Origin of the sequence: Paenibacillus sp. LC231, from assembly GCF_001860525.1 — a bacterium.
Classification (GTDB): domain Bacteria; phylum Bacillota; class Bacilli; order Paenibacillales; family Paenibacillaceae; genus Paenibacillus_AQ.
Window position 1 is genome coordinate 1 of the sequence record NZ_JFOM01000015.1, and the last position, 57,251, is coordinate 57,251.

At 46.8% G+C, this 57,251-nt stretch carries 66 protein-coding genes and 1 pseudogene (1 of these 67 running past the window's edge); 56 read left to right on the forward strand and 11 right to left on the reverse strand.

Translation table 11 applies throughout. From position 1 onward, the window contains the following. Positions 1-259: 259 nt before the first annotated feature. Positions 260-1,138, forward strand: a complete 879-nt coding sequence (gene rarD, locus AK95_RS09970; RefSeq protein WP_071219827.1) for an EamA family transporter RarD — start codon at positions 260-262, stop codon at positions 1,136-1,138. Between the two features lie 401 nt (positions 1,139-1,539). Here rarD and AK95_RS34100 read toward each other — a convergent pair whose 3' ends face one another. Continuing rightward, positions 1,540-1,995, reverse strand: a complete 456-nt coding sequence (locus tag AK95_RS34100; RefSeq protein WP_162487561.1) for a hypothetical protein — start codon at positions 1,993-1,995, stop codon at positions 1,540-1,542. Between the two features lie 595 nt (positions 1,996-2,590). Here AK95_RS34100 and AK95_RS09975 point away from each other — a divergent pair. The 6 genes from AK95_RS09975 (at position 2,591) to AK95_RS10000 (ending at position 9,238) form a co-directional block, all read left to right on the forward strand. Next, a complete protein-coding gene (locus tag AK95_RS09975) occupies positions 2,591-3,541 on the forward strand; it encodes a LacI family DNA-binding transcriptional regulator (RefSeq protein ID WP_071219828.1) in 951 nt (316 codons plus the stop codon). Between the two features lie 75 nt (positions 3,542-3,616). Next, complete coding sequence (locus AK95_RS09980; protein WP_071219829.1) at positions 3,617-3,925, forward strand: hypothetical protein; 309 nt, start codon at positions 3,617-3,619, stop codon at positions 3,923-3,925. A gap of 538 nt (positions 3,926-4,463) precedes the next feature. Continuing rightward, positions 4,464-5,453: an ABC transporter permease gene (locus AK95_RS09985; protein WP_083397579.1), complete on the forward strand. Its 990-nt coding sequence runs from the start codon at positions 4,464-4,466 to the stop codon at positions 5,451-5,453. A gap of 16 nt (positions 5,454-5,469) precedes the next feature. Beyond that, complete coding sequence (locus AK95_RS09990) at positions 5,470-6,381, forward strand: carbohydrate ABC transporter permease (protein WP_071219830.1); 912 nt, start codon at positions 5,470-5,472, stop codon at positions 6,379-6,381. Between the two features lie 52 nt (positions 6,382-6,433). Next, a complete protein-coding gene (locus AK95_RS09995) occupies positions 6,434-8,050 on the forward strand; it encodes an extracellular solute-binding protein (RefSeq protein ID WP_071219831.1) in 1,617 nt (538 codons plus the stop codon). Between the two features lie 171 nt (positions 8,051-8,221). Next, a complete protein-coding gene (locus AK95_RS10000) occupies positions 8,222-9,238 on the forward strand; it encodes a glycoside hydrolase family 130 protein (RefSeq protein WP_071219832.1) in 1,017 nt (338 codons plus the stop codon). Between the two features lie 58 nt (positions 9,239-9,296). Here AK95_RS10000 and AK95_RS10005 read toward each other — a convergent pair whose 3' ends face one another. Then, complete coding sequence (locus tag AK95_RS10005) at positions 9,297-11,627, reverse strand: helix-turn-helix domain-containing protein (RefSeq protein ID WP_083397580.1); 2,331 nt, start codon at positions 11,625-11,627, stop codon at positions 9,297-9,299. A gap of 262 nt (positions 11,628-11,889) precedes the next feature. Between AK95_RS10005 and AK95_RS10010 the strand changes: the two genes are divergently transcribed. From AK95_RS10010 to AK95_RS10065, 13 genes are all read left to right on the forward strand, one after another. Further along, a complete protein-coding gene (locus tag AK95_RS10010) occupies positions 11,890-12,684 on the forward strand; it encodes a hypothetical protein (RefSeq protein ID WP_071219833.1) in 795 nt (264 codons plus the stop codon). Positions 12,685-12,749: 65 nt separating this feature from the next. Then, on the forward strand, positions 12,750-13,739 hold the full coding sequence (locus AK95_RS10015) for a serine hydrolase domain-containing protein (protein WP_071219834.1): 990 nt from the start codon (positions 12,750-12,752) through the stop codon (positions 13,737-13,739). 86 nt (positions 13,740-13,825) lie between these two features. Further along, the gene (locus tag AK95_RS10020; RefSeq protein WP_071219835.1) at positions 13,826-14,227 is read left to right on the forward strand and encodes a zinc ribbon domain-containing protein; all 402 of its coding nucleotides are present in this window, start codon (positions 13,826-13,828) and stop codon (positions 14,225-14,227) included. Positions 14,228-14,272: 45 nt separating this feature from the next. Next, a complete protein-coding gene (locus tag AK95_RS10025; RefSeq protein ID WP_071219836.1) occupies positions 14,273-14,677 on the forward strand; it encodes an NUDIX hydrolase in 405 nt (134 codons plus the stop codon). Positions 14,678-14,805: 128 nt separating this feature from the next. After that, on the forward strand, positions 14,806-15,282 hold the full coding sequence (locus AK95_RS10030) for a DinB family protein (protein WP_071219837.1): 477 nt from the start codon (positions 14,806-14,808) through the stop codon (positions 15,280-15,282). Between the two features lie 366 nt (positions 15,283-15,648). Next, positions 15,649-16,044, forward strand: a complete 396-nt coding sequence (locus AK95_RS10035) for a DUF6508 domain-containing protein (protein WP_071219838.1) — start codon at positions 15,649-15,651, stop codon at positions 16,042-16,044. An 87-nt stretch (positions 16,045-16,131) separates the two neighbouring features. Then, complete coding sequence (locus AK95_RS10040; protein WP_071219839.1) at positions 16,132-16,803, forward strand: HAD family hydrolase; 672 nt, start codon at positions 16,132-16,134, stop codon at positions 16,801-16,803. 121 nt (positions 16,804-16,924) lie between these two features. Beyond that, positions 16,925-17,020, forward strand: coding sequence for a competence inhibitor ComI (gene comI / locus AK95_RS34745; RefSeq protein WP_227793437.1), 96 nt, complete (start codon positions 16,925-16,927; stop codon positions 17,018-17,020). Between the two features lie 272 nt (positions 17,021-17,292). Continuing rightward, positions 17,293-17,769, forward strand: a complete 477-nt coding sequence (locus AK95_RS10045; protein ID WP_071219840.1) for a hypothetical protein — start codon at positions 17,293-17,295, stop codon at positions 17,767-17,769. A 60-nt stretch (positions 17,770-17,829) separates the two neighbouring features. Further along, on the forward strand, positions 17,830-18,375 hold the full coding sequence (locus tag AK95_RS10050) for a GNAT family N-acetyltransferase (protein ID WP_071220458.1): 546 nt from the start codon (positions 17,830-17,832) through the stop codon (positions 18,373-18,375). A gap of 50 nt (positions 18,376-18,425) precedes the next feature. Then, on the forward strand, positions 18,426-18,965 hold the full coding sequence (locus AK95_RS10055) for a hypothetical protein (protein ID WP_071219841.1): 540 nt from the start codon (positions 18,426-18,428) through the stop codon (positions 18,963-18,965). Between the two features lie 156 nt (positions 18,966-19,121). Continuing rightward, entirely contained in the window at positions 19,122-19,544 is a 423-nt protein-coding gene (locus tag AK95_RS10060) for a VOC family protein (protein ID WP_071219842.1), read from the forward strand. A 48-nt stretch (positions 19,545-19,592) separates the two neighbouring features. After that, positions 19,593-20,429, forward strand: coding sequence for a PIG-L deacetylase family protein (locus AK95_RS10065; protein WP_071219843.1), 837 nt, complete (start codon positions 19,593-19,595; stop codon positions 20,427-20,429). Positions 20,430-20,510: 81 nt separating this feature from the next. On the opposite strand, the gene AK95_RS10070 is transcribed toward AK95_RS10065, so the two are convergent. Next, entirely contained in the window at positions 20,511-21,317 is an 807-nt protein-coding gene (locus AK95_RS10070) for a lipase family protein (RefSeq protein WP_071219844.1), read from the reverse strand. 243 nt (positions 21,318-21,560) lie between these two features. On the opposite strand from AK95_RS10070, the gene AK95_RS10075 reads away from it, so the two are divergent. The 19 genes and pseudogenes from AK95_RS10075 (at position 21,561) to AK95_RS10160 (ending at position 36,391) form a co-directional block, all read left to right on the forward strand. Then, positions 21,561-23,111, forward strand: coding sequence for a tetratricopeptide repeat protein (locus AK95_RS10075; protein WP_071219845.1), 1,551 nt, complete (start codon positions 21,561-21,563; stop codon positions 23,109-23,111). Positions 23,112-23,355: 244 nt separating this feature from the next. Next, positions 23,356-24,132, forward strand: a complete 777-nt coding sequence (gene murI / locus AK95_RS10080; protein WP_071219846.1) for a glutamate racemase — start codon at positions 23,356-23,358, stop codon at positions 24,130-24,132. Between the two features lie 142 nt (positions 24,133-24,274). Further along, positions 24,275-25,165: a serine hydrolase domain-containing protein gene (locus AK95_RS10085; RefSeq protein ID WP_083397581.1), complete on the forward strand. Its 891-nt coding sequence runs from the start codon at positions 24,275-24,277 to the stop codon at positions 25,163-25,165. Between the two features lie 175 nt (positions 25,166-25,340). Next, positions 25,341-25,799 carry a DUF4830 domain-containing protein gene (locus AK95_RS10090; RefSeq protein ID WP_235613075.1) on the forward strand — a complete coding sequence of 153 codons (459 nt, stop codon included), beginning with the start codon at positions 25,341-25,343 and terminating at the stop codon, positions 25,797-25,799. 181 nt (positions 25,800-25,980) lie between these two features. After that, entirely contained in the window at positions 25,981-26,133 is a 153-nt protein-coding gene (locus AK95_RS34475) for a hypothetical protein (RefSeq protein ID WP_201259373.1), read from the forward strand. A 97-nt stretch (positions 26,134-26,230) separates the two neighbouring features. Further along, the gene (locus AK95_RS10095; protein ID WP_071219847.1) at positions 26,231-26,806 is read left to right on the forward strand and encodes a hypothetical protein; all 576 of its coding nucleotides are present in this window, start codon (positions 26,231-26,233) and stop codon (positions 26,804-26,806) included. Between the two features lie 66 nt (positions 26,807-26,872). Next, positions 26,873-27,356, forward strand: a pseudogene (locus tag AK95_RS10100) (NUDIX domain-containing protein). A 32-nt stretch (positions 27,357-27,388) separates the two neighbouring features. Then, entirely contained in the window at positions 27,389-27,934 is a 546-nt protein-coding gene (locus AK95_RS10105) for an NUDIX hydrolase (protein WP_071219848.1), read from the forward strand. A gap of 134 nt (positions 27,935-28,068) precedes the next feature. Continuing rightward, entirely contained in the window at positions 28,069-28,347 is a 279-nt protein-coding gene (locus tag AK95_RS10110) for a hypothetical protein (RefSeq protein WP_071219849.1), read from the forward strand. A 137-nt stretch (positions 28,348-28,484) separates the two neighbouring features. Then, on the forward strand, positions 28,485-29,162 hold the full coding sequence (locus tag AK95_RS10115) for a response regulator transcription factor (protein WP_071219850.1): 678 nt from the start codon (positions 28,485-28,487) through the stop codon (positions 29,160-29,162). Then, a complete protein-coding gene (locus AK95_RS10120; protein ID WP_071219851.1) occupies positions 29,159-30,247 on the forward strand; it encodes a sensor histidine kinase in 1,089 nt (362 codons plus the stop codon). Before AK95_RS10115 ends, AK95_RS10120 begins: the two co-directional genes overlap by 4 nt. An 86-nt stretch (positions 30,248-30,333) precedes the next feature. Next, positions 30,334-31,719, forward strand: a complete 1,386-nt coding sequence (locus tag AK95_RS10125; protein ID WP_071219852.1) for an ABC transporter permease — start codon at positions 30,334-30,336, stop codon at positions 31,717-31,719. 14 nt (positions 31,720-31,733) lie between these two features. Next, positions 31,734-32,402, forward strand: a complete 669-nt coding sequence (locus AK95_RS10130; protein WP_071219853.1) for an ATP-binding cassette domain-containing protein — start codon at positions 31,734-31,736, stop codon at positions 32,400-32,402. A gap of 30 nt (positions 32,403-32,432) precedes the next feature. Further along, complete coding sequence (locus AK95_RS10135) at positions 32,433-32,801, forward strand: hypothetical protein (protein WP_071219854.1); 369 nt, start codon at positions 32,433-32,435, stop codon at positions 32,799-32,801. A 175-nt stretch (positions 32,802-32,976) separates the two neighbouring features. Continuing rightward, positions 32,977-33,816 carry a transglutaminase domain-containing protein gene (locus AK95_RS10140; RefSeq protein WP_071219855.1) on the forward strand — a complete coding sequence of 280 codons (840 nt, stop codon included), beginning with the start codon at positions 32,977-32,979 and terminating at the stop codon, positions 33,814-33,816. Between the two features lie 36 nt (positions 33,817-33,852). Further along, positions 33,853-34,509, forward strand: coding sequence for a class I SAM-dependent methyltransferase (locus AK95_RS10145; protein WP_481855827.1), 657 nt, complete (start codon positions 33,853-33,855; stop codon positions 34,507-34,509). 65 nt (positions 34,510-34,574) lie between these two features. Then, positions 34,575-34,973, forward strand: a complete 399-nt coding sequence (locus tag AK95_RS10150; protein ID WP_071219856.1) for a DUF1801 domain-containing protein — start codon at positions 34,575-34,577, stop codon at positions 34,971-34,973. Positions 34,974-35,036: 63 nt separating this feature from the next. Then, positions 35,037-35,849, forward strand: a complete 813-nt coding sequence (locus AK95_RS10155) for a class I SAM-dependent methyltransferase (protein WP_162487562.1) — start codon at positions 35,037-35,039, stop codon at positions 35,847-35,849. Positions 35,850-35,923: 74 nt separating this feature from the next. Next, entirely contained in the window at positions 35,924-36,391 is a 468-nt protein-coding gene (locus tag AK95_RS10160) for a GNAT family N-acetyltransferase (protein ID WP_083397583.1), read from the forward strand. 31 nt (positions 36,392-36,422) lie between these two features. Here the strand turns inward: AK95_RS10160 and AK95_RS10165 are convergent, their stop codons facing one another. Beyond that, positions 36,423-36,926, reverse strand: a complete 504-nt coding sequence (locus AK95_RS10165) for a VOC family protein (RefSeq protein ID WP_071219859.1) — start codon at positions 36,924-36,926, stop codon at positions 36,423-36,425. A 141-nt stretch (positions 36,927-37,067) separates the two neighbouring features. Between AK95_RS10165 and AK95_RS10170 the strand changes: the two genes are divergently transcribed. The 4 genes from AK95_RS10170 to AK95_RS10185 all read left to right on the forward strand — a co-directional run bounded on the left by AK95_RS10170 (position 37,068) and on the right by AK95_RS10185 (position 40,015). Beyond that, entirely contained in the window at positions 37,068-37,808 is a 741-nt protein-coding gene (locus tag AK95_RS10170; protein WP_071219860.1) for an SDR family NAD(P)-dependent oxidoreductase, read from the forward strand. Positions 37,809-38,015: 207 nt separating this feature from the next. Further along, positions 38,016-38,567, forward strand: coding sequence for a GrpB family protein (locus AK95_RS10175; RefSeq protein ID WP_071219861.1), 552 nt, complete (start codon positions 38,016-38,018; stop codon positions 38,565-38,567). Between the two features lie 5 nt (positions 38,568-38,572). Next, complete coding sequence (locus AK95_RS10180) at positions 38,573-39,454, forward strand: class I SAM-dependent methyltransferase (RefSeq protein ID WP_071220461.1); 882 nt, start codon at positions 38,573-38,575, stop codon at positions 39,452-39,454. Between the two features lie 75 nt (positions 39,455-39,529). Further along, complete coding sequence (locus AK95_RS10185; protein WP_235613077.1) at positions 39,530-40,015, forward strand: histidine phosphatase family protein; 486 nt, start codon at positions 39,530-39,532, stop codon at positions 40,013-40,015. A 63-nt stretch (positions 40,016-40,078) separates the two neighbouring features. Here AK95_RS10185 and AK95_RS10190 read toward each other — a convergent pair whose 3' ends face one another. Genes AK95_RS10190 through AK95_RS10210 form a run of 5 tightly spaced genes read right to left on the reverse strand, consistent with a single transcriptional unit; the run spans position 40,079 to position 44,205 of the window. Further along, positions 40,079-40,687 (reverse strand): response regulator transcription factor, encoded by a 609-nt coding sequence (locus AK95_RS10190; RefSeq protein ID WP_071219863.1) that lies wholly within the window; start codon positions 40,685-40,687, stop codon positions 40,079-40,081. Further along, complete coding sequence (locus tag AK95_RS10195; RefSeq protein ID WP_071219864.1) at positions 40,684-41,790, reverse strand: sensor histidine kinase; 1,107 nt, start codon at positions 41,788-41,790, stop codon at positions 40,684-40,686. The genes AK95_RS10190 and AK95_RS10195 overlap by 4 nt, the downstream gene beginning before the upstream one ends. 51 nt (positions 41,791-41,841) lie before the next feature. Next, complete coding sequence (locus tag AK95_RS10200; RefSeq protein ID WP_071219865.1) at positions 41,842-42,528, reverse strand: ABC transporter permease; 687 nt, start codon at positions 42,526-42,528, stop codon at positions 41,842-41,844. After that, a complete protein-coding gene (locus tag AK95_RS10205) occupies positions 42,525-43,259 on the reverse strand; it encodes an ABC transporter (RefSeq protein WP_071219866.1) in 735 nt (244 codons plus the stop codon). The genes AK95_RS10200 and AK95_RS10205 overlap by 4 nt, the downstream gene beginning before the upstream one ends. Position 43,260: 1 nt before the next feature. Continuing rightward, complete coding sequence (locus AK95_RS10210) at positions 43,261-44,205, reverse strand: ABC transporter ATP-binding protein (protein ID WP_071219867.1); 945 nt, start codon at positions 44,203-44,205, stop codon at positions 43,261-43,263. Between the two features lie 175 nt (positions 44,206-44,380). Between AK95_RS10210 and AK95_RS10215 the strand changes: the two genes are divergently transcribed. From AK95_RS10215 to AK95_RS10260, 9 genes are all read left to right on the forward strand, one after another. Continuing rightward, positions 44,381-45,076: a response regulator transcription factor gene (locus tag AK95_RS10215; protein ID WP_071219868.1), complete on the forward strand. Its 696-nt coding sequence runs from the start codon at positions 44,381-44,383 to the stop codon at positions 45,074-45,076. Beyond that, a complete protein-coding gene (locus AK95_RS10220) occupies positions 45,073-46,608 on the forward strand; it encodes a sensor histidine kinase (RefSeq protein ID WP_071219869.1) in 1,536 nt (511 codons plus the stop codon). Before AK95_RS10215 ends, AK95_RS10220 begins: the two co-directional genes overlap by 4 nt. A gap of 180 nt (positions 46,609-46,788) precedes the next feature. After that, positions 46,789-47,997 carry a hypothetical protein gene (locus AK95_RS10225; protein ID WP_071219870.1) on the forward strand — a complete coding sequence of 403 codons (1,209 nt, stop codon included), beginning with the start codon at positions 46,789-46,791 and terminating at the stop codon, positions 47,995-47,997. Between the two features lie 69 nt (positions 47,998-48,066). Continuing rightward, entirely contained in the window at positions 48,067-48,756 is a 690-nt protein-coding gene (locus tag AK95_RS10230) for a stalk domain-containing protein (RefSeq protein WP_071219871.1), read from the forward strand. Between the two features lie 198 nt (positions 48,757-48,954). Next, positions 48,955-49,377, forward strand: a complete 423-nt coding sequence (locus AK95_RS10235) for a SpoIIAA family protein (protein WP_074961826.1) — start codon at positions 48,955-48,957, stop codon at positions 49,375-49,377. A gap of 554 nt (positions 49,378-49,931) precedes the next feature. Beyond that, positions 49,932-50,306, forward strand: coding sequence for a nuclear transport factor 2 family protein (locus AK95_RS10245; protein WP_481855848.1), 375 nt, complete (start codon positions 49,932-49,934; stop codon positions 50,304-50,306). Between the two features lie 174 nt (positions 50,307-50,480). Continuing rightward, a complete protein-coding gene (locus AK95_RS10250; protein ID WP_071219875.1) occupies positions 50,481-50,906 on the forward strand; it encodes a GNAT family N-acetyltransferase in 426 nt (141 codons plus the stop codon). Positions 50,907-50,974: 68 nt separating this feature from the next. Then, complete coding sequence (locus AK95_RS10255; protein WP_071220462.1) at positions 50,975-51,418, forward strand: GNAT family N-acetyltransferase; 444 nt, start codon at positions 50,975-50,977, stop codon at positions 51,416-51,418. Positions 51,419-51,457: 39 nt separating this feature from the next. Continuing rightward, complete coding sequence (locus AK95_RS10260; protein ID WP_071219876.1) at positions 51,458-51,916, forward strand: NUDIX domain-containing protein; 459 nt, start codon at positions 51,458-51,460, stop codon at positions 51,914-51,916. A 73-nt stretch (positions 51,917-51,989) separates the two neighbouring features. Here AK95_RS10260 and AK95_RS10265 read toward each other — a convergent pair whose 3' ends face one another. Further along, positions 51,990-53,198, reverse strand: coding sequence for an S-layer homology domain-containing protein (locus tag AK95_RS10265; protein WP_071219877.1), 1,209 nt, complete (start codon positions 53,196-53,198; stop codon positions 51,990-51,992). A gap of 361 nt (positions 53,199-53,559) precedes the next feature. On the opposite strand from AK95_RS10265, the gene AK95_RS10270 reads away from it, so the two are divergent. Next, entirely contained in the window at positions 53,560-54,237 is a 678-nt protein-coding gene (locus AK95_RS10270) for a class I SAM-dependent methyltransferase (protein WP_071219878.1), read from the forward strand. A gap of 40 nt (positions 54,238-54,277) precedes the next feature. After that, a complete protein-coding gene (locus AK95_RS10275) occupies positions 54,278-54,751 on the forward strand; it encodes a DinB family protein (RefSeq protein ID WP_071219879.1) in 474 nt (157 codons plus the stop codon). Positions 54,752-54,802: 51 nt separating this feature from the next. Here the strand turns inward: AK95_RS10275 and AK95_RS10280 are convergent, their stop codons facing one another. Next, on the reverse strand, positions 54,803-56,287 hold the full coding sequence (locus AK95_RS10280) for an endonuclease/exonuclease/phosphatase family protein (RefSeq protein WP_071219880.1): 1,485 nt from the start codon (positions 56,285-56,287) through the stop codon (positions 54,803-54,805). 221 nt (positions 56,288-56,508) lie between these two features. On the opposite strand from AK95_RS10280, the gene AK95_RS10285 reads away from it, so the two are divergent. Both AK95_RS10285 and AK95_RS10290 read left to right on the forward strand, forming a co-directional pair. Beyond that, on the forward strand, positions 56,509-56,868 hold the full coding sequence (locus AK95_RS10285) for a hypothetical protein (RefSeq protein ID WP_071219881.1): 360 nt from the start codon (positions 56,509-56,511) through the stop codon (positions 56,866-56,868). A gap of 146 nt (positions 56,869-57,014) precedes the next feature. Continuing rightward, positions 57,015-57,251 carry the beginning of a LamG-like jellyroll fold domain-containing protein gene (locus tag AK95_RS10290; protein ID WP_235613078.1) on the forward strand. The gene runs 1,056 nt beyond the window's last position, so the window shows 237 of its 1,293 coding nt (coding positions 1-237); the start codon lies at positions 57,015-57,017; its stop codon lies off the right edge, out of view.

The following is a 57,251-nucleotide window of genomic DNA, read 5'->3' on the forward strand; positions in this document are numbered from 1 at the left end:
ACTTCATAGTAGAGCGACCTCCTGGATGGGCTTTTTGAGGCAATGACCTCGTGTGTAACCCCATCGTACCGAGGCGCTCGTTTTTGTTCAATCTCCAAAATATTCGTATTACAGGAATTCTAACGGGAAACGATAGCTCAAAATATAACGGCAGCAAGATCGTAACTGCATGCTAACGGACCAATTATTTTCTTTACTTAATAGAGGATCGAGACGTATAATTCGTTCAGACATCGGAGTGAGAAGAGGAGAATTGATTATGAACAATGGGTTAGTCAACGCTATTATCGCGTATATCATGTGGGGGGTTCTCCCGCTTTATTGGAAGTTGTTTGACGATGTGCCGGCAGGCGAAATTCTTTCACATCGGGTTGTCTGGTCGTTTGTCTTCATGGGTATTCTCGTCGCCGTCCAGCGCCGCTGGGGTGAAATGAAGCGGATTGCGGCTAGCCGCTCGCTCCTGCTGTCGGTCGCCGCCAGCGGACTGCTGATCGCAGCTAATTGGCTCATCTTCATCTGGGCCGTCAACAATGGCCATGTCGTCGAGACAAGTCTCGGCTATTATTTGAACCCGTTGCTGAACGTGCTGCTAGCGGTCGTCTTCCTTCGTGAGAAGCCAAACCGCGGCCAATGGCTCGCGATTGCCATCGCTGGCGCTGCGGTGCTCATCATCGCCATCGACTACGGGCGGTTCCCATGGATCGCGATCTCGCTGGCCGTGTCGTTTGGCTTGTACGGCCTCGCGAAGAAGAAAATCGTGCAAGACGCTTCTGTAGGCTTGCTGTCGGAGACGGCTGTAGTCCTGCCCGTCGCGCTCGGCTACTGGATCTATTTGGCCGCCGTGGGAAAGACGACCGCATGGACGCTGCCTCCGTCCATGTTCGTCGAACTGCTTCTTTCCGGCGTGGTAACGGCGCTGCCGCTGCTATTCTTTGCACGAGCGGCCGCCCGGATGGCGCTGTCCACGCTCGGCTTCGTACAATACATCGGGCCGACGATCATGCTGTTACTGAGCGTATTCGTGTTCAAGGAATCGGTCTCGTCGGTTCTGCTAGTCGGCTTCGCGCTCATCTGGACAGCGCTCGTCGTATACGCTGCGGCATCGGTTCGCAACACTAAACTCGCGAAGGCGAGCTGATGGCAAAGGCGCCCGGTACCGTCATAACGGCCATTTCCGTCCGATGGGGCGGGAGATGGCCGTTTTCAGTTTGTGGTGTTATCCGGCATACCTGGGCGGGCACACTACGTTTGCCGTGACTAGATCTATATTGAATTAACATTATATAAGGGGGTAAGCTAACGGGAAAGGTTACATGGAACAACGATTACAATGATTCCAGCAGGAGCAAAACAAGTACATTAGCAATCTCTATGAAATTTGAGGATACTCTACCTCCAACTCTTTCAAGCTTACAATTGTTAGATTTATAAATTTTAATGATGGAATCAAAGTAAGATTAAGTTTACCTTTTCGTACTATAAATAAGAAACAAGCTACCGATAAACGATAACTTGTTTCCTTTTAAAAACCGTTTTCTATTACCGGAAATCATCCTTGTGTCCGCCAAACTGGAAACCGAATTGACCACTATAACCGCCTAAATGGCCACCGGCATCCAAGCCTAAACCATGTCCCCCACCAATATGCGCGCCGGTATAACCACCGATACCATATTTTCCACCAAGATATCCACCTGCATGAACTCCCATCCCATGACCACCACCGAGTTGGCCGCCAGCATGAACTCCTACTCCATATTCACCACCGAGATGGCTGCCAGCATGAGCTCCTATTCCATGGCCACTCCCGAGATGACCACCGACAAAAATGCCTGCTCCATAATCACCCCCAAGCTGACCACCAGCATGAACACCAATGCCATTTCCGAAATAATTGCCATTAGGAGGATAAACGCCATAATATGGTGCAGGATACGGATAATAAGATGGTTGAGGGAATCGGCTACATGAGCATAAATAGGGGTTAATTATCATTAATAAGCCTCCAATTTGATCGATGAATGTAGCTTATTCAGAACTTATCAATCATGATACTTGACCATTGCAATATAGTCTAAAATTCGGAATATAGGTTCGTGAGTTATCCAAACATTGTATAATAGTTTATTGTGAATAGTGCCCTTGCGAGCCATAGAGGACCAGTGTGGGACTGGACCGATTTCCATCAACCATCCCAAAAATTAAAACGAACAAGCCCATGCAATTTGCAAGGGCTTCATATTGTCGAGAAACGCTGTCCTTTTTCACCTCAGCCCAGTAGAATACCGAACGTAGACTGCAACTCAAGGACTTTTTTAGATGTCTACTTGACGGGGAAACTTCATTCGGCGGCAGCCTCTTATCAAGAGATTAAAGGTGATTTTGTCTGATACTAAAATTGAGGTCCATATGCGCCAAAAGCCGGTATTCGCAGTCGGAGATAAATGAGATATGTCGCTTTCAGCTGCAGAGTCGAAATAAATAAGCTCCTCATTACTGTGATTACACTTGTGGGAAGCTTATTGTTGTTTTACGCGTTGATTTGGTGTAAGACTAGAGTATGAAGTGTGAGATATAGGAGAAGGTGACAATGGCAAATATTAATGATATTGCAAAGCGGGCAGGAGTATCCGTATCAACAGTATCAAGGGTGCTGAATCAACATCCTTATGTATCTGAATCGAAGCGGGCAGCTGTGCAGCGTGTGATTGATGAAATGGACTATACGCCAAATCGCTCAGCTGTCGATTTAATTCGTAAGGAAACAAGAAGTATCGGTGTGATCATGCCGTACAACAACAATCAAGCCTTTGATCAACTGCTTCATGGCGTGCTTAATCGATCGGTCGAGCGTGATTATTCCGTGATGGTTCTGCCTACAAAGTACGATCCGGATAAAGAGCTCAGCTGCTTAAATATGCTGAAAAATAAACAACTGGATGGCATCATCATTACCTCTCGCTCAAACACTTGGGATGCCATTGTGCCATATACCAAGTACGGGACGATCGTCGCATGCGAGTTTACGGATCATCCTGAGATTGGCTGTGCCTACATGGATCGATATGCATCTTACGTAGACACGTTTCAGCTGTTAAAGGATAAAGGGCATTCACGAGTCGCTTTTACGACAGCAAGAGGAGAAGAGAGCAATAGTACACAGCTGACGATAAAAGCGTATCAGTATATATTTGGCGAACTGCCGCCAGCATACCATATCAGGGATTGCTACAGCATGGAAGACGGGGTAAGAGCGGCACGACAACTACTTAATATGGATCTTAGACCAACCGCTGTTTATGCGAACGGCGATGAGGTTGCGGCAGGTATTTATCAGTATGCAAGGAGCATACAACTGGGGGTGCCAGAGGATCTGGCAATCATTGGCCAGGAGAATCAGCCTGTTGGAATTGGGTTACGCCTATCTACCGTTGATCATCAGTTGGTGAAAGTCGGTGAACAAGCCTTTGATCTTACAATTAAGAAATCAAAGGATAAGGTAGAGATTCCTTATCACATCATTGTACGGCAATCGATATAGCTATTGACTTACCATCGCTCCATGCATGGTTTTTTTCAATGATCCAGCCCATCATTTTATTTTTGGAGGATATTTATGAATCAACGTTTTCGGATTACAAGATCCATGAATGCAACTACTAGTGATCAAGAGATTTCATTGGAGGAATGCCAAGCTTATTTTTCATCCAAGGCGGATTTCACTTATCAGACGGTGCTGACTGTGAAAGGGGAGGAGAGCACCATGTCCGTCGAAGGGGATTTCTTTATGTGGAAACATGGAGAGGCCCTTATTCCATTTAGACACTATATGGGGGAGCTGTACATAGCCGTCTCCCATCAAGAAATCGTACCCCTCATGATCGGAATTGCAGCTGATTTACGGGCAGATATCGTAGAAGGGTAAGGAATGAAAGTTGCCATATGACAAGATTTTTAAACTTAAAGGCCACATTCTTGGTCATACCCCTTTCAGTAGACAGAACTAAAAGAGAGCTTTAAGCAGTAACCGTTTCTCGGTATTCCACCGGGGAACGGTTGTTTCATTTTTTCTGAAATCGTTCTCGCCGTGTCGTATTGGCGGATGACTTTTTCCTCTTGTCTACTAGTCTAGCAGGGCAGGTACATGACGATTCCCCTCCTGGCTTGGACAGCTTGATGGAGCACAATATGTAACATATGAAACCTGATAACAGGTTCATATGTTACACATTCTCAGCATCGTACTTCAACAGGGATCGCGGAGATCCGGATGAAAAAATGATGATAGCAGCGGGATCGCGCCGGACAGACGGATGACAATGCACATCTTACACATTTACGATGTCATGCCGTCTTCTCTACACTTTGGAATGTAAGCGTTACCTGTTAACCACTGAAACGTGATGTACGTGAGTGAGCCAGATAACCTGACATGAATCGATATGTAAGAAAGGAGGGGAAGCATGAGGGGAAAAAGACTGCTTGCTGTGATATCCGGAAGACGTTCCATCCATCGCGAAACGAAGCCGCCTAATCCAGGTGTAAACCAAACGTCTCTCGGTAAAAGAATCAGGGTGAACTGGGAGCTTTATCTGTTCTTGGTGCCGGCCGCACTGTATTTCCTTGTATTTCACTATGCGCCGATGTACGGTATCCAGATTGCCTTTAAGAACTTTATCCCTAGCAAAGGAATCATGGACAGCCCATGGGTGGGCTTCGGTCATTTCGAGCGTTTCTTCCATTCCTACTATTTCTGGGATCTGCTCTGGAATACGTTCAGCCTCAGCTTCTACGAGCTGATCATCGGGTTTCCGCTGCCGATCATCCTGGCGCTTGCTTTCAACGAAATCCGTACGGGTCCCTTCAAGAAAATGGTTCAGACCGTTACGTATGCGCCTCATTTTATATCCGTTGTGGTCATGGCCGGTATGATTATTACCTTCTTATCGCCGTCCACCGGCATACTGGTCCAATTCATCAAATGGATGGGTTTCGATGCGCCGAACTTTTTGTCGGATCCGGCCTGGTTCAAGACCGTATATGTTCTGTCCGGAGTCTGGCAAAGCACCGGATGGGGGACCATTATCTATCTGGCTGCGCTGTCCGGTGTCGATCCCCAGCAGCATGAAGCCGCGATTGTGGACGGAGCCAGTCGTTTCAAACGATTGCTGCACATCAACCTGCCGGCCATACTCCCAACGATCACCATTTTGCTGATTTTGAACATGGGTAACATTCTTACAATTGGCTTCGAAAAAATACTGCTGCTGCAGAACTCCCTGAATATGGAGTCTTCGGATGTCATTTCAACTTATGTTTACCGGACCGGTCTGGTAGACGCGCAGTACAGCTTCTCAACAGCTGTTGGCCTGTTCAACTCCGTGATCAACATTATTTTACTGGTAACCGTCAACCGGATTGCCAGACGCTCCAGCGAGAACAGCCTATGGTAGAAAGGAGGGAAGTACATTGGTTACCGCAATGAAGGAATCGAAGTGGGACAAAATTTTTCTGGGCAGCGTCTATATCTATTTATCCATCGCTCTGATTGTTGTTCTTTATCCGCTCATTTATATTCTCAGCGCATCGATCAGCAGCCCGCAGCAGGTGAATTCGGGTGCGATGTGGCTGTTTCCCAAGGAAATTACCTGGGCCGGATACCAGCTGGTGTTCGAAAACCCGAAGATTTGGAACGGATATCTGAACACGATCGTCTATACTGGGATAGGAACGCTGTTGAACCTGACCGTGACACTGCCTGCAGCCTATGCGCTCAGCAGGTCGGATTTGGTCGGTCGTCAACTGTTCTTGGGATTTATCCTGTTCACGATGTTCTTTACCGGAGGGCTTGTGCCAACGTATCTCGTCGTCCGGAATTTGGGGCTGATCAACACGATGGGGGCGCTCATTCTTCCCGTAGCTGCATCGGTATGGAATATCATCGTTGCCCGGACGTTCTTCCAGACGACGATCCCGAAGGAACTGCAGGAAGCGGCCTATATGGACGGCTGTACCAACCTGAAGCTGTTCGTCCGGATTATTCTGCCGTTGTCAGCGCCGATTATTGCAGTTATGGCTTTGTTTTACGGGGTCAGTCACTGGAACAGCTATTTTCCGGCTCTGATCTATCTCAACGATGAGAGCAAGTATCCCCTGCAGATGGTGCTGCGGCAGATTCTGGTTCTTCAGGAAATGACGGCGGAGACGACCGGCGCCGCAATCAGCGGGGATGCCGCCAGGGCAATGAGTTCCAAAGCCGAAACCGCATCGCTGATCAAATACGGGGTTATCGTCGTATCGACGCTGCCGATTGTGGCTCTCTATCCTTTTTTACAGCGATTCTTTGTCCAAGGGGTCATGATTGGTTCTGTAAAAGGATGATGAAAGCGTTTTATATAATATGAGCTTGAGTATGCAAAGGGAGGAAACATGGATGAAGATGACAAGCAAAACTTGGAAGCTGGTGCTAACGGGGATGACAGCCCTGTCTCTGCTTGCCGGATGCGGTTCGGGCAGCGATACGAAATCTGCCGGAACAAAGTCAACAGAAGCAGCCGCCGTGAATAAGGAAGGCTTCCCGATTATGAATGAACCGATTACGCTGACCATGATGGCGCCTGATGTCGGCGTTCAGAACTGGAAGGATATGATCGTGCTGCAGCAGATGGAGGAAAAGACGGGCATTTCATTCCGATACTTGAACGCTCCGAAGGATAGTTTTGATACGAAGAAGAACCTCGTATTTGCCAGCGGCGATTACCCGGATGTCTTCTATGCTGCAGGCTTGACGGCGGCTGAACAGATGAACTATGGCGAGCAGGGAATTCTGATCCCGCTTGAGGAGCTCATCGAGGAATATGCTCCGAACTTCAAGGCGCTGATGGACGAAATTCCGGAGATCCGTAAATCCATTACAGCTCCGGATGGACATATCTATTCCTTGCCAGCGATCGATTTAAGCCAGCACTGGTATCGCAACCCGCTGTGGTACAACGGTGATTTCCTGGAGGCCCTGAAAATCGACAAGCTTCCGGAGACGACCGAGGAGCTCTATGCCTTCCTGAAGCGTGTAAAAGAAGAGGACCCGAACGGCAATGGGGTCGCCGATGAAATCCCGATCTCTTCCGTATCGACAGCTACGACGAATGCTCGGGATATTCGTACTTGGCTGCTTGGCGCTTTCGGCATCTATGAAGACGAAATTTATGTGGACGATGAGGATGTTGTTCATTATACCCCGATAGAAGAGGGCTTCAGAGAGTATCTGGTTTATATGAATCGTCTATGGAAAGAGGATCTGCTTGACCACGAAAGCTATTCGCAAACCGCAGAACAGAAAAAGGCCAAGGCACAGAACAATCAGGTCGCCCTGTTCTCCGACTGGCATGCCTACATGACCAAAGGGGGAGAACCGTCCACCAAAGATCCGATGTTCGCTCCGGTAAAAAGCGATCTGGTAGACAAGCCGGCTATCGCCAAGAACAGAGGGATCACGACAGGGGCTTTTGCCATCACGGTTACCAATCCTGCCCCTGAAGCCTCGATGCGGTGGGTGGACTACCTTTATTCTTATGAAGGATCGCTCTTTTTCAACAAAGGACCAGAAGGCAAGCTGTGGGAGTATACGGATGAAGCCAACCGGGTGAAGCGCTATTTGCCTGTGCCGGACGGCATGGAGATGGAGGATTACCGTGCGACTTTGACGCCAAACTACGGCATTCCGGCTCCTACCATCAATACGGACGATATTAATAAAGGATTGAAGACCGACTTTGATCAGTGGGTTGAAAAGGAAACGAAGGAAAAGCTGCTGGATCGTGGAGCAAGACCGCCGTTCCCTGCCTTGTTCCTGACCGTTGAAGAGCAAACCGAGATCAACAGCCTGAACTCGGATCTGAGCACGTATGTACAGCAGATGGAGGCGAAATTCGTTACGGGAGCAGAACCATTGTCCAATTGGGATAACTACCTGAACACGATGAAGAAAATGGGTGCCGACCGGGTCGTCGAAATCTATCAAGGCGCATATGACCGATGGAAGTCGAACTAAACTTAGATTGTGTCTAGCAGAAATTAGCCATCAAGATAAGATACACGAGATGACAGAGGTTTTCAAAGAAAAGGTGGCCTGGGAGAAGTCGATTGCTCTTTCAGGCCCACCTATGAATTCAAGAGGGCCTTGATAGATTCTGAATACTATACAAGTGTGGAGGCCTAGCCTATGAAAATAACTAGACATCCAAACAATCCGATCGTCGTTCCGGGAAAATACGAATGGCGTAAAGTTACTGTTTTCAATCCTGCGGTTATTATAGACAACGGCAAGTTTTACATGATCGAACGTACCGCAGGCTCCCTAACGCCATGCAAGAATGTTTTGGGACTGCTGGAGAGTGAGGACGGAGTGAATTTTACGCACGTGACAGACGAGCCGATCGTGACGCCAGACATGCTGGGCTTCCCATATGGAAGCGTCCAGGACCCGCGGATTGTCAAAATAGACGGCACGTATTATTTAAACTATGCCCTTAGGCCGTGCGCCATGAGTTACTATCCGACAGGAGCGGGCATACCGGAGCGTTCAATTCCGAAATATCCGGACGGCTGGGGGGAGGAGGAAGGCCACTGGCTCACCCGCTCTTCGATTGTGAAGTCGGACAATCTGATCGACTGGGAATTCGTTGCCGATACGACACCGCTCGACATCAATGACCGTGACAACATTTTGTTCCCTGAGAAGATTAACGGAAGGTATGTATTGCTGCGCCGTCCGGAGGAATACGTGGGTGCAGCTCACGGAACGGACAGCGCGGCGATATGGATTACGTACTCCGAGGATCTGGTTCATTGGGAAGAGCCGAAGCTTCTGGCCAAGGCTGAGAACCCGGCCTGGGAATCCAGGAAAATCGGCGGAGCAACCCCGCCTGTGCGAACCGATAAAGGCTGGCTGGTCCTTTACCACGGCGTTGATGATCAGGTCGTTTACCGAGTCGGGGCGATGCTTCTTGACCTGAACAACCCTGAGAAGGTCATAGCAAGAACGAAGAATTTCATTATGGAACCGGAGGCCTATTATGAGAAATTCGGTTATCAAATTCCGAATGTGGTGTTCCCGACAGGAAACGTGGTCAAAGACGGCCTGCTCTATATCTATTATGGTGTGACCGACACTGCCATTGCACTGGCTACCGTGCCGGTCGATGAGCTGGTAGAGCATATCCTGAACGAACCGCAGTAAGTGAAATAGAAGCATCCGGGCCCTTTCGAGACAATGTCTCGTAAAAGGGCCCTCTTTTTTATATATCCAGACTGCTCGAGCAATGTTGTTTGCGGTACTGACCGGGTGTCAGTCCGGTTTCTTTCTTGAATTTGCGGATGAAATTGGGTGCATCCAGATAGCCCACCTGTTCGATGATTTCCTTCAGAGGAGCGCTTGTCGTCACAAGCAGCCGAATGACTTCTTCCATACGCCTCTTCCAAATATACTGCGAGAAGCTGATCCCGGTCTTTTCTTTAAAGCTGCGGCTTAAGTAAGAGGTAGAGACGGAGAATTTAAGAGCCACATGCTCCAGACTGAGCGTGTAGTCGGCAAACTGCTGATTCACATAATGTACGATATCATCGATCAGCTTAGGCGCTGCTTGCTCATGGTTACGCTCAACCTTCTCGCAAATCTCGGTTGTCAGCGACAACAGCTTGTCCTCAAATTCCTCCAGCGTCTCAAACGACGTATAGTCCGAGATGCTGCTGAATGCTTCGTTCATTCCGACCTCGGAGGCGGACCGAAGCAGCGCGTTCAGCAGATCGAAGCAAATGCAGCGCAGCAGGTGAATCTGCAGCGGTTCGCTCCGAATGGTCTCCATCATCTCGGCGATCATCTGCACGGCCACCGACTCGTTGCCTTGCTTTAAGCTTTGCTCCAGCTTGAGCAGCGACTTTCTTGGAAGCCACACACCTTTGGCAACAGGATGATTCTGCTCCGCCAGTTGGGCGAAATAGGTGATCCGGCTGCTGCCAACCATTCGGTGCTCAAGAGCGGTTGCGGCTTCGATGAAGGATTGGTTCAGCTGCCCCAAATCGCGGTAAGGCGTGCCTACGCCCATGCTCGGATCGAGCCGTGTGTTCTCAGAGATCAATCCCTGGACCGCTTGTATGATCTGCTCCATCCGGAGCTTCAGCGAATCTTGACCGGGGTCAAGAAGCGTTACGATTAGCGCAAATTGATTATCGGCTGAGAATTCGACGCCGTGGATATTCGCATGAAGCCCTGTTGGTTCAACATGACTGAGCAAAGCTTGCATTTGTTGACGATCATTTTGGACATCCTCGGCCTCATCGGCTTCTTCCCAGGACAGAATCACACAGAAATACATGACTTGATCTTGAGGAAGCTCCAGTCCCGCTCCGGCGATCATTCGCTCGATTTCGGGATCATCCGGCTTGCCGTGTTTTAGCAGAAGCAGCATGCATTGATTGCGCACGAAGGGCTCCTGCATATCGATTCGGGCACTGTAATCGTGAAGGGTCTGACGAATCCAATCCCATTCATTGCGCGTTTTGGGCTCAGGGGTATCGTCGACTCTGAGCTTGGCGAATTCCATCAGGTCCTTAATCGGGTGATATTGACGTCTAGCCAGCACAAAAGCAGCGAGCACTCCGGTAATGACGGCGATGCCAAACACCAGCAAAATGAGCGTCTGTACATGAGCGACCCGGCTGAAGAACTGATAGCTTGGCATGATGGTCATGTAGTTCCAGCCATTCTCCCCGGATTTGACGGATACGACGGAATACTTGTCATTATTCAGGGAGAGATTGTGTATACCCGCATCAAGCGCAGCCAATGACCCGAGGTTCTCTTGGGACAGGGTTACGCCATGATTGCTCGCCGTAAGCACTTCATCATTTTGATTGAAAATGTAACTGCTCCCGGTGAAATCGCTAAGAATGGAATCCATGACCCCGGTAAGATTGGATTCTTTCACCATATATACGACGCTTCCGTAGGGATAGGGGGCATTGGGCTTGATCGGTACGATGACGGTCAGCATCGCCTCCTGCCTGGAGCCGTTGATCGTAACATTCTCGGCAGGCCGTATGAACATCTGATTCGTTTCGTTCAGAGCAACGATGATATCCTCCAGACTCCAGTTCTCATAACGATAAAAGGAATCGAACGTAACGTTAACATTCGTCAGGCCGCGGTAAGAATAGATAACCGGTTCGTTATGATAGTATATGAAGATGTCTTCGATGATGCTGCTGTTTGCCTTATAGTTGGCCAAAGCTTGTATGGCTTCCACTCTGTAATAATCATCACGGACCATATAAGGGGTTAAGCGTCTGTCGTAAGCGATTCGGCCGGAAAGCTCCCGAAGCTCCGCGATACGGGAGTCGATGGTCATTTTCACCTGGTTCAATTGATTGATGTTGGATTGTTCAATCTCGGTACGAAGCCCGCTGACAGCGCTATCATAAACAAATATCGTTACCCCCGTCAGGGGAATTAGAAAGATCAGAATATAAGACAGAACGTATTTTAAGAGCAGCTTCGACTTAAAATGATTCCAATTTATTCGGAAAGTGAAGGTGGATACGATGAATGATTTAAGCTTGTGAATGGTCATTTGGGTGCATCCTCCATTGCATTCTTTTCATGTCATGCGAACATCCGATTTCATTAACAACGACAGGGTTATCTGAAACATTATATCATTATAATGATTATTCGGAGAAATATTAAGCAAGTCACTCCTCAGCCATGATCCAGGCTAGGGCGTTTTCATAGATTGCAACAGCTTTCTTGGCACTGCTTGTTCGGTTGTTTATTCGCTTTAAAGAGAGATTTTGTTATGATAGGGACAAGAAAATAATGGGAAGTGAGAAGCTGTGGACAAAAAGGCGAAGAAGGTTTTACTTCAAACGTTCTGGTCATCCAGCGGCTGGAAAAGCAGTCCTTTGCCGTTCGTTGGGGAGGATTTTGATTACGCGAAGCGCATGGGGCTGATGTTCGATCCCCTTACCGTCGGGCATGATGAGCTGATCCAGCAGCTTCATAGCTTACATAAGACGGTTACTAAAGAAAGGGTAGCTGCCGCATTTCTGCACAGTCTGTCCACGAGACAAGTGCATCTGCGAAGCGCGCTTTCCAGCTGGGCGCTGACATCGCGCCTGCCTCTTCATCAGTACGAAGAACGACGCTCGGCCATGCCGAATTACAGCAGCTGCGGAGATTGTAACCATGCCCGGCTGCAGTCCGACCGGGATTACGTGAATGCCGACCTGAACGTGCTGAATTTCGAACGGGTCAAATGGGGAGGCATCCGCTTAAATCAGCTGCTCTACTGCTGGCTTGATCTGGAGCTGTTGAGCCATGAGGAGGACCTGACGGTGGACGAGGAGGATATCGCCATTCTGCGGAAGCTGATTGCAGCCGTCGACGGATGTGCTGAAACAGAAAGCCCGCGTCATCTCGAAAAGCGGTTGAAGGATGTTCTGCCTTCAAGCAAGCATGAACGAGACGTGCTGATGGAAGTTCTGGGATATGCCGGCGTGCTGGTTCCGAAGGATACGCCCCGCACGCGTCCGAGAAGGGATGACGATTTCTTCTCGATGTCGGAGTGGCAGGGAAGCGACGGGTATTCCACTGAAGCGCTGCAGTTTTTTTTCGGCGAATATCTCTAGACCGCGCTGCATCATGATAGGTTACAGAATGCGTACCGGTTTAGGATTTTAAGGGGAGGGTTAGAATGGAGCAGCAATTAGAGGAACTGATTGATCGTTATCAACAAGACCATTATTTATCCGGGAACATCCACATTTCCAAAGAAGGCAAAACCTTATTCAGTAAATCCTACGGGCAAGCCAGCATTCAGCTTGGCGTCCCCAATAACAAGGATACGAAATTTCACATTGCCTCAGTCACCAAAATGTTCATTGCAGCTGCCACCCTCAAACTCTATGAACAAGGGCTGATTAGTCTTGATGATCATCCGGGTGCCTATGTTGACGCATTTAAGGCTCTCCATCCAAAGATCACGATCCATCATTTATTGAGCCATTCATCAGGGCTGCATGATATTTATGCCGTACCTGACCTTACATATGAGATGAGCAAATTAAGTGTGGAGAAGAAAGCGTTTATACCCTACCTCGTCGGACTCAAACAGAATTTCATTCCGGGTGAGCGTTGGGAATATAGCAGCACCGGGTTTATCATGCTGGGGTATATACTAGAGGCTGTGACGGAGATGAAGTATGAGGAAATTTTGAATTCCTGGTTCTTCTCGCCTTTGCACATGGGATCGACAGGGGTTGATTGTCCTCGTCAGATCAATTCAGGCAGAGCATACGGACACGCATGGGAAAATAATCAGCTGATCAACGCTGACAATGACAGGCTTAGCACGGTTCAAGCTCCAGGCGAGCTGTACTCTACGGTGCAAGATCTGAATACGTGGTGTGAAGCCCTTTTCAAAGGTGAAATCCTTCATCCGGAAACGATGGATAAAATGTTTGAACCGTACTATATGACAACATTTGACCCGAACTTAAACTATGGATATGGATGGTTCCTGGGGGCTGACTTTCGATTAATTGCCGGAGGAACTCCGGGATTTCGATCCGAAATTTGGCACTATCCAGTTCAAGATCTACGGATCGTCATGCTATGGAATTATGAGAAAGTAGACTCGCACCAGTTGTTCCGAATGATTAAACCTCTATTGTTTCATACGTAAAACGAAGGAAACGACTACAAGATTAATCGGGAACCATGCAAGCATGTATTTGTTTTGGTCATTATCACTTTCGAGAGGAGCCTTACATGAGAAGCATCAAGCCAGGTCGGGGACCGTCGGCTATGGGCGCGGTTGGCAGTGCTGCAATTGGCGTATTTGGGATATTCTGGACGATTTCGGCAGCAAATATGGGAGCACCCGTCTTTTTTGTCCTGTTCGGGGTCATCTTTGTCGGTGTCGCGGTTGTGCAGGGGATTTTTCATCTTAAAAATGCTACGGGAGCTAACCGCATGTCCGTCTATGATATTACCGACGACGAACCGGATCCATTAGATCCTTACCTTCAAGCGAATGCAAGGCAAAGCGTCAACGAAGGTTTTAAACAGGATGGCGATTTCAATTTCTGCCCGTATTGCGGGAGAGCCATCAAACATGAAACGTACCAATATTGTCCGAAGTGCGGTAATGACATTGGGGAGAGGCAGTAATTTTGCTTGATAATGCATTTTAATGCCGAGATTGGAGGATGAAAAATGGGCTTTCATGACACGTACAGATTCGGTGTGCATGCCATCATATCGAACGCCGACGGCAAGCTGCTCTTATTAAAACGGACCTACGGGAACAAAGGATGGAGTTTGCCCGGAGGCGGGGTCGACCCCGGCGAAACGATCCATGAAGCGATATTTCGCGAATGCCGCGAAGAACTGGGCCTCACCCTGCAGGATGCGGTCTTGACCGGATTTTATTATCACAGTCATATCAACGTGCAGGTCGGCATATTCCGCTGTTCGATCCCTCTTCATGAGGAAATTATCCTTAGTTCGGAGCATTCGGAGTATAAATGGGCCGAGTTGTCGGAGCTGAGCGATGTTCAGCGGTTAAGGGCCGAGGATGCATTGGCTTATCAAGGAGAAGTTAGAAGCCGGGCGTTTTAAATTTCATGCTCTCCAATGATCATGCATGTCACTGAAAAATTTCTGGGAGAGGATAACTTAAAAAGTTGTGCCTCAGGGCATCGAGAGTTAGAATGATTGATAAAGTGATCGAGAGAGGAGAGAGCAGAATGAACGAAGCGTATCTTCAATTGTACGATTATCACATTTGGGCGAACGAAAGACTATGGAACCATCTGCAATCCTTGCCGGAAGGCGTGTTTCTCCAGGAAGTGAATCTGAGCTTCAAATCCATCGCCGAAGTCTTCGGTCACCTTGCAGCTGCGGAGGAAGTTTGGTTTGCCCGGATCAAGGAGGAAAGTCCCCCGTCGCTTGCCGCGAGACCGTTCGCGAATTTGGAAGCAGCTCGTCAATACCTGAGCGAGCTTCAAACCAAGCACCATGAATATTTAGCATCGGTTGGCGATATGGGGAAGGTTGTGACTTATCACAACACGGCAGGCGAGGGATTTCAGAATTCGATTTCGGAGATTCTCCAGCAGGTCGTAAATCATGGAACCTACCATAGAGGTAATATCACGACTATGCTTCGGCATTTGGGACACAAAGGGTTAATAACGGATTACATTGCCTTTTTAAGAGCGTAGCTTAAACGCATCACACATAGGGGACTTCCTGCTGTCATGATCTCATGAGCCGGGGAGTCCTTTTGCTATTTTTACCAAATGGAAATTAGGATGTAAAATAGAATATATGCCTTGGGAATCGTTTTAAGTAGAGATTATTTATAAATATAATGGGTATAGTTCTTCCTGCGACTCTCTTATATGATGTAAGGAATGCCTCTAAAGAAATAGATTGAATAAACCTGTTAAAGCAGATCAGATGATTACATTCGAGGCGAGGAAAGCTCCGACAGGGCGCTAGTAGAACTAGTGCCCTCGGGTGTTTATCCATAAGTGGCGTGAAAAGCCTGTGTGCAGGGATAAATTTAGAATCAGTGAGGTGATTGCATGCCGTATGACGCAGACTTAACTTCCGAGGATGTGGATCGATTACTCCAATACCTCGAATATTTCCAAGATCCTGGGTCCGTTTTTTACCATGAAGTTAATGGATACATGCGCGAAAGTCAGGAAATCGGAAGTTTTCGTAAAGCGTTAGATGATGTCGGCTTCTTAATGGTATTCAACTGGAGTGATTGGTTAATGGAGAACGAGATCTACAGGAACTTAGATTATGAAGTGGATAGCAGCATCATGAACGCCGATCTGACAACCCTTAGAAAATTAATGACCAGTTATATTCGGGGGGATCGATTTAACGAAGGGTTATTTATCCACGTATGCACGAAAGGGCACGCAGCTAAAATTTTGTTAAGACTGAGAGAATTAATGGGCGCATCCTGATCCTACGCATACTTGTCATCCTCGTACCGAATTGACTTAGTACATTCATATGAAGTGATGGAATTAGAGCGTACGGGAGGAATAACAATGATAACCAAAGCGATTTTCCTCGACTTTTATGGGACTGTGGTTCATGAAGATGATGAGATCATTCCGTTAATATGCCAAAAAATCAAGGAGACTTCCTCTGAGGACTGCACCATTCAGGAAATAGGACAATACTGGTGGAAGTCCTTCTCAAACATGTTTCATGAAAGCTATGGGGAAAGTTTCGATAATCAAAGAAATCTGGGCAGAACATCTTTACGCACGACGATAGACTACTTCAAATCGGATTGCATTGCAGAGGAGATCATACAGGAGCAATTTGAGCATTGGCAAAAGCCAGGTATTTATGAAGATGCGCTCTCTTTTTTTAAGTCGTGTAAATTGCCCATATATATCATTTCTAATATTGATACATCGGATGTGATGACAGCCATAAGGTTTCACAATTTAAAGGTCACTGGCGTGATCACTAGCGAAGATGTCAGATCATATAAGCCGAGGTCGGAAATATTTGTAGAAGCACTTAGAAGGTATGAGTTAAAGGCTGCGGAGGTCCTGCATGTCGGGGATTCATTAACAAGTGATGTTGTAGGGGCTCAAGCATTGGGAATCCGAGCCGTTTGGATCAATCGTATGAACAAATTAAAGCCGGATCATATACAGCCCGATTACATCATAAAGAAGCTGACGGAATTAGAAGGGATCATCTAGCGCGAAATATCTAAGAACGATAATGAATAGGAACGCTTGTGCGTAGATTCGATAAAAGGTAAAATATAACTACAATTGAATCTTGGGTGGGCATGGTTTCCCTTCGAAAGGGGGTGAAGCCATGGAGGTAAAGGATGCATTGACGATTATGTTTTTGTTTGGATCGTTCATTCTTGCTCTTTTAACATACATTAACAATAACAACAAGAAAAAGTAAAAACCCACCCAAAGGTTACGCGCCGAAGGTGGGTTTTTCGTTCCTAAATGACTTAGAGGGGAATAAACCATCCAAGCCAATTGTACTGACCAAGTGTTCGCTGCACTTGGTCTTTATTACATATATAGTACCATAAAATAAAATATGTATCAAAGCTTAGAAATACCTGAGGAAGCGTAGAAAACAAGAAAGTAATCATCATGTAAAATCGCTCTTTCGTAGTCGATGAAATCGATCGGAGTATATAGAATCTGGAAAAGGAAAGGAACGAAATGACCAAGAAATATACGATTTTCATATGTGTAATATTTCTACTCATCTCAATTCTGATCATTTCTTTTTTTGCACAAAAAACCTCTGAGACGAAAGCCCCTAATATCTCCGTTACCCTGACTTTAGATGAACATACAGGCTCTGTTATTTGGAATGATCTTATTAAGATCACGGTCGGGCAGCAAGATGGTCCAACAGAACATGTGGGTATTCGAAATCATTCGGAAATAACGAACAAAGAAAGTATAGACTTACCTATTGGCCAGGCAATATTAATTCGGTTTCTACATGGTGGTTCGGCAGTTTATCCCGCTCCGGATAAAGTATTTTATTTGATATACATTCAGAAACCCGTTAAAGAAAAGTCGGAGGAATTAATAAGAACTTTTTATATTGAAGGAGAAGTTATAGGCGACAGTGAAATAGAAGCGAAAGAAGAACTCATAAAATTAGCACATGCTTGGAAGGTAGAGTAAGAACATATCGTATTTGTGCATATGAATCAATACTATAATAGTAATATGAAAGGAACTCTTATGGAAATCTATGGAGAACACATAATCTTATCTAGAATCACAAACGATGACTTGGATTTTATATGCAGGATTGAATGCGATCGAGATTTATGGCAGTTTGAAGAATCTGTACCGTCCGACGAACAAGTTCGAAGTAACTTTCTGGAGAAAATTAGGGAGGGCAACGAAACAGCAAGCTATGATTTTATAGTTCGTTTAGCGAATGATGGGAATAGAACTCCAATCGGACTTGCTCAAGTGTGGAGTTATATCGACTACAGGAAGAGCTGGGAATTGGGATTTGCGATCCTCCCTCAACATGGCGGACAGGGGTACGGGAGTGAGGCTGCTCAGCTTCTTTTGAAATTTGCTTTTGAACAGCTGCATGCGCATAAAGTGGTTGGTATGTGTAATTCGCAAAATGCTCGATCTGCAGCGCTCATGGAGCATATCGGGATGACCCAAGAAGCCGTTTTTAAAGAGGAACTTTTTTGGAAGGGACAATGGACGGATCAGTACTATTATTCCATCCTTGAAAAGGAGTTCTTTGAAGGTAAACAATTGTAGGAAAGAATAGTTAATAATTCGTCGATGCCAATCTCAATATGGAGGGGATCATGAAAATAGTAAAACACGTACTGATCTTTTTTGTGTTGATTGTCATTACATCATGTAAGACCAACTCTGATATATCAACTACAAATTATGTGCATCTAATTGAGCAGCCGGTTGCGCTTATTGAATCCAAGCTGGAGTTCACCCCGGAGATTCCAACATACATCCCAATTAATGTAACAGAAGCAACGGCTTCTTTGGAATCGTATGAAACCAAGCAAGGGAAGTTTCAGGAAGTGGTATACCACCATAGGAATATTAATAAACAGCAGCTTTATAATCTCATCATTACCTATGACGAGACGGACGAGATCTACAGTGAAGAATCCATTGCCAGAGGTAAAGAAAGTCATGAACTGAAACATGGCATTAAAGGATATTATGATGAAGATGATGATGGTCAATCATTATGGTGGAGAAATAACGGCTTAACCTATAGATTTGTATATTTTCTTAATGAAGGACAGCCTAGGTTGGATAAGCAAGAATTCATTCAGTCCGCCAATTCCGTTGAGCAGCTGCAACCTAATGGAACCAGTTAATCACTCTGAGTGTTTTTTTCGTTTTGTTTTTTTCATGTCAACGATATGGAAAAAGCAGTAGAATGGTATACAAGGTTCCTCGGCGTACCTAACCTACAAGAAGATATATAAGAAACAGAAACTGAATTGAAAAATCACATAGGTAGGGGAGTAGACATGATACAATCCATTGTCCATATTGCATTAGTCGTGAAGGACTATGATGAGGCCATCGCATTTTATACCGAGAAGCTGAATTTCACCTTGATTGAAGATACATACCAGCCTGAGCAAGATAAACGTTGGGTGGTCGTAGCACCTCCCGGATCGGTCGGCACGACGATATTGCTTGCCAAGGCGTCCAAGCCGGAGCAAGAGCCATTTATAGGCAATCAGTCCGGGGGCAGAGTGTTCCTGTTCTTGAACACAGATGATTTTTGGAGAGATTATCGTGAAATGGTATCGCGGGGGATTGAGTTTGTAAGAGAGCCCAAAGAAGCGGATTACGGCATGGTGGCGGTATTTAAGGATTTATACGGCAATCTGTGGGATTTGCTGGAGTTGAAGGAAGATCATCCATTGATGAAACGGACGAAGTAATCGGTATATCGAACGGATATCCAAGAACCTGCAAGGAGGAAGCAACAGATGTCTAAAATTCTCAATGTGATTGTCATTGCAGCGCACCCGGATGAACCCGAAATCTATGCAGGCGCGATCTCGGCAGCTTACTCAGAGATGGGTCATCGGGTGAAGTTCGTAACGCTAACCGATGGATGCTGCGGTCATCATGAAATGAGCGGGCAGAAGCTGGTCGAACGTCGGATTCAGGAAGCTCATGAGGCTGCAAAGCGTCTTGGGGTGCTAGAATACGTCGTTCTGCCCATTCCCGATGGCGAATTGATGCCAACGCTCGAAGTGCGCAAGGAAGTGATCCGTCTAATTCGCGGCTGGGAGGCGGATATCGTCATTACGTTCCATCCGGATGGTCCCGGTCATGTGGATAACCGCAATGTCGGGAAGGTCGTGCGGGATGCGGCAGATTTTGTTGCGAACGTACCGAATGCCGTCCCTGAAGTGCCGTCATTGAAGAAATCCCCGATATTCCTGCTGATGCCGGATTATGCGGCACGGGCGACGTACCAGCCGGATATTGTTATCGATGCTGGAGGCGTGATCGAGAAGAAATTGCTCGCCTGCGATGCTCATGCTTCCCAATTCTATGAGTTTGCGCCTTGGCAGGGCGGTTTCTTGGATGCCGTACCGGATACCTGGAAAGAGAAGCGGGAATTTATTCTAAAGCATTGGGATCGGTTCCTGAGCGTTTCGGACGAAATGATGCCTTCGCTTGCGAAGCAATATGGCCAAGACCTTGCAGCCAGCGTACAATATGCAGAGCCCTTCGAAATCGCGGATTATGGCAGAAGACCGAATGAAGCTGAAATGGAGATTTTGTTCCCGATGTTAACGGGTACTCATGTGTAGTCTATTTTTTGGTTAGATCATAAAAGAAAGCGGATTCCCTTCTCAGGGCAATCCGCTTTCTTTATGATCCGAAAAATAAGCTTAAACCTTCTCCAATGGTGATTCTCCAACGGGACAGAATTCGGGATTCGTCAAACTTAAGCGATCGGCAAATTCCGGCTGGAGCTTGGCAAGCTCCGCATAATAACTTCCGATTACATGATTGCCGCTCACCGATCCATTCTGGAAGGTCAACGGCCATTGGGTATGCACATGGCTGTAATAGTACTTCTTCTCCCGTTTAGGCATCTTGTAGATGTGAGGCGGGGCATGTGTTACGACGTCGAACAGGTTGGCGATGCGGCAGCTGTTTCGAACATACTTGGCGAAGGCCTTGGTAAAATCGAGATCTCCCACACGAGGGGACCCGTAGGTAAATACATAAGGGGATTGGTGGTCCGTGTTGGCGGCCGCATCGACTGCACATAAGGTTGCGAGCGCTCCTCCAAGGCTGTGGCCGGTAATGAAGAGTGTCTTGTGTGCAGGAAGTCGGTTAAGAGCCGACATGACCTGGCCCCGAGCAGAGGCGTAGATGTTAGTAAAACCGCGGTGTGTGAGAGAAGAGTCCTTAATATATTTGAAGTTTTTTTGGGAGGCGATGGCATCAGAGATCCAGTTTGTTGTTGAACTGGTGCCCCGAAAGGCGATAATGATTTCATCCGGTGATTCCAGAATAAACCCAAAGCGCTCGGACACGCTGATTAAGGAGTTCGCCTCAATGGTGTCATAGAGCGAATAATTTAGCGGAAGGACAAATGAGCCGTCCGTATTGCTGAATTGTGTATAGGTCTGTCCGCAGATCGCTGCCAAGAAAATGGCCCATTGTTCTCGTTCCATGCTCGTACCCATGCACATCCCGCCCTTCTGTTCTCCTACACTATATTAGAGTGCGGAAGGAAAGGTGCCTATACGCCTAAGAATGGCGCATTCGCCATCAGGCCCAAGCTCATACAAGGGATATTATCATCAGAAGGTTTGGGTAGAACCAAGTTATATGGTACGATTCAATAGACGTTCTTGGTCGACCGGTGCATTAGCATGCACATCATCAGATTGTACTTTAATGATACATAGAGAGCAGGGTTATATAGAATGACGGACAATATTCAACAACGCTTCCGTTTCAGTGAAGCACCCATCTGGGAACTACAGCGGACTTACTACGAAGAACTGGGGATGAAAGCCTGGAATAATGACCAGGTTCCGCAGTATATTACGAGCAACCCTATGATTGCTACGGCTTACGCCGAAATTATATTCGGATTCCTTCGGGACCGTGCCGATCAAGGCGAGCTAACCGAAACGGTTACGATTCTGGAACTGGGAGCGGGGGCCGGGCGCCTCGGTTATCATGTGCTGCACAAGCTGTGCGAGCTGAGAGATTTTGCGGGTATAGCGCTGCCCCCTTTCCGCTATGTCATGACGGATTTGCCGATTAAAAATGTTGCGGCATGGCGTCAACACCCTGCCATGCAATCCTATATTGAACAGGGGCTGCTGGACTTCGCGAGGTTCGATGCCGTGCATGACACGGAACTGAACCTGGTGGTATCGAAGACAACGATACGTCCTGGAGATTTAAAGCAGCCGCTGCTGGTTGTCGCGAACTATTTCTTTGACGGTATTCCGCAAGAACTGATCTATGTGGGGGAAGGCAAGATTTACGAGAGCGATGTTGTTATCGAGTTTCCGGAGCAGCACGACAAGCTCAAGCCGGCTGAAGCACTGGAACGAATGAAACTGGCCTACGAGCACCGCCGTGCGCCCAGATACGAGGAGGACACCTACCCGTACCGTAATGTCATTGCCTACTACCAGCAAGAGCTGGAGGATTCGCATATCCTGTTTCCGGAGGTGGGACTGACCTGCATGGAGCGTCTGAATCAGTTATCAACGTCGGGTTTCATGCTTCTCACGGCGGATAAAGGAGATCATCATATCGATAATTGGAAGTTCGCCGAACCGCCGCAATTAATTTACCATGGCAGCTTCTCATTAACGGCTAATTATCATGCGCTGCAGCATGTGTTTGAGCAAAGGGGCGCACACGCGATTTTTCCCACGCAGCATTATAAAAATATAAACGTCGGCTGTATCCTCATGCTGGAAGCACCGATGAGTTATGCGAACACCCGGATCGCTTACCGCCAATTTATCGAACGCTTCGGGCCTGATGAATTTTTCAGTATGAAGGAATGGATCGACCGGAATATTGAAAGCATGGGCATGCAGCAAATTTTGTCATTTTGGCGATTGGGCGGGTATGACGCCGAGTTCTTCATTCAGAGCGCGAAGCGCATCTCGAATCTGCTGCCGGATGCCAATGACGAAGAAATGCTGGATATTCGAACAGGCATCTACAAAATGTGGTCATCGTACTATGTGATGGAGCAGCGTTATGATCTGGCATTGGACGCGGGGCTGGTGCTGTTCGAGATGGATATGTACGAGGATGCAAGGTTCTTCCTAAAGGAATCCGTGGAAACGGACGAAGACGAGCCGGTGCCAACGGTTATATATTGCTTGGCGATCTGCTGCTATGAGCTTGGCCTCGACGAAGAGGCTCTGGAATACACGCGTGAGGCGCTCGTTCTGGAACCCGATCATGAAGAGGCTTTGGCACTGTTGAAATGTTTTGAGTAATACACGGGTTACTTAATCTTCACGAAGGAAGTTGCGTATTTTTCTCGGAATTGCATAGAACGACGCACGCGACCCGGCCTCTGAGATTACAATAAGGCTGGGTCGTTCTGTATTTTGAACTAGATCCCATTTACGATTCCATTCATACAGATGGCCCTGCGAGGATTGTTGGAGTGGAGTATAATGTATAAGGACATTTACGTAATGATGCTGACAGAAAAACATACAACGATAGGTGAAAAACATGAGAATAGCTTTTTTTGATTCAGGTTTAGGCGGTTTAACCGTGTTATCGGAGGCAATGAAGGAGCTGCCGCAGGAAGATTTTTTGTTTTATGCGGACACCCTCCATGTGCCATATGGCACCAAAGCCAAGGAAGACGTGAAATCTTACATCCATCATGCAATGGAAACGATCATGAAGGAAGAAGTCAAAGCCATCGTCGTTGCATGCAACACGGCTACAAGCATGGCGATTTCCGATCTGAGAAAGGCTTATCCGATCCCGGTTATCGGGATGGAACCGGCCGTAAAGCCGGCCGTCGAAATCAGTCGTTCCAGCGGGAAGCGAATCCTGGTGCTTGCCACACCGCTGACGATAAAGGAATCGAAGTACAGGGATCTGGTTCGACGAGTCGACAGCATGCATATCGTGGACTCCCTGCCTCTTCCGGAGCTGGTAGAGCACTGTGAGGCTTTGAATTTCGATCAAAAGGTCATGAAGGATTACTTTACGAAGCAATTCGAATCCTTCGATATGAATGAGTACGGAACTATTGTCTTGGGCTGTACCCACTATCCATTTTACAAAAGCATCTTATCGGATCTGCTGCCGGATCACATTCGCATGATAGATGGCAGTAAAGGAACCGTGAACAGACTTATTCAGGTTTTAAGTGACAATGATCTGCTCAGCTCCAGCGGTAATCGGGATGTTACGCTATTCAATTCGAGGCAATCCATGGAGTACACAGAGAAGATGAAGAAAGCGCTGAGCATTTATAGGGAAATAGAGGGATAGGGTAACAGGCAATTGAACCCGCTTGCAGCGCTTCCTCAATGGTTATCGATCTATGCAACGAAATAATATAACAGAATAACAGACAACATATGACCCGACCTACGTTCTAAAGGCCGGGTTATGATGTTAGAAGGGGACTTTTATGGGCAATCCTTTCGAGAAACTAATATCATATACACAAACTTCTCAGGAGAAGTATGGTGCTTCTGCCTCCGCTTTGTTCATCATTCAAGATGGTCGAGTCGTAACGGAATGGTATTCTGGTCAGCATCATTTTAAGCGTGGTGCATTGCCGGTAACCAGGGATTCGATGTTTAATCTATATTCAATCAGAAAGTCATATGTTGGCATGGCAACAGCCATAGCGGTTACAGAAGGGAATATCTCCATCGATACGGTTGTCTCTGATATCGTTAAGGATATGGCGATAAGCGATTTAAAGGGCGTGACCATCCGAGATTTAGCCACCAAAACCAATGCGAAGTACTTTGGCCCCCAGCGAATCGAACGCGAGGAAGTCGCAGGAAAACTAATAAAAGCGATCACAGGCAAGACGATCGCTCAATTAATAACAGACCGGGTATTTAAACCACTGGAGTTGAACCATTCGGAGTGGGTGTCTGTGCCGGAAGCTCGATTGGTATGTGATTTTCAAGCTGCGGATGGGTATGCATCCATTCGAATAGAATCCGATGAAGGCTGCGACCGGAATTTGTATGCCAGCGCTAAGGATTTGGCGATGTGGGGATATCTGCATCTATGTCAGGGAACCGTTCATAACCAACAACTCCTATCCAGTGAAGTATTTCGTTTAATTAACCAATTAAGGGTTGAAACTCAAGATCAACGCCGGGTTTTTGGATGGTATTATCAAGAAAAATGGTTTTATGCTTCCGGAGCCGCCGGCTGTCATTGTGTAGTTATCCCTGAGTCCAATGCGGTAGGGGTTCGGATGTTGAACAAATATACGGAGAATTATAGTGAAGATCAGACCATGTTTAATGAAACATTATACGAGTGTTTGGGGTTATAAAAGGTAGAGCTGATAGTGCAATAATAAACTGAAGGGCGGTACGCATTGACGATAACCTTTACGCCAGCGGTAAAATTGGACCCACACAATGGGCAAAATCTATTGTCCGGCCCAAGCATAATAAAGGTTTCTCATTCAGATACTCATAATCCTGATGTAGGAGATGACAGGGGAATTGAAATTAAAATTATTTTTCATTCTTTTGTTAGTTATCCTTGTTGGTTGTAATAAAGAGAATGATGGGGTCGTCATAGAAATCCATAAAGAACAGCATGTTAACTACTTGCAGAATTACGGATGGAGCATTGATAGATTTGCGTCCGAAACAAAATACGCTGCCCATACTTTACAATCCTTTAAGTCGCATGTGAAAGATATTAAAGAATTGGGTCATGTGGATTTGACCCGATTTTTGGATCAAGAAGTTACAGAGACAGGGTACTTCCTGCAAGAGAAAACAATGACGTACAATCAGATTGTAGGATATATACTGGAGTCAGGAAATGAAATTATTGGAGGGTATTTGGTATTTAATTATGAGGCAGAACAAGTTGATGGAACATTGCACATCGATCAAAGTGTTATGAATCCTATTCTTCATCGCAAGGAGTTAGGTAGTAGTCCGTCTTCGTAAATGTTGAGATGTATTGCAGGATCATATTCGCAGGTGCATTAACCTGGAAACATGAAGAGTTGGCGGAATGGCCGAAGACGTTGATGTTTAGTAGTTTTGACGAATGGGTTCGCGATTCGATGCTGCCTGATAACTAATATTATTGGAGATGAATCTAAGAACGAAAGGATGCATTCTAAATATGATCGGTTTGATTATTATCGTTATGATAGTTGGCTTGGCCGGAATCATCAGCAATCAGTATTCTGCTCTGAGAAGAATGGAACGCATGCAGCGTTCACTGGATGAACTTAACACAAGAATACAAGAGATGAACCATCATCCTAAACCGTGAAATTGTTTATTAGTGGAGCGAGTTAGTCTTCCTTAACGAGCAGAGAAGGAATCTGGGTGCGTATTCGCCTTAATACAACAATGTGGGAGTATTTGATATGAATCCTTTTAAACATTCAAATAAGGAAATCAGAACGAAGTTTGAGATCGATTTGCTGCACCAGGCACAGGCCAAAGAACCTACGAAACCGCCGCATCCTTGGCGTCACGAGGTTATCATTCCAGCTGCGGGGTGTATTGCGTGCGGGTGGGATGCCGATGAGAATCTTGTTCTAATCAGCAGCAATGGATACAGTATTACGCAAGCCGAGTCAGGAACCTTGATTCACAGAGAGCGGGATTCTGATGTAACCGAAGATCATATTAGCGAGAATTACTTGAGTTTTCATATTCCGAAGAGCGGACAGGACATTTCTATTTTTGGATTTGAGTCTGGAGATGGGATTCACATCACGCACGATGGTTGGATGCTTGAAGTCATTCACCCTTGGTGGCCAAGGGCTTCCGTCGTATTGGATCAGATATTTGTCCCTAACTATGAATATCTTAAACAAGCCGCGATGATTGAATTGAACCGGCTGGATGGGAAAATAAAATGCGGATTTTCGCCTTCTGGTCGACATTTCGTTATTCTGGGGTCTGGCGGAGCACTTTTGTATTCGAGGGAGCAGTAGATGTAACTACATAAGAGAGGTTGTTTGTCTAACGCAAGCTTACAGCTGCAGGATGGAGGAAAATGAATGTCTAGCCCCCCTATAACTTATGGCATGTACACAATGTGCCTGATCCAAAAAGATGATAAAGTGTTATTAATCAATCGCCCAGACAAGCTGGGTTTTCCCGGATATCTTGGTCCAGGAGGAAAAGTGGAGTTTCCTGAGAGTATTTCAGAAGGTGCTGTGCGTGAGGTTTTTGAGGAGACAGGACTGATCGTGAAAAACCTGGTGTACAAAGGATTAGATGAGTATGTGGTTCCTCAAACAAACTATCGTTACATGGTGTTTAATTATTTGGCGGACTCTTTTGAAGGCAAGCTGTTAGCGGATCCACCGGAAGGTGAGCTCGTTTGGGTACCGATTGATGAAAGCAATGGATCTACCTATGCAGCCCTGGTTTAAACGAAGATTTCCCCTATTCTTTGAAGAAGGGACTTTTGAAATCTCTATTGTCTGGGATGAGGATGGACAGAAGTCAATCGATGAGAAGATCAGAAGATTGAGATAAGGGCAACGATCCGGAGGAGGGACCATTATCAGATGATCAAATACAATATTTGTTTTGTTCGGCGCGGTGATGAGGTTTTATTGTTGAATCGTAAATCCCCGCCATGGATGGGGTGCTGGAATGGCGTGGGAGGCAAGCTGGAGGCGAACGAAACCCCGCGAGACTCGATGTTACGTGAGCTGGAGGAAGAGACACATATACGAGACTACAATCTAACCTTTAAAGGCGTAGTGACTTGGTCCGTCAACGGCTCGATTACGGGTGGTATGTATTTATATCTAGCGGAGGTGCCTGAGGATTACAGTTACCCTACACCGATCGCGACAGCTGAAGGAATATTGGATTGGAAACCAGTGAGCTGGATAACTGACGATGCAAATGCTGGAATTGCAGCTAATATACCGGGTTCGCTCGAACTCATCCTACATGATTCGAATTGCTATGATCATCGATGTACATATGAGGATGGTAAACTGGTCGAACAAACGCCGCTTCCGATCAGTTCCTCGATTGAAAGGGATGAAGCGATGAGGGGGGCGTGGTTAAATCAGTATCGGGGAGAGGGAATTGCAATTTAATCTATCTCGTTAGAAAAAATACTCGAACACCACATGGCTCGACCTAAACAGGATATATCTAGGCCGGGTTTTGAGAGGCGCGAGAACGAAGGAATGAACCAGAACTACAATACATCCATCACGGAGATAAAAACATGATGAACAAATTACTTCATAAGGCGTTGGTCCCCACCTCCTACGGACTCTTGCTTGCAGTGATCTGGATTCCTATCGGCATTTTAATCTACATGAACTATCTAGCAGGCGTCATTACTATGAAATACATCTTGTATTTTTTACTCGGGTTGCCCCTCATTGCCATTTTGATCGGATTAATCTGGTTTCGAAAGAACTCGGGGTATTCTATTTTTTCTGTTTCATTTTTAGTTCTGACCCTGTTGATTACGGTACTTATTCCTATTATTTTCGAATAAAACCATGCCATCTCACAGACTCTGGAGCGCCGATGCTCCAGGGTCCTTTTTTATGACAGCAGTAAGTTTATCTTAAGGTCCTCTTAACGTAGATTTAACATTGGCAACCGTATAATGGTGGGGAGGTGGTAGAAGAGATGCGTCTGCTAATAATCGAAGATGATCGTGAATTATCCTATGTCATGAAAGCCGGGCTTGAAAAAAGCGGGTTTCATGTCGATGTTGCCAACCAAGGGCTTGAAGGTGAAGATAAAGGGTTTGCCAACCGGTATGATGCTATTTTGCTTGATTTGAATTTGCCTGACAAAGACGGGATGGAGATCCTTTCCTTTCTACGTGAACAGCATATCGACACGCCAATCGTTATTGTTACGGCACGGGATGAAGTCGTTCAGAGAGCACTGGGATTAAACACGGGGGCCGATGATTATATCATCAAGCCTTTTGATTTTGTCGAGCTTGAAGCCCGGATTCAAGCCGTCATCCGCCGCTATTATGGGCGAACGAAGAATGAGATTGATATCGGCCGCATTCGAGTCTGTCCCCGTACACGGAAGGCCTACATAGATGGAATGGAGGTCGCATTGTCCGCCAAGGAATTTGATATATTGGAGTATTTAGCTAGCCGAAGCCCGGATATCGTATCCAGCGAGGATATTGCGGAGCATGTGTACGATGAGTTTTTTGACCCGTTCTCGTCGGTGCTAAGGGTGCATATTGCGAATTTGCGCAAGAAATTAACGCTGCAAGGTGGGCAGGGGCTGCTGGTCACCATGAAAGGGAACGGGTATCAGTTATGCGGACAACCTCGATGAAAGTCAGCCGAGTTCTTCTGTATTATTCCCTTACGGTGACGACCTGCTTGATTCTTGCATTCATTTTATTCATTAGCTCCATTACGGTCCCCGAGTCCAATCTGCCCACATATTTATTTATGATGAACATGAACAAAGTGACCATGCTCATTCAAAACGGGAGTTTTGGCGGCATGTCCTTCCTCGATCTGAAGCCGTCCATTATCAACAAGAGAAACCTGGAGGATTATTATGTGGGAGCGCTGCTTCAGCATATTCCTATCTTGATTCTATGTCTTGTAGGCATACTCGTAACAGGGACCTGGGTATTGTCCAAAATTCTGAAGGTCCAGCATGAGAAACAGGCCCTCCTATTAGCCAAGCAACTAAGCAGCATGGACGAGGAACATATCATCATGGAGCAGCATCCTGCCATTGTTAAAGCATATCAGGAGATTAAGAGTAAATTCGAAGCGTACACCCTGGATTACGTCCGGCTTAGCGCTTACGTGACGCATGAGCAGAAGAATATCCTTTCCTTGCTCCGAGCCAAATTGCAGCTTTCAGACCATGGGGAGCTGACGGAAGAGGTGGATAAGGTTACGGATAGTCTAGACGATATTTTGACATTGAGTGCCTCCAAAGAAAATACGACCATGGAATTGGTCGATACAGCCCTTCTGTGCGCTAATGTATGTGACGAATATCGGAGGCTGCACCCGAACATCCATTTTGATTTTGATGACGAGGCCAACAACACTATAATCGGGCGGGAGCTCTGGATAAGCCGGGCTGTCACCAATCTGGTGTCCAATGCGGTGAAGTATGGCGGGAACAGTGAAATCCATGTGTCGGTATGCAACAGGAAGGGCAGCGTGATTATAGCGGTCTCCGATGGAGGAGAAGGCATCGACGAAGCGGAGCAGGAGAAGCTGTTCGATTACCAGTATCGGGTCGGCAAACTCAAGAAAGACGGCTACGGCATCGGACTGAGTCTGGTACGCCATGTGTGCGAGCTCTGCGACGGATTGTGCTGGGTAGAGAATAGAGGTGCTAGAGGCACTACATTTTATATGATTTTCCCGGAAGCCTTAACATTAGATTAACATGGCATTCATTAGAATGGGATTGTCCAGGGTGGCAGTGAACCGTTTCGCTGCATCTTAGGCCAATAACAAAAGGGAGGATAACCATGTACATCTTTCAACATGCCATGAAAAACATCGGCCGAAACAAAGGACGAAACCTGCTGATGGGGATCATCGTCCTGGTCATCATCATTGCGACCGTCATCTCGCTGATTATCAACAACACGTCAGGCAGGATCATTGACGACTATAAAACACAGTTTGGATCCAAAGTCAGCATAGCTCCCGATCTGGAACAAATGTACAGCAAGGGAGCGGATTATGAAAAAGTCACGTCGGAGCAATATTTGGAGTTTGCCAATTCAGAATATTTGCGCCAGAGCACCTTTTCTGCCATTGTGCCGAGTGTCAGTAATACCGTCAAAGCGGTGGACCAGGATAAGGATCTAAAAGGTGGAAATATCAAGCTTCAAGGGCCGGGGGGAGCGTCCAAAGGCAATCCTACGATGAAACTTGTGGGAAATTCTAACCTGGAGACCCTTGCCGATTTCGCGGATGGACAGAGATCCATCACGGAAGGCGAAATCTATAAGGAGCCCAATGAAAGTATCGTAAGCAAGGAGTTTGCAGAGCTGAACGATATCTCGGTCGGGGATACGATTGAGGTGAATAGCGTGATGGGCGAAGGCAATCCATATACATTGACCGTTACCGGAATCTATCTGGACTCTACTGCAGAATACGGGGACATGCCCATGGAGATGAGTTTTATGAACCGCCGCAACGAAATTTTGACGAGTTTTGATACGGTGATGGGGGATGATCCATCGTCAGCAAGTGCAGTCAACATTCAGGCTACTTATTACATGAAAAGTCCGGATCTATTGCCTGATTTCGAAAAGGAGCTGCGTGACAAAGGGCTTCCTGGTTCCTATACGGTAAGCACCGATGAGGAGAGTTATGCCAAGGTTGTTGGCCCGGTCGAAGCGATGAAGGGAATCTTCTTAACATTTATGATTGTTGTGATTATTCTGGGTTCGATTATACTTGCGCTGTTGTCTTCCATCACGATCAGGGAGCGGAAATATGAGATCGGGGTTCTACGGGCGATGGGGATGAAAAAAGGCAAAGTCGCTGCAGGACTCATAAGCGAGGCGCTTATGATCACGGCCGTCTGCCTTGTTGTCGGGCTGGTCATTGGAAGTGCGCTGTCGCAGCCTACGGCCAACACCATTCTGCAGAATCAGATCGAAGCAGCGGAACAGGCTAAAGCCGCAAGCGGACCCGGTAAATTTCTGATGGTCGGGGGACAGAGCAATATGAGTAACGTAACAACCCCGCCGATCAGCCAAATCGATGTCGGGCTGGGGATGGATACCCTTTTACAAATTGCACTTATAGCGCTGCTGTTAGCAGGGGTCTCCAGCATGATGAGCATCAGCCGAATTACGAAATACGAACCCATCAAAATTTTGATGGAACGGAACTAGGGGGCGCATGAAATATGAGTGTATTGGCCTTGCGAAATGTATCGTATCGCTATGAAGGTGCAAAGCAGCTTGTATTGAAGAACGTCAATGTGGCGTTTGAGAGCAGTAAAGTGTATACCATTGTAGGAAAATCCGGTTCTGGCAAATCTACCTTGCTGTCTCTCCTGTCTGGCCTGGACGTATGTGCGAACGGGGAGATTTTGTATAAAGGAGATAGTCTGAAGTCGCTCGACCGCGACTATTATCGAGCGAAGAGCATCGGCGTTATTTTTCAAAGCTTTAATCTGCTCACTACGGCGACGGCCGTCGAGAACATTGTGCTGTCCATGAATATAAGCGGCAGTAAGGAAAAGGACAAGAAGGCGTTTGCCTATTCGCTTCTGGAAAAGGTGGGGATCAACCGGGATACGGCAGATCGTCGAATATTGAAGCTGTCGGGGGGAGAGCAGCAGCGTGTTGGGATTGCACGAGCCTTGTCGCACAATCCGGATGTTCTCATTGCCGATGAGCCGACCGGGAATTTGGATCGGGATACGGAAGCCGAAGTGTTGAATATTCTAATGTCCCTTGCACATGATCATGGTAAATGCGTCATTATCGTTACCCATTCCAAAAAAGTCACATCGGTAGCAGACGAGGTGTGGGGACTCTCGGAAGGGAAACTGCTCTATATCAAATCTTAATTAAGTTTAGATAGAAAGGCTGAACATATCATGAGCAAAAAGAAAATACATGTCCTCAGCATCATTCTGTACGTTCTTGCCGGATTGTTAACGCTGTATGCGGCTTGGGCAGCGGTGGAGTCGCACGGCTACATTTCCAGCATGATGGAACAGAATCAGATCAGTGTAAGCGGAAGCGAGTATGATATTGTCAACTTTTATATGGCGAACAGTGCACAGTATGTGTTGTTTGCCGTGATCCTGGGAACTCTCGGTTGGATGCTGCAGCGGAATGCTTCTGGTCCAGCAAGCCATGTTACTTTCGCACGGCAGCAGGCGGGCTCTACTTCCTCCAATGATCGGTCCGTTGAATCGGACGGGGAAGATTTTGAAGAGTGGTTCCGGAATAATCAGAATTAGTAGAAGTGTGGAAATTGAGAAGTACAGGACCAAGGATGGATCCTGGGTCAATCGTGAGTAAATGGAACCAAAAAGAACCTCCCATTGGTGAGGTTCTTTTTGGTTCCTTCCCGGGCACAAATCATCTATTATAGAGGAAAGGAAAATTCTTCTATTTGGAATTGAGGCGATATTCTTGTTTGGATATATGAAGGAATTTCATGAATATTATCTGAAGCTCTTACAATTAGCAGAATACGAGATGGAGACAGACGAGAAGCGTATAGCGTATGGATACCAACCTAGCTCACACGAAGATTTGATTCTTTTGAGAGAAAAGTATCTTTTGGAACGGGTAGCAGGAACGAAAGATGAGCTATCACAAATTAAAAATCTAACGAAATGGGTGAATGAACGGCTTCCACATGGGAATGTAAGGCCGCCGGAGCAAGTTAATGCATTACATGTTTTGGGGCTTTCAGATTCAGAACCTATCCAGATGAATTGCTATGTGATTGCTACCGTCTTGAATGAAGTATTCTTGAGCCTAGGGTTCCATTCTCGAAGAGTTCATTGCAGATCCTATGATGCATATGATTTGGATAGCCACGTGGTCACACTTGTTTATTCTAATACGCTGAGCAAATGGGTCTGCATGGATGGTTCATGGAATTGCTATCTTACTGATGATAGTAGAATTCCTCTTAGTTTAGAGGAATTTCGGGAACGCCTTTCTTCCAATCAGCCCGTCTGGGTTAATGGTGAATCGACGGAGACGGACTGGAGCATTTTTTATAAAGGTTATATGGCCAAAAATATGTTTTGGTTTTACAGTCCTGTTGATAGTGAATACAATTATGAAGCTCGTATGGAGAAAGACTATTGTGCCTTATTGCCGGAGCACTTTACTCCAATTGAACTGATGAGAGAAATACCTGAACATCAAAGCGTACAAATTAGTAGAAACCCGCAAAACTTTTGGAGTCGTCCATCCACCATAATGGATAAACCAAGAGGAAAGAGTGTTATGGCATAGTTACCGTTATTAACATTACTTGTATAAAAACATGCTTTGTTCATAGGAGGGAATTGTATTGAAGGACACCAGCTTGGATTTTTACGAAGGTCTTGCGGACACACACAGGCTTTGGGAATAGCGCAGCATAATTTTACCGTAACGGCTACGGATCTTAGTCCCAAATCCATTGAACGAGCCAAAAAGGAAGCAGACAAGTTGGGGGTTCATGTTCATTTTGATGTCGCGGATTTCCGTTCGCTGGAGCAAGATATCCCTGGGCAATTTGATGTTGTTCTGTCTGCTGACAATGCGATCCCCCATTTACTGTCTGATGAAGATTTAAGAGAGGCATCCTACAATCTCTATGCCAAACTTCGAAGCAATGGTTTACTTGTATTGTCCATTCGCGACTATGACGAGATCCTGCAGAATCGACAGCGTGCCACGTTGCCCCGAGTTATGGATGAAGGAAAACGGATCGTTTTTCAAGTGTGGGATTGGGCTGAAGCCGGGCATCGCTATATAACCAACCAATTTATTGTGCAAGAGATTGACGGGTCATGGAAGACTCAAGTCAACAGCACATCCTATAGAGTTTTATTGAGATCGGAGTTAAGCACAAAATTGGAGGAAGCGGGATTTACCGACATCATGTGGCATATGCCTTCGGAATCGGGCTTCTATCAGCCGATCCTGACCGCGAGGAAATGATGGACGTAGTCTGCATGGGTAAAATGAGTTCTTCGAATCCCATCATATATGAGGAGGAGCTATGGATGGCCAAATTATCAGGTCACGAGCAAGTCGTGGAATATCTTCAACAACTTGAGCATCCACTAAAGGCTGAAATTGAGGAAGTAAGAAGCTTCATATTAAGCGTCGATGATCAAATAACCGAGCAGATCAAATGGAATGCGCCCAGCTTCTGCGTTCAGGGGGAAGACCGGATCACATTGAATTTACAAGGAAAGGGCTTCTTTCGCATCATTTTTCATTGTGGGGCAAAAGTTCAAACGCATGACATCAAGGGAACCCTGCCTGAGGATACGCTATTGGAATGGGCTTCTAATGATCGGGCAATCGTGAAAATATTGAATTTAAACGATCTGGAGGAGAAGAAAGAACAATTAAGAGAAGTTATCGTTCGATGGATTGAAGCAACGAGTAAGGAGTAAACAGGGAGTAACATGGTTGTCGTTTAGCGTTATAAGATGCTTGTAAATGAAGGAGTGACTCAGTTGAACAATGTGATCGATTACTATAATGCCTTCGATGAATGGGGGCGTTTGGATAGGGAGCCCATTGAATTTATCGTCAATCTGCATCATATCTTGAGTATGCTGCCTGAGAAAGGTCACGTGCTGGATAACGGAGCGGGTCCTGGGAAGTATTCGATGGAATTAGCAAAGAACGGTTACGATGTGACCTTAACAGATCTTACGCCAAGATTAGTCGAGATTGCGGCTGCTAAAGCTGAGGAACTCAAGTTAACCGGCCAGTTCAAAGGATTTCACCGTGCCAATGCCAACGATCTTAGCCTGTTTCAGGATGAGCTGTTTGACGCCGCACTGATGATGGGACCGCTATATCATTTACAGACAGAACAAGATCGGTCTACGGCCGTCCGGGAATTGTATCGCGTTACACAAGCGGGTGGCTACGTCTTTGTGGCATTCATGACCCGAATTCGGCATCTGATGACATCCTTATCATTTCCGGAACATTGGAAACCGAATGATACGATCAGCAGCATTAAAGAATTTGTTAGGACCGGGATATTCAATCATAGCGATGAAGGACGATTTACCGGTGCATATTATTTCAATCTGGAGGATATCAAGCCGTTCATGGAATCACATGGCTTCAAGACGATTAAATTGATTGGCTCGTCAAGTATAGCAGGCTCCTTCAAGGCAGAGCAGTTCGATTATTGGCGGTCTCGTGGGGAAGAGGAATTCCAGGAAGTCATGAAACTGATCTACCAGGAAGCGGAGAACCCCAGCATTTTGGGAGTCTCATCTCATTTATTGTATATTGGGCAGAAACGATAAGGGATTATAAATACGAGTGGTTGGGGTACTTTATACTTTTTTTTAGTACCAGTCGAATGTTCAGGGGGATAGAGATGATCGTACAAGAAGTTGATGACCTGGATGCAATAGACCTAGCTGAGCTCTTGACTGAAAGCAAGAGGGAAGGGTTCAGGAATATCCATAGGCTAGTGGATGATTATAATGAGGGCAGTAATAGGTTTCAGCATAAAGATGAAGCCTTGTTTGAATGTCGGATTGGTCTTAGAGTCATCGGCATTTGCGGGTTGAATCGTGATCCGTATTCTGACGGAAGCATAGGCAGGATCCGCAGATTGTATGTGTTAAAGGAATTTCGGCATTATGGTGCCGGGAGAAGGCTGGTCGAAGCGGTAATTCAGAAGGCGAGCAGTCATTATAGTAAACTTGTGTTAAGAACGGACAACCCCAAAGCGGCTGATTTTTATATGAAGCTGGGTTTTAAAGAAGTGAAGGGTGATGTACGGATCACGCATGAACTTCGGTTTGGATGTAATCACGGCTCCCATGCCTCGATCCTATAGAGTAAAAAAGACCGCCGTGAAGGCAGCCTTCCTACCCCTCGTAGGCTTGCTGTAACGTCTGCATATCGATTTTTGATTTCGTCTGGAGTAAAGCCTTCATGACGCGTTCGGATTTTGCCGGATCGGCGTCAGTTATCATTTCGCTTAAGTTAGCTGGGACGATCTGCCACGATACACCGAACTTGTCCTTCAGCCAACCGCATACTTGGGCTTTCTCGTCGCCGCCCTCAGACAGCTTCTCCCAATAATAGTCCAATTCTTCTTGGGTTTCGCAGTGCACAATAAATGAAATGGCTTCATTGAAGGTGAAATGCGGACCGCCATTGAGGGCAACAAAATGTTGGCCTTCCAGCAGGAATTCCACAGTCATGATCGCACCTTCCGCAAATGTATGGTTGTCATTTTTTTCTGCACTGTAGCGCGTGATACGCTCGATTTGTGAATTTTTAAAAATTGAGACGTAATGCTGGGCTGCTTCCTCGGCTTGGTGATCAAACCACAAGTTTGGCGAAATCTTTTGGACTCTATTCTTCATAATTCCAACTCCTTCATTACAGGTAATAGAATGTAATGCAATCGTACCATATCCTTCTTAACACGATTTCTTTCCAATTGCGATTTATTCATAGAATTATAGTACGAAGCTAACTTTTTAGGATAACGGAGGGTTAAAACAATGAGTGGAAGTCAATTCATCATTACGGGAACCTCAAGGGGAATCGGCGAGCAACTGGCTTATATGCTCCTAGAGAAGGGCCATGAAGTCCACGGAATCGCGAGAGGAACGTCCGAGAGATTGAGCAGCTATCCAAAATACAGACACCATGTATATAATTTGAGCGATACGTTGGGGCTGGAGGAGCTTGTGGATAGGGTGTTGGACGAGATGCATCCCGTTGACGCGGATATGATCTGCCTTATCAATAATGCGTCCATGCTTGAACCACTGAAGGCCATTGAACAATGTAATGCAAGAGATATTCATATGAATGTGCAAATCAGTCTGGTTGCCCCCATGATTCTGACATCCGGCTTCATCAAGAAGACGGAGGGGTTGTCCATTCGGAAGAAAATCATCAACATCTCTTCAGGCTCTGGCATATATCCAGCACCTACGATGAGTGTCTATTGTTCGGTCAAGGCCGGAATCAATATGTTTACGCAAAGTGTAGGGAGCGAGCAAAGGAACAGGCCAAACCCGGTAGAGATCATTGCGGTTAATCCAGGTATGGTAGATACGGATATGCAAAGAATGGCCAGAGGGAAAAATGAGCAGGAGTTTGAAATGGCCAAAGCCTTCGCCCATGCCCATGAGTCAGGGCAGCTTCTATCTACAGAGGAAATCGGTGCGCATCTGTTACGTATCATCGACAAGGATTTTGCAACCGGAAGTGTTGTGAATTATGACGAAATTTAAGCGATCGGTGAAAACTGAAGTATATCTTATCTATCGGAGGCTGTTATCATGTTGATGCCATTCGTACGCGATTTCAGGCTTATTTGGATTTTAATCGAGAGGTCGTCTATATGGAATATATTACGAAGCCGGAGTTTGAAATTAAGTTGAGACGGAATATCTAAGAACTACGAAATGGTCTGATAATGGATCGAAAGGAATATTCGCATGGAAGAAGTCATTGTCACCCCGTACAACCCGGACTGGAAGAATGAGTTTGAACGGGAACAAGATAAAATTAGTTTGGCTCTGAAGGGACTTGATGCACACATCGAACATATCGGGAGCACGTCGGTGATGGGTTTAGGATCGAAACCGACCATTGATATGATGGCTGGTGTTTTGAGTTTAACGCTAGTAAATGAAAATGAACAATATATAGAGAATCTGGCCAGAATCGGGTATGAATATGTGTTTAAACCGGAGTTCCCGGAGCGGCTTTTCTTTCGAAGTGGCCAATGGCGGGCGGGGACACATCATCTTCATGTTTACAAGTATCAAGGCCAACAGTGGAACGACCAGATTTTGTTCAGAGAGTATTTAAAGAACCATCCGGACACACGGGATCAGTATTATTCCTTAAAAAAAGTTCTGGAAAGCCAGTTTAAACATGACCGCGTGGCCTATACCAGCGGCAAGGCTGATTTCATTCGTGAAGTGATCCGGAAGGCAAGGCAGGATACAGATTTAGTCGGGGAACTTGATGCGGAAAGGAATTAAAGATGATGTCCGAATATTACTGGGATTCAGCAATCGAATATCTGAGGAATACAAGAGGCCTATACTATAACGATGATTACCTGGAGTTTCTTGTTAAGAATGTCTGGAAAATGAATACTCCCATTAACATTGTGGATTACGGTTGTGGTTACGGTTATCTAGGATTAAAGCTTCTCCCGTTATTACCCGAAGGTTCAACCTATACAGGGATAGACAAAGGCAAGGATTTGATTATGGAAGCAAGAGAAGTGTTTGATAAGCTGCCCTATTCTACTGAATTCATTCAAGGAGATATTGAGGATATGTTTGTGGAACGTCAGTATGACGTTGCGATCTGCCATGCATTTTTATTACATATGGCAAGCCCTCGGGAGATTCTTCAGAAAATGATGGATAGTGTACTGGACGGCGGACGAGTCATTTGTTTTGAGCCTCATTGGATTGCTAATACGGCTAATTATGGCTTCGATGGAATTCAGCATTCTGAAGTCGTTCGTCTGGGCATATTACAGAAATTGTATGAAACGAGCGCCAAAGATAGCGGAAAAGACGGGAATATCGGCATGAGGCTCCCTATTCTTCTAAGTCAGCTGGGATTACGGAATGTGGAATGCCGAGTCAGTGATAAAGTGAATTTTTTAGATCAGAATATGGATGCTGCAGAGAAGGATCGGCTTTTTCAGTCCTTGGAGGAAGAAGGGATTGGGCAGGAACTGGAGGATCCGGTTAAGGTAGTGGAGCAGATGGTACAGAGAGGTTTATCAGTAGAAGAGGCCCAAGCCCAATATGCCGCTGAACTCAAGTTGTTCCAGGTGTTTAATAGCGACTCGTGGTTGACTTATGCACCGAATATGAAGATCTCTTATGGAACGGTTGGTCGAGAATAAACTTGCTTAAGGAGCCCTATGAAAATTGGATTGGTAAGACATTTTAAAGTTATACATATATTGGATAGGAAATGGGTGACGTCCGATCAGTTCAATGCTTGGGTGGAAGCTTACAACAACGCTGAAATTGAACAATCCGACCTGGACTATGACTATTCGGAGTGGAATGTCTGCATATCCTGTGATTTGCCAAGGGCCATTCAGACGGCAGAAACGATATATCCAGGCCCTATCATCGCAACGAATCGGTTAAGAGAAATTGAGGTTCAATCGATTCATCCTTTGGGAAATCTAAAGCTTCATTACTACATGTGGTTGATGATGGGGCGCTTGGCTTGGTATCTGTCTCACCGCTCGCAAGCGGAGCGGCGAAGCGAGACACGGAAGCGAGCTGGGCATATTATCGATTGGATCGAAGAACATTACCGTGATCGCAACGTATTAGTGGTCAGTCACGGCGCTTTCATGAAAGTCTTGACTCAGGAACTGCACAATAGAGGTTACCGAGGAAAGGGATTTGTACAGCCCAGGAATGGTGCCATGTACATTTTCGAAAAATAAGCGGGGGGAACGTTATATGAGACTTCGAAATGGAGTGATCTATCTTTACGAAAAAGAATAGGATTACAACGATCGTCTCCAATAATAGATAGCCAACTGGGTTCTGTCTCGGAGCTCCAATTTATCCAGTATGATCGAGAGGGTATTGCGCACGGTTCCTTCGCTGATAAACAATTGCTCGGCAATTTCTCGATTCGAGCAGCCTAAGGCAACCAGCTCGAGAATATCGTTTTCCCGCGGGGTAAGGTCGGCACGATTCTCTTTTTCGGGCAGCATCAAGGTCTTCAGCACATTGGCATCCACAACGGAAGTACCGGAAGCCAAAGCACGCAGCTGTTGTGCCATACTGGAAACCTGCGTCGATTTCAGCATGTACCCCTCGGCTCCGGCTAGCAGCGCCAGGCGGATACTATGCTCATCTTGAAATGTGGTCAGCATCATAATCTGCACCTGGGGCCATTTTTGCTTGATTTGCCTCGCCGCTTGGATTCCGTCCATACCAGGCATCCGAATATCCATGAGGACGATGTCCGGCAGGACCTCTTCACAGCATTGAATGGCTGCAGCGCCGTCATTCGCAGTGGCCGTTACTTCCATATCCGGTTCTCTGGATAGAAGCAGCCGGAGACTCTGACATACCAATGGATCGTCATCCACAATGAGAATGTTCATCGAATGCCCCCCTTTCCCATAGGTAATACGCAGACCAATTGAAAGCCGCCGGATGTATTGATGGAGATGCTCCCGCATGCCGCCTGGGCTCTTTGCCTTAGGTTGCGGAGTCCGGTTCCAGGCAGCGAGGAGGAATCCAAAACGCCGTCATTTAGGACGCTTAACCGCACGATATGTTCATTGACGTCCAACGATACTTCAACGTGTTTGGCTTTGGAATGACGCACCGCATTGGTCAAGGCTTCCTTGAGACAAGCATTAAGGATGACCCACAGATGGGCGGCTATCCGAGATGTATCTCCATAAATTTGCAGCTGGACAGGCATCGCTTTGAAATTACGGCAGATCTCCTCCAGGCTCCGAATGCCGATCGCTTGGACAGGCTGCATATTATGGACCGTTTCCCGCAGCTCCAGGGCACTGCTCGACAAACGCATCTGGGCTTGAGCAAACATATCTTCCGCTTGCGGGTCATTCTCCCTCCATAATGTTTCAAAAGCTTGGAAAGCTAACAACGCGGCTGTTAATTCATGGCCGACCTCATCGTGCAGCTTCTGGGAGATTCGATGACGCTCTCTGAGCTCTGCAAGCTGAGCCGTTTGCACATTGGCCATAAGCAGCTCACCCTTCAATATTTCCAGTTCGTAGCGATCGCGACGCTCCTGATCCGCCTCCAATCGATACTGATGGGTTTGTTTGGACCAACATAAAACGATCCATCCCGCAAATGAAGCTTGAACGAGCATGAGCAGAAGCGGGATGTCCGGATCGACATAGCCGATGACAAGCACTGCCAGGATGGGCAGGGAAAATAGCGGTGTACCGGCAAGCATGGTTTCAAATAGCGGCAGAGCCAGTCCGAAGCCGGCCTCCGGCCAGAATGGAATGATGGATATGCATAGGAGCTGGTCGACCAGTGTTGTCCATGATGGAAGGGGAAACCGCCATCGGGCTAACGCCAGGATCGCTAAGGCGAAGACCAGGATGAATCCTTCGGTCCCGGCATCTCCCATAAACCAAAGAGCGGCCATAAGCAGCAGGGCAAGTATTCTCCAAATCACTACGGCTATGCTCGGGGACCACGAATCGGTATAGCTTCTCATGAAAACCTCCCATGGCATACGTTCTCTTTTCCCCATATCGTAACATATTTTTCAAGCCAGTTTCCTTCGGCTTCCAATCAGCATAAAAGCGATCGCAAACAACAGCAGGATCCCGAGCGGAGTGAGCTGTTCCGCGAACAAGCCCCCGTTCTTAGCAAGCATGATTCCCTCATGGAACCAATAGGTAGGGGATAACATGGCGATTTTCTGCAGGGATGCAGGCATAGCCTGAATGGGAAATAAGGTTCCTCCGAGCACCGCCATGATCAAGATGATTCCCAGCATAACGGCTGTAGAAGATTCAGGCTGGCGGAACATGGAAGACCAAGCGAGAGAGAAGCTAATCGCGGTGACCGAGAACATACTTAAAATGCTGAAGAGTTGAATCAGACTGCCAAAAACATCGGCATGCAGCAACCAGGCGCTGCACGTGATCACGGCACTTTGTCCTACGAGCAGCAGAGCGAAAGCAAGCAGATTCTGCGATAAATACTTGAAGTGGGTCACAGGTGCAACGCCGATCCGGGTCAGAATTTTATTCTTCCGATCCTCCATAATCATATGAACGAGTTTGGAGGCAGAGAATAACAGCAGGATTCCGTAGAAGTGATACCCCAGCGGTAAGCCATGCCAACCGCCCACCGGGAGGACAACGACGGCTGCCGGAAGGCCTAACAGCAAGATAAGATTGGGCAAGCTGCGGACGCTCCGAATGAGCGCGAAGTTAAATATCGTCAAGCGAGCTTCCTCCTCCCAAGCCATGCGCTGATCATCATGCATATCACGGTTAAGGCTAACAGCAATAGTATGCTTAGGTACGCTTTACCTTGCCCGCCATCGACAAGCATCTCCAGGACGGCCATCTTTCCGAGGGATACCGGATTCCCATAGGACGACATGAACTCAAAGAAACGATGATCCGGGAGAGGAAACATTAATCCGGTTAAGATGATGAAGCCGATTCCGAGGACCTCAGAAACCCGTTCCGTCAATTTTACGTTATGGATGGATAATGTCAGCAGTAGATGTACGGACTGAGCAAACAAGGAATAAATAATAAATACCAGCAAGACCCAGCCGATCGATCCCCACGCGATCCCGAACACCCAGGTTGTGAATAGCACCAAGACCAATCCTTGCAAGGTACTGAAGAGTGTGCAGGCAAGAATAAGAGAGCTTGAATAAACCGCTACGTTAATAGGGAGCGAATAGATTCGCCATTTGCGGGTTTTAAGTAAATCGATATCCAAATAACTCATCAAATACGTGCCGCCAAAAAACTGCACGCCCATAATGGTCGTAACGACCGTCAAGTCCAGCGGAGGAACGCCGTTCATGCCTTCATAGGGTCCAATTACGACACCCAGCACGGTAATGACGACCAGTGGCAGGCCCACCAGAAGAAGCTGCCCGATGGGTTCGCGTATCAGGCGAAGCAAGGAGAAGTACGTCATTCTGAACACTAGCATGTTAAGTTCCCTCCGTGTCACGTAGTTGCTTACCGGTAAGCGTAAGGAATACGTCTTCAAGCGTAGGTTTCTCCGCATGGATGGATAGGACGCCGCCCGCGCTTTTGGCCAACGACAGGATGCGATCCAGATTTCCTGCGCCTGCCCGTGATATGATCTGAATTTGCGTGCCATTCAAAACCACGTGCTTGACTCCATCCAGCTGTTTGATGTTATTGATCAGATCCTCCGTCAACTCCACGACTTCCAGTTTAATCTTCTCTTCATGGTGGATGTTCTTTACCAACTCATCAATCGTCCCCTGCGCGATGACGTGGCCTTGATCCATAATCACGACGCGAGATGCGAGGGACTGCACCTCTTCCATGTAATGGGTGGTATAGAGAATAGTAGTCCCCCTTTTTTGCAGTTCGCGTACCGATTCCAGGATGTGATTTCTGGATTGGGGGTCGATTCCAACCGTGGGTTCGTCCATGATCAGGAGCCTGGGCCTGTGAATGATCGAGCAGGCGATATTCAGTCGCCGCTTCATTCCCCCGGAGAATTTGGAAGGACGTTTATGGGCTTGATCCGTTAATCCGACGAATTGGAGCGTTTCCGTGATTTGCCTTCTCAATTCTGCGCCTCTTAACCCATAGATTCCGCCAAAAAAGGCGAGATTCTCTTGGGCGGTTAAATCCTCAAAAATGGTGATATCCTGCGTGACCAGTCCAATTTTTCGTTTGACCTCCAGCATCGGGCCGCTTAGCCGTTCACCAAACAGCTCGATGCTACCGGAATCGATGCCGATTAAGCCGGATAACGCATGGATCAATGTGGTTTTACCTGCACCATTCGGACCAAGAAGACCGAGTATTTCGCCTTGCCTAATTTCTAAATGGACATGGTCCAGGACAAGCTGATGCCCATAACGTTTAATGATATGGTTCATGGTAGCGATTGTCATCCGAATCCTCCTTAGCTTGAGTGTTTAGCTTTATTATGGCAACCGGGAGAAAGCGTTCATAGTTACAATTGTAATGAAATCGGCAGGGAACCGCATGTTGAAATATGATGCCGGATACGTTACCATCATGGAATTAGCAAATGTGTAATCGGCCAGTAAAGGAGTCGTATCTGCGATGACCAAGGTACTTGTTGTAGATGATGAGATCAGTATCTCAAGCGCAGTTGCTTATGCGCTGCGAAGGGAAGGATATACGGTGGAGACCGCAGGGGACGGGCAGGAAGCGCTGGAGCGCGTGGGATCGTTTGATCCCGACGTGATGGTGCTGGACGTCATGATGCCGAAGCTTAGCGGGTACGATGTCTGTCGCAAGCTCGGGGACCGGCAGCGCCCGGCCATTCTGCTGTTGACGGTGAAGGACGATATTGTGGATAAGGTGCTCGGGCTGGAGCTTGGTGCCGATGATTATATGACAAAGCCCTTTGACATGCGGGAGATCATCGCCAGGGTAAAGGCATTGTCCCGAAGAAGCCGTACTCCCGAGGCAGTCGGGAAGCAAGCCCCCGAACAGCATGTGATCCGGATAGCCGGACTTACCATTAACCTGTTAAATCGCACCATTCACGCCGAGGGCAAGCCCCTTGAACTGACGCCGAAGGAGTTTGACCTCATGGCTCTCCTGGCACGGAATCCGGAGCGGGTATATTCGCGAGAGGCCTTGCTAGAACAGGTATGGGATATGGATTTTGCCGGCGGCACGCGTACGGTAGATATTCACGTCCAGCGATTGCGCAAGAAGCTGGGAAACCAGCATGAAGTGATCCAGACCGTGTATGGCATCGGATATAAAAGCACGGAGATTCCCTCATGAACAAAGGAAAAGTGCGTTTCGGCTTGAAGTGGAAAGTCGCACTGCTTCTCGCTTTGCTGCTGATTGCCGTTGTAGTTGTTCTAAGCACGTTGGTTCTTGCCGGGATACGGGAGGACCAGCGGGTGCGACTGGAGGAATCCTTCGCCCAGGAAGCCGAAGCAGCCAATCTCAGGATTCATCAGGAATTACTGACGAATCCTCAAACGCAGCCGGATGATTTTATGGAAAGTGTCGGTCAACGGCTAGCCGTTGACCTTGGAACCCAGAGCGGCATGCCGGTGACGCTGTATAAGCTGGATGGTACTTTCACGGGGACTTCCCTGCCGTTCCAGCCGAAGATGGATGTACAAGACGCGCTTGCTCATACGGCGCAAGGGCGTTCCGCCTATATAACCGAGGGTGACCAACTGCTCTATCTTGCCCCGCTAAGGAATATGGAGGAGCCAATCGGAACGATTCAATTCCACGCTTCCCTGGCTGAGCAGCACGCTTTCTATGATCGGATCCAGAACTTGTTTATCGTGACGGGCCTTGCGGTGCTTGCCGCCGGCTTCCTGATCGGTTTTCTGTATGTCTGGCGGCAGGTGCATGTCATCAGCAGGCTGAACCAGGCTGCGCAGAGGATCGGTGAAGGCGTCTATCTTCGCGAGCCGACGGTGAAGCGAAACGATGAGCTCGGCGAGCTGGCGCAAGGCATATATGAAATGAGCGGGCGAATTTCCTCGTCGGTGAATCAGCTTACCGAAGAGAAGCTGAAGCTATTGGATGCCATCGAAAGACTGCAGGAGCTGGAACAGCAGCAGAAGCAGTTTATCGGGAATATCAGCCACGAGTTGAAAACGCCGCTGACCTCCATATTGGCTTATGCGGATCTGCTTGAAATGTATCGCGATGATCCCGCCCTGCTTGAGGAAGCCAGAGGACAGATCAGCAAGGAAGCACAGCGTCTATACCGCTTGGTAGAAAAGGCGCTTCAGTTATCGTCCATGGATATTTATGAATTCGAAACCCATGCGGAACACGTAAACCTCATGCCGATTCTGCAAGAGGCGGCAGCTCGGCTGGAGGCAAAAGCAGAGCAATCGGACATAACGATTCAATCATCCTTAACAGATGGTAAGGTATGGGCTGATCCCGAGAATCTGATGCATATGGTTCTGAATCTGCTGGATAACGCCATTAAATATAACAGGCCCGGAGGGAGCGTTACGCTCTCGAACGAAGTGGACCAGGATCCTTATGGTCAAGATCGTATGATCATTAAGGTAAGCGATACCGGAAACGGAATTCCGGATGATGCCAGAGAACGGATCTTTGATCCGTTTTATACGGTGAGCAGCGACCGTTCCAGGGTTCACGGAGGAACGGGTCTAGGGTTATCCCTAGTACGCAATCTGGCAGAGAAACAGCATGGCTCCGTTCAGCTTGCGGAATCGGGTCCCGGCGGTTCTACGTTTGTGATTGCCCTGCCGATGAATCGGCCACAATCCTCAGAGGTTATTTCGACCGAAGAAAGTTCAGACTTGGAATAAGGTCTGGACTTTCTTTTTTCAAGGTTACCTGTTTGTTTACAAGTTCGTTACAAGCTCGATATCGTATTGAGATATTCGCATTCTATACTGAGTTCAACAGGGAAAGAGGCGGCATGCCAAGATACATTCTGTGCTGCTGCCGAAGCGCCTTGGGGGATATGCCATTGGGAGGAACCTGTTATGAGAAACAGAGTAGGGAAGTATGGGTTCAAGTTGATGTCTGCTGTTGTTATTGCTGCAGCTCTGACGGCTTGCCAATCCCAGGATCGGCTGACGATCGTGGAGCCAGGCAACAATCAAACCGGCCAGCCCCCTGTATCGAATGCTGGAGAGACGGCATCAGGAGAGCGCAAACTTACGGTTGTAGAAGGAGCGAGTGGTCCATCCGGTCAGGAAGTCGTTGTGAATCAGACACACCGGATCGCCTCGTCGAACATTGAGACATGGCTGTCGGAGAATGAGGTCAAGGTGCTTACAACCAAGCTGATCAAGGAAGCGACCGAAACGGAAGAACCGCAATATGCTTATTCCTCGGAAGCAGTGAACGTAAGTACAGGTGAGCGTCGTGAGCTCACGAATCATGAAGAGTCGCATCCAGGTGAACATCTTGTCAAAGAAGAAATCTCGCCGGACGGTAAATATAGCTTTATTCAGAAATGGAGGGATAAGTATACGGCTGATAATTTCCTGAAGGACCTGAGTACAGGTAAAAGCATACCGGTTAAGGGCGACAATTACATGGAGATTGGAGGGTGGCTGGATACAGACACCTATGTTCTTGCAGCAGGCTCCATGAGCGGCAAAGGCGATATTCGTCTCATTTCGACGGACGGCTCTTATACTACCATAGCTATTGAGGATGAGGATGTTGAAGTCTACAACCAGTTCGGAGCGAGTAAAGGCCGGATCTATTATATCGATGTAAACCAGGTGCTGAAGGTCGTTGAACCCGGACAATCGAAGCCGGTACAGCTCATTGAAAATGTATGGAGCTTCAACATCTCGCCGGATGGAGAGTACATTGCCGTCTCCACAGCGACCAACACGGAAGGGAATTCCGGCAGCAATTTACTGATCTATGACGCAGCCGGCAGCTTGCAAGGATCCCTTATCGGAAAAGGCAATCTGATTTCTTACCCGTCCTGGTCGCCGGATTCTGCCAGACTAGCCTTTGATGTATATTCGGAGAATGAAAGCGGGATGAACGGAGTGTATGTATTTGATACGGCTTCAGGAAAGGTAAGCTGGATGGCGCCCTATTATTCGGCGGTGCATCCTGCGGCCCATCCGGTCTACCCGCTGACTTGGAGTCCATCTGGAAAAAGACTGGGCATTACGATTGACGATAAAGAAGCGTTGATTGCGACGTATGTCATCGATTTTAAATAAAGATATCGAGCTTCATACTATGACTCATCGACTTGGAAGGTTGGTGAGACAACGAGGGGAATGGATGAAATGAAACAGTTGAAAAAATCAATCGTGGCGGTTGCCGTGCTGGGAATAACGTTAACGGGAGCAGCAGGTGTCTATGCGGGAGCCAACCTGGAGAAAATCTCGGCTTACCTGAATCACAGCATCGGTATCAAAGTGGACGGAGTCGTATATAACACAGGCAAAACATTGACTCCGATCACGTATCAGAATACGACATACCTGCCGGTTCGAGCGATGGCCGATGTGCTGGATGTACCCGTGCAGTACGATGCGAAGAATAACCAGGTGCTGATCGGAAGTAATCCTGGAAACGGTCAGACGACCGAGCTGACCGCTGTAAAATATAGTGATGCCGAGCGAAAAGAAATCAAAAGCGCATTTGCCAAATTTGATGGTTTTCAAACGCCGTATGCTCCAACGCAGATGGTAAAAGGCGATATGTACCAAAAGACAGGCGCATCGGAAGATGGCGTTAACATGTTATTCAAACACATGACGGTATATATCTCCCCAAGAGACTATTCTCATGGATATGACAGCAAATCGGTTACATTGTCCAATGGGGTTAAAGCGAAATGGTATACACCGGATGATACGGACATGCTGGGCTTTCAGATCGATGATCGTTTTGTGACAATCAGCTCACCGGAGCATTCCTTAAGTAGAGCACAGCTGGAGAAGGTTGCTGTAAGTGTTGCCCAATTGAAATAAATATAGAGATAAAAGAGATAGAGATATGGCTTAGATATGAAAAAGGTGAATAGAGATTAGTACGAGGAAGCTTGCAGGGTGAAAGGAATGCCCTGTGAGCTTTTTTGATTTCGAAAAGCTGTTACGAGCATTGATATTTCCTGGGCAATCCAAACTTCCAGTATATGTAAGAATAAGTTTTAGTTTTACTTTGATTTTATAGGAAGTTTACGCATAATAGAAACTAAGGGAGATGATTCCACTTTGAATGATAAGGATATCAGTACTGTTGTTACTGGAGATTTAATTGTTACTCATCTGATAGGGAAGATAAACACGGATGATGTTATTGAATGGTTTAATGGCTTTGAAAATTCATGTCAGCAGTTTATTGGAAAGGGACTGAAATACAAATTGCTGGTAGATAGAAAAGGGTATACCCCAAACCACTTCTCCGTTCAAAAAGTATGGAAAGAAAAGTTCTTCAATGACACCATCCTGAATCATAGCAAGGCCATTGCGTTTCTTCTTGAAGAAGGGGAGATCATGAATTACCTGCAGCAATCCAACACCAAAGAATCCGTTAAATTTTTTGATGATTATGAACAAGCACTCAATTGGTTAAACAACTATCCAAGTTAGGAATTTATGTTGAACCAGTTGCTTTCTAGCAACTGGTTTTCTTATGCTCACAGCTTTACGTTGTGGTGAAATTGGCTTGCTTGCAAGCTTCTAACAATATTTATGAAAGGAGCTAAAAAAAGAAGCAGCATGATCGCCGCTCCTTCTAAAATTCATTAATTACGCTGCAATAACAGGTAACCGCTAATGCTGGATGTTCTTTGGCGGAATACGATTTTGAAACCTACATCATGATCCAGCAAACAGGCTAAGGCAGTTCTTAGCAATGCATTCGGCGTCAAATCAGCTCGGCAAGGAGAAGCATTGCCAACGACACGAGCAGCAACAATTCTACGCGGGGAACCCGCAACGAGAGGGTTTCTTGACCAGCTGATTAATACTAAATCCGGCTCTGGAACAGCACTGACACGACCCATCTGAATCACCTCTTTTATTATAGTAGAGTCAGTATATTAAATGAGAATCTGCTATGAAGTGTGCACAGTAAAGGCGGAGTTTTTTAAGATCATGGTTACAACCCAAACTGACGGAAGGGGAGATGTGGTGTGAATTCTATGAAAATGAAGGACATGATTAATGAGTATGTGAGAGCCTATAATTCTTTTGATATCGAGGGGATGATTGCTCTTCTGCATGAGGAGATCGAGTTCAGAAACATATCAAGCGGATCGATCGACGTGGAGACCAAAGGAATCGAGGAATTTCGAGAGATCGCCGAACAGTCCAAGTCGTTATTCTCCTATCGTTGTCAGACGATCATTGCTTATTCGTTCGAAGATGACAAGACTCAGGTTGAGATCGACTACGAGGGCATTCTTGCTAAAGATCTCCCCAACGGTATGAAGGCCGGCGAGAAGATTCATCTGAAGGGAAAGTCCGTATTTGCGTTTAGAGACGATAAAGTAGCAGTGATAGAGGATCATAGTTGATTGAGCAGATGGAACTCAGGTGCACCTGAGTTGATCATTCCAAACTGTATTAACACCATCTCTTGCGTTGGTGGGAAGGCAGGAAGAGTTTATCTATAGTCGTTTAATCCCGGGAATAGGGTTCCTCCACATGGTATTATTTGGTTAGTGTACTGAGAAAAAGGGAGTGAGCGAGTGTCAGAAATCAACATCGATCGAAGCAGTCCGGAAGAAGCGCTTGCGGTACGGACGAACCTGATTCAATATAATGCACAGCATATCGCAGAAGATTTGCAGCAGAATTACGAGGAGATCAACTTACATATAAAGGATAAGAATGGTGAAATCGCAGGCGGGATCAATAGCGTGTTTTGCTGGAATTGGATTGAGGTCGATATTCTATGGGTGGATGATCGATCCCGGGGCCGGGGTTACGGTTCAAGATTGTTACAGGAGATCGAGAGGATAGCCAGAGAAAAGAAATGCACCTTCATCAAGCTCAATACGTTCAGCTTTCAAGCGCCGCTGTTCTATCAAAAGCATGGATTTCAAGAGATTGCACGTATCGACGATGCCCCAAGAGGGCATCAGCATTATTATTTGATAAAGCATTTGGTGTAGAAACATTAAGCCGGGTTTATGAAGGAAGGTCAATGAATAAAACCAACAACTATCCAAAGGAGCTTGATATGATTAGATTGCAGCCCATCGATAAGGATAATTGGACCGAATGCATTAAACTGAAAGCGAAGCAGGAGCAAGAAGGCTTTATCGCCTCCAATCTGTATTCGATTGCTCAGTATCAATTTCTTGAACATTTTGAAGCGATGGCCATTTATGAAGAGCAGACGATGGTCGGATTCGCGTTGTATGGCTTAGACTCCGATGACGGGAACTACTGGATTTACCGTTTGATGATCGACGGTAACTTTCAAAGGAAGGGTTACGGTAAAGCGGCTTTGCGATACATAATCGAAGAAATCCGAAACAAACCTGACCGGACGGATGTCCTTATGATAAGTTTTGATCCGAAGAACGAACAGGCCAGGCAGCTTTATGTCAAAGCGGGTTTTGAGGAGATCGGCGTCATGCCGTGGTCGGAGGGTGAGTCCGTAGCAAAGCTGATGCTGTAAACCCTCAGCCTACAAGTGTGCGGAGAGGATGATGCTGATATGAAAATCGTAGTGACTGGCGGCGCCATCATCCGGGATCATCAAGGGCGAATATTGCTTCAGAGACGCTCGGATTACGGCAATTGGGGACTTCCCGGTGGCGGTATGGAAGCCGGAGAATCCGTGGAAGAGACGATGAGACGGGAAGTACTCGAAGAGACGGGGCTGGTCGTCAACGATCATGAACTCTATGGGGTTTATAGCGGACCCAGAATGCAGTATCGCTATCCGGACGGAAATGAGGTCGTGTTTGTCATGTTTATTTTTAACGCGACGGTGGATTTGGAAGGGAAGACAGAAGATCAGGGCAGAATCCTTATTTATCACGATGTGAACAACGAGTCGTTGCAGTTGGAATTCAAGGCAATGCATGAGATTGATCTAGAGGATATCAGCACTGTGCAAAGACCGGTATTTGAGGATCTGCAAAGCGGAAAGTCACACATTTTAAGAACATGAATCTATCTTGCATACGATAAAAAGGGAGTGCCTACTGTTTGTGACAGTTGTGCACTCCCTTTTAGTAGCCTAACTAGAGATCGGCTTCATACCCCAATAATTGGGTAAAGTCCTGGAATATATCAGAATAATAATACATAACCTTAATGTTATTATTGTCATCGGTGGCTTTCTGACCCTTGCTTCGGATAATGGGAATGAACTCCGCATAGGATGCGCCATTCAAAGCTATTCGAACAGGCTGTTTAGGGTTGCTTAATTGTTCGTAAGTATAAAAGGAAGGCTCCCCGTTCACGTTGATCTGCAAGTCGATTTTCTCTGAAGCCTTCACGGCCAGATAGAACTCCGGTACGGAATCGGGATTCACTAAAGCAAAGTCAGCAACCGGACTTTCTCCGTGTCCAGACGGAGTTCCCGCATAGATAAAGTTTCTTGTTCCATTTGGGATGAGATCATCTGCCGATGGTTCCCGGACATAGTCGCTGTCTTCATAAAATTCGTATATGCGATGCAGGACGACTGCGGTTTCGGCTAACGTTACCTTTTGATTCGGACGAAAATACCCTTTCGCGTCAGGTTTCATGATGCCGGCCTCGGCAAAACCGAGCAGCGCATAAGCTTTAACGTAATCGAGATCGGAGGCTAAGGAAGGCCCCCATTTTTTGTCTTGCATCAATCCGATTTCAGGTGCCAATGGTTGATAGGCGTACTTCCATTTTTCGTATTGGTTGTAGGAATTGAAATACCTTTTGGGAAGATCTTTGATTTCCCGCAGCCTGGCAATCTCCTCACTATCCGATAACTCCAAGGAATATCCAATATCATCGAACAGCGCATTCAGCGTAATCAATAAGTCCCAGCGTGTTAACACTTTCTCCGGTATAAACTTGAATGTTTCGTCATGATAATTGATTTTGTCGGCGGCCGCAATTAATCCGCTCGGCGCCGACGGTATGCTGCCGTATACATCTTTAAACATCTGGTAGGAGGGATGTCCATTTGGGACCCCGGGTATCTTGATGTTCTTATCGCTTTCGACCCGTAAATCGGTAAACAGCCGATGAACCATGAGCGTGAGATCGGACTTGGTTACCATCCTGCCTAAAGTTTTTGTCCGATACTCCATATTCTCAAAGACTCCATGGGATCTCAGGAAATCAACGGATCCATTGGCCCAGGCATATTTGTTTTGACTGGTTTCCGCCGCGCTTGCCATGGATGTCATGCACAACGATAGAATGAGGGTAAAAGATAATAATCGACGCCACCTTTTTAGAAACATGAAATCCTCCTGTATGTATCTATGTATTGGATTAATATTCCTCCATTGTAGACGACAAATTATGACAGGAGCAATGTTTTTATGAATATATACATAGCAATAAGGAGTTGGCCTGCGCACACTTCTGTTTGAACGTATCGGATGAGGAGAAGAATATCGGAATATCGACCATGAAAGGTAATTTTGACGGAATTTTTTTAATGTAACCGTTGACATTACGGAACAAAATGGTAATATTTTAAGTCATTAGATATATAGCGGTTAAATTGGTGCCTATTGGCTTCTTTCAAGGCCATGTAATAACAGATTTCTGCTATCTTGGATAGTGAATGCAATGCAGCCTATGACGGAGGAGGTATGTATGGGAATAGACTGGTATGATATGATCGCGCGAAGGAATGGCGGCTACAAAGGAAGAGCGGTGTGTACCGTCGTCGGCAGGTCGGCGGAAGAGGTGTTTGAGGAGCGGTTAGTGGAGATGCTGCCGCAGTTTCATTCGGTGCTGGACGCAGGCTGCGGGCATGGCGAGTTCACGCTCCGGATGTCCAGACATGCTAAGAACATCATTGGTTTTGACAACTCCGCGGAGATGATCCGAATCTCCCAATCCTTACTCGAAAGCAGCGGAATCGGTAATGTGGAATTTGTGTTTGCCACAACGAAGACCGAGTTGCCCTTTCAAAACGCTCAGTTTGATCTCATCTATGACCGCAGAGGTCCCACCTCGATCCTCGAACATCCCAGGATATTAGCTTCAGGCGGTACCGTCATCGGCATACATAATGATGTGACTGCCGTTCGAAGGCGATTGTCGGAGAATGGCTACATGAATGTCGAGATTGAGGAGTATAATGAAGCGATTACTTACTTCCCGAATGCCCGCGAATTTGCATTGTTTCTGTCGGATGTGCCGGGTAATCCCGATTTCACCTTGCCGGAAATGAAGGGTGAACTCGAGGCCAAGATACGGGAGAATCAGACCGACGGGCAGCTTGGAGTCCGTGAACACAAATACATCTGGAAAGCCATGAAGAAGTGACGTCAAGTCGTTTATCATACCGAAAAAGGAGTGTTGCGTTATGGATCATGAGTTCAACCGGAAGTGGCTGGAGGACAAATTTGAAAACATCCGCAGCCGTACCTTAAAAGTGCTGGTGCAGTTAAACGATGAGCAAGTCAATTGGCGGCCCAACCATTCCAGTCTGAGCATTTCAACGTTGATCAGGCACATCGAAGGCAACATTCAAGAGCGGGTCATGAAAGGGATTCTGCACAAAGACATCACGCGAAACCGCGAGGAAGAGCTGACGCAGGTTTTTGTCAGCCGGGATGATCTGATTCAGATTGTAAAGAATCGGTTTCAGTTCCTGATCGATACGGTAAAATCCATGTCGAGTGAGGACTTTGAACAGGTTCAACAGGTACGCGGTAAAGAACGAAGCAATCTCGACATACTGCATCAATGCGCCACGCATTATTCGGAGCATATGGGTCAAATTTTTTATATCGCGAAGCAGTGTTTGGCGGTTCAATATAAAGCTACATCGATCTAATAAGCAAGCCCCCCTTAGCTGGGTATCCAGCGATCAAGGGGGACTTTTATTTTACGGTTGACCAGGAGAAGGGACCTGGTGGGTCTCTTTTTTCTGCATAATGCTCGTCAGCGGCTCGGGCTCCCGATACGTGATCGATTCATTAACCCCGGCATCCAGTTGCCCGTTATTGAACTGTACGCCGATAAGATGCGTGCCGGATGGCGCTGAAATGCCTAAAGAGCGTCCGCTGGTGGAGGTTCCGTTCAGGCCCTGATTGTTGCCCGGCGTGAAGACGGCCAGCAGTTGAGACGGTGAGAGACCTTTCCCATCAGCATTATAGTTGGCAAGGAACTGCTCCATGCTTAGGTCGTAACAGCAAGGCTGTTTCTTGATCCAGATCACCTTGGTTTCATTAGGACGGATGAGGGTGTCCGTGCTGTAGCGATCCTTCGTAATGGTCCAGCGGTTGGACTTGGATTTGTCGAACGGAAGAGCAGGGTCGTAATAATAGTAGATTTGATACCCTTCCAGGTCGATTTCCCGATCCGAGGGGTTGTAAATCTCCACATAATTGTAATTCCCCTGCTCGTTCGAGTTAGCGACCACCTCGGTGATGTGCAGTGCGGTGGTTAAGGGCAGCTTGGGTACCGTTTCTTCGGTGGTTTTATCGGATCTTTGCAGGGTACCTTCCATCATGACGGGATAATGATCGCTAGGGTATTGGCCGACTTCATTGTAGTTGATAATCTCGCTGTGCAGGACATTCCAGCCCTGGCTGTGCAGAATCCAATCGATCCGGTTTCCACTGCCGCCGCCCGTAGGGTCCTTGTAATTATGAAAGGTTCCCAGGTCATCGTTGGTGCGTTTCTTGGCGGTGACATGTCCATCCGACATCCCGTTGCTTGTAAAAATAGAATACGTATCGCTTCCCGGACGGGTATTGAAGTCGCCGGTTATGACAACAGGGATATCCGAGGCAAAAGCCTTCATTTTGTCGACAATGAGTTCAGCGCTCTTCTGCCGGGAAACCTCGGATTGGTGATCCAGATGCGTGTTGACCATATAAAAGGTTTTGCCGTTCTGAAGATCCTGGAAGCGAACCCAGGTTGCCATCCGCGGAATCTGGTTCCCCCAGCTGGCGGAGCTGATCGTCTGCGGCGTATCGGACAGCCAGAAGTGAGACTGTTCCAATGGCTTCAGTCGTTCCGTATTATAAAAGATCGCCATATACTCGCCTAAGCTCCCGCCTTCACGTCCGACTCCAATCCGACCATATCCCGGCAGGTCATTCTCCAGATCGAGGATTTGCCGGTGAAGCCCTTCCTGCGTTCCGATGACGTCCGGTTTATGCTCCAGGATGAGGTTCTTGGTGACGGGGCGGCGTTTCTCCCAAGGTTGACTGTCATTGGCGGCATAACGCAGGTTGAAGCTCATAACACGCAAAGGCCCAGGCGATGCTTCCGCGGTACTTCCCAGCTCGCCGGAAGGGGAGAGCGACGCCGTCGTCAGAAATGTTAGCATCATGAACAGGCTGGTGATTTTGGGGATTCTCATTAAAGTTCCTCCTTTGTCATGTGCAAGAATTGATTCCTTCTAAAGTGGACGTTAAGTAGATGTATCCTGTCCTCCCTTCCTGATTTGCCCATATCATATCTTATTTTTAGTTGGCTGCGTATTTACAATATTTTAGGTTTTTGTTTTCCTTTTGGGTAATCGTGGAGGAAATGGATGAGTGCATCAGGAATAATACCATTTAGGAATTGAGGTGATATGGTTTGAAGCCATTGAATTATAGCGCATTGATCTGCTCTTTGATTATCGGGATATCCATCGTAACGGCAAGTTTTATACTTCAGGGGACTGAGAGTTTAAAGTCGGTGCCAGCTGTAACGGATGAAGCCTATTCGATGCAAACGGAAAGCCCATTAATGACCCTTGAACAAACGGCCGAATTCTTGAACCTTACCGAGTCTCAGGTGAAAAGTATCATCTCATCCGAGAATGCGCTAAGAGCGCAGGGTGACTCCGAGGAGGTGTCGTTTCCTTATATTGTGGTGCAAAACGAAATCTACGTTAGCCAAATAGGGCTTATCTCGTGGCTTGAGGGGGCTACGCGGGAAAGAAGGATATATTGATCATGCGATTGTTACGATCTAAGGCCCTTAAACTAACGTGAAGATGGACAAAGCATGCACTCAACCAGAGGTTGAGTACATGTTAGCTTACTCTACTTCCGCGTTATGTTTTTTCGTGATGTTGTTGTGTATAGTAGAGGCATCTCATGGAAAGCGTGGTGTCTGGATTGATGAATCAGGCAAACGGCGTGATTGGTAACAATATCGGCAGGCTGCGAAAACAGCTCGGCATCACACAGGAGCTATTGGCTAACAGACTCGGCGTCAGCTATCAAGCCGTAAGTAAATGGGAGAATGGACAATCTTGCCCGGATATTTTACTGATTCCGATACTGGCAGATGTATTCGGAGTCACGATCGATGAGCTTTTTGGCAGGACTGTC

Coding starts and splice junctions, on each gene's coding strand:
- AK95_RS10085 (WP_083397581.1), top strand. CDS start 24,275: ATGGGCAATCCTTTCGAGAAACTAATATCATATACACAAACTTCTCAG.
- AK95_RS10120 (WP_071219851.1), top strand. CDS start 29,159: ATGAAAGTCAGCCGAGTTCTTCTGTATTATTCCCTTACGGTGACGACC.
- AK95_RS10280 (WP_071219880.1), bottom strand. CDS start 56,287: ATGAGAATCCCCAAAATCACCAGCCTGTTCATGATGCTAACATTTCTG.
- AK95_RS10045 (WP_071219840.1), top strand. CDS start 17,293: ATGACCAAGAAATATACGATTTTCATATGTGTAATATTTCTACTCATC.
- AK95_RS10205 (WP_071219866.1), bottom strand. CDS start 43,259: ATGCTAGTGTTCAGAATGACGTACTTCTCCTTGCTTCGCCTGATACGC.
- AK95_RS10115 (WP_071219850.1), top strand. CDS start 28,485: ATGCGTCTGCTAATAATCGAAGATGATCGTGAATTATCCTATGTCATG.
- AK95_RS10030 (WP_071219837.1), top strand. CDS start 14,806: ATGAACGAAGCGTATCTTCAATTGTACGATTATCACATTTGGGCGAAC.
- AK95_RS10055 (WP_071219841.1), top strand. CDS start 18,426: ATGAAAATAGTAAAACACGTACTGATCTTTTTTGTGTTGATTGTCATT.
- AK95_RS10225 (WP_071219870.1), top strand. CDS start 46,789: ATGAGAAACAGAGTAGGGAAGTATGGGTTCAAGTTGATGTCTGCTGTT.
- AK95_RS10020 (WP_071219835.1), top strand. CDS start 13,826: ATGAGAAGCATCAAGCCAGGTCGGGGACCGTCGGCTATGGGCGCGGTT.
- comI (WP_227793437.1), top strand. CDS start 16,925: ATGGAGGTAAAGGATGCATTGACGATTATGTTTTTGTTTGGATCGTTC.
- AK95_RS10220 (WP_071219869.1), top strand. CDS start 45,073: ATGAACAAAGGAAAAGTGCGTTTCGGCTTGAAGTGGAAAGTCGCACTG.
- AK95_RS10160 (WP_083397583.1), top strand. CDS start 35,924: ATGATCGTACAAGAAGTTGATGACCTGGATGCAATAGACCTAGCTGAG.
- AK95_RS10175 (WP_071219861.1), top strand. CDS start 38,016: ATGGAAGAAGTCATTGTCACCCCGTACAACCCGGACTGGAAGAATGAG.
- AK95_RS10135 (WP_071219854.1), top strand. CDS start 32,433: ATGAGCAAAAAGAAAATACATGTCCTCAGCATCATTCTGTACGTTCTT.
- AK95_RS09980 (WP_071219829.1), top strand. CDS start 3,617: ATGAATCAACGTTTTCGGATTACAAGATCCATGAATGCAACTACTAGT.
- AK95_RS10105 (WP_071219848.1), top strand. CDS start 27,389: ATGATCAAATACAATATTTGTTTTGTTCGGCGCGGTGATGAGGTTTTA.
- AK95_RS10110 (WP_071219849.1), top strand. CDS start 28,069: ATGATGAACAAATTACTTCATAAGGCGTTGGTCCCCACCTCCTACGGA.
- AK95_RS10170 (WP_071219860.1), top strand. CDS start 37,068: ATGAGTGGAAGTCAATTCATCATTACGGGAACCTCAAGGGGAATCGGC.
- AK95_RS10255 (WP_071220462.1), top strand. CDS start 50,975: ATGATTAGATTGCAGCCCATCGATAAGGATAATTGGACCGAATGCATT.
- AK95_RS10190 (WP_071219863.1), bottom strand. CDS start 40,687: ATGAACATTCTCATTGTGGATGACGATCCATTGGTATGTCAGAGTCTC.
- AK95_RS10265 (WP_071219877.1), bottom strand. CDS start 53,198: ATGTTTCTAAAAAGGTGGCGTCGATTATTATCTTTTACCCTCATTCTA.
- AK95_RS10060 (WP_071219842.1), top strand. CDS start 19,122: ATGATACAATCCATTGTCCATATTGCATTAGTCGTGAAGGACTATGAT.
- AK95_RS10075 (WP_071219845.1), top strand. CDS start 21,561: ATGACGGACAATATTCAACAACGCTTCCGTTTCAGTGAAGCACCCATC.
- AK95_RS10270 (WP_071219878.1), top strand. CDS start 53,560: ATGGGAATAGACTGGTATGATATGATCGCGCGAAGGAATGGCGGCTAC.
- murI (WP_071219846.1), top strand. CDS start 23,356: ATGAGAATAGCTTTTTTTGATTCAGGTTTAGGCGGTTTAACCGTGTTA.
- AK95_RS09985 (WP_083397579.1), top strand. CDS start 4,464: ATGAGGGGAAAAAGACTGCTTGCTGTGATATCCGGAAGACGTTCCATC.
- AK95_RS10180 (WP_071220461.1), top strand. CDS start 38,573: ATGTCCGAATATTACTGGGATTCAGCAATCGAATATCTGAGGAATACA.
- AK95_RS10230 (WP_071219871.1), top strand. CDS start 48,067: ATGAAACAGTTGAAAAAATCAATCGTGGCGGTTGCCGTGCTGGGAATA.
- AK95_RS10245 (WP_481855848.1), top strand. CDS start 49,932: ATGAAAATGAAGGACATGATTAATGAGTATGTGAGAGCCTATAATTCT.
- AK95_RS09975 (WP_071219828.1), top strand. CDS start 2,591: ATGGCAAATATTAATGATATTGCAAAGCGGGCAGGAGTATCCGTATCA.
- AK95_RS10260 (WP_071219876.1), top strand. CDS start 51,458: ATGAAAATCGTAGTGACTGGCGGCGCCATCATCCGGGATCATCAAGGG.
- AK95_RS10125 (WP_071219852.1), top strand. CDS start 30,334: ATGTACATCTTTCAACATGCCATGAAAAACATCGGCCGAAACAAAGGA.
- AK95_RS10015 (WP_071219834.1), top strand. CDS start 12,750: ATGGAGCAGCAATTAGAGGAACTGATTGATCGTTATCAACAAGACCAT.
- rarD (WP_071219827.1), top strand. CDS start 260: ATGAACAATGGGTTAGTCAACGCTATTATCGCGTATATCATGTGGGGG.
- AK95_RS10005 (WP_083397580.1), bottom strand. CDS start 11,627: ATGACCATTCACAAGCTTAAATCATTCATCGTATCCACCTTCACTTTC.
- AK95_RS10150 (WP_071219856.1), top strand. CDS start 34,575: ATGGCCAAATTATCAGGTCACGAGCAAGTCGTGGAATATCTTCAACAA.
- AK95_RS10065 (WP_071219843.1), top strand. CDS start 19,593: ATGTCTAAAATTCTCAATGTGATTGTCATTGCAGCGCACCCGGATGAA.
- AK95_RS10130 (WP_071219853.1), top strand. CDS start 31,734: ATGAGTGTATTGGCCTTGCGAAATGTATCGTATCGCTATGAAGGTGCA.
- AK95_RS10165 (WP_071219859.1), bottom strand. CDS start 36,926: ATGAAGAATAGAGTCCAAAAGATTTCGCCAAACTTGTGGTTTGATCAC.
- AK95_RS10275 (WP_071219879.1), top strand. CDS start 54,278: ATGGATCATGAGTTCAACCGGAAGTGGCTGGAGGACAAATTTGAAAAC.
- AK95_RS10095 (WP_071219847.1), top strand. CDS start 26,231: ATGAATCCTTTTAAACATTCAAATAAGGAAATCAGAACGAAGTTTGAG.
- AK95_RS10050 (WP_071220458.1), top strand. CDS start 17,830: ATGGAAATCTATGGAGAACACATAATCTTATCTAGAATCACAAACGAT.
- AK95_RS10070 (WP_071219844.1), bottom strand. CDS start 21,317: ATGGGTACGAGCATGGAACGAGAACAATGGGCCATTTTCTTGGCAGCG.
- AK95_RS34475 (WP_201259373.1), top strand. CDS start 25,981: ATGATCGGTTTGATTATTATCGTTATGATAGTTGGCTTGGCCGGAATC.
- AK95_RS10000 (WP_071219832.1), top strand. CDS start 8,222: ATGAAAATAACTAGACATCCAAACAATCCGATCGTCGTTCCGGGAAAA.
- AK95_RS10040 (WP_071219839.1), top strand. CDS start 16,132: ATGATAACCAAAGCGATTTTCCTCGACTTTTATGGGACTGTGGTTCAT.
- AK95_RS10215 (WP_071219868.1), top strand. CDS start 44,381: ATGACCAAGGTACTTGTTGTAGATGATGAGATCAGTATCTCAAGCGCA.
- AK95_RS10035 (WP_071219838.1), top strand. CDS start 15,649: ATGCCGTATGACGCAGACTTAACTTCCGAGGATGTGGATCGATTACTC.
- AK95_RS34100 (WP_162487561.1), bottom strand. CDS start 1,995: ATGATAATTAACCCCTATTTATGCTCATGTAGCCGATTCCCTCAACCA.
- AK95_RS10195 (WP_071219864.1), bottom strand. CDS start 41,790: ATGAGAAGCTATACCGATTCGTGGTCCCCGAGCATAGCCGTAGTGATT.
- AK95_RS09995 (WP_071219831.1), top strand. CDS start 6,434: ATGAAGATGACAAGCAAAACTTGGAAGCTGGTGCTAACGGGGATGACA.
- AK95_RS10025 (WP_071219836.1), top strand. CDS start 14,273: ATGGGCTTTCATGACACGTACAGATTCGGTGTGCATGCCATCATATCG.
- AK95_RS10210 (WP_071219867.1), bottom strand. CDS start 44,205: ATGACAATCGCTACCATGAACCATATCATTAAACGTTATGGGCATCAG.